We start from the raw sequence: 57671 nt of genomic DNA, 5'->3' as shown, positions 1-57671 counted from the left end.
CGGCGTTACGTGATGCCGCGCCTGCCGGAATTTATGGCGCGGCATCCGCATCTGGAACTGGAAATCAGCAGCACCGACCGCCGCGTCGATTTGCTCAGCGAAGGGTTTGATTGCGTGGTGCGCGTCGGCGCGCAGCCGGATCAGTCGGTGGTCGCGCGCCACGTGTGTGACTTTGACCTGTTCAACTGCGCCAGCCCGGCGTACCTGCAACGTTACGGCGTGCCGCAGAGTATTGAAGACCTGGCGCAGCATCGATTGGTGCATTACGTCGGGGCGTTGGGTTCGCGTTCGGAAGGTTTTTTGTACGAGGCGCAGGGCAAGGTCCATCGGGTGGCGATGGCCGGCAGCGTCACGGTGAACAGCACTGACGGCTATGAATCGGCGTGTCTGGGCGGGTTTGGTCTGATTCAGGCACCGCGCGTCGGCATGCAGCCTTTCATTCAAAGCGGCGAGCTGGTGGCGGTGTTGCCGCAATTCAAAGCGCCGTCGATGGAAGTTTCGCTGCTGTACGCGCGGCAACGGCATTTGCCCTTGCGCGTGCGGGTGTTCATGGATTGGCTGACGCAAGTGATCATTCAGCAAACCCACTGATTTGTGGGAGCAGGGCTTGCCGGCGATGGCGGTTTTGAAATTGGCATCGCGAGCAAGCTTTGCTCCTACACGGGCGCGGAGGGTAAGGGGTTAGAAGAGTTGGGTGAACAACCAATACAAACTGCCCGACAGCAGGATCGCCGCCGGCAAGGTCAGCACCCACGCCATCAGCAGATTGCGGATGGTCTTCATCTGCAAACCGCCGCCATTGGCGACCATGGTGCCGGCCACGCCCGAGGACAACACGTGCGTGGTCGACACCGGCAAACCAAACATATCCGCCGCGCCAATGGTCAACATCGCCACGGTTTCCGCCGAGGCGCCCTGGGCATAGGTCAGATGCGTCTTGCCGATTTTTTCGCCGACCGTCACCACGATGCGTTTCCAGCCGACCATGGTGCCGAGGCCCAGCGCGATGGCCACGGCGATCTTCACCCACAACGGAATAAACCGCGTCGAGTTGTCGATCTGTTGCTTGAACAACTGCAATTTGTCGCGAGTGTCAGCGTCGAAGTTGCCGACTTTGTTTTTGTCCATCAAGCGAATGGTTTCGCTGGTCAGGTACATGTCGTTGCGCACGTTGCCCACCGCTTGCGCCGGAACGTTCGACAGCGAACCGTAACCCTTGACCTCGGCGCCGATGCTGCCGGTCAGGGCGGCGAGGGCGGGGATCAGTTGCGGCGCCGCTTCTTTGCTGCGCACGTAATCGGAAAGAATCGCGCGCGGATCGGCCGGCGCCGGCAGCGGCGAATGCTTGACCAAGGCTTGCTGGGTCACTTCGGCGACTGCCGCAAACTGCAACGCCTGATCCGCCGGCATGGCGCGGTTCAGCGCGTAAGCCATCGGCAGCGTGCCGACCAGAATCAACATGATCAGGCCCATGCCTTTCTGGCCATCGTTGGAACCGTGGGCGAATGACACGCCAGTGCAGGTCAGGATCAGCAAACCGCGAATCCACCACGGTGGCGGCGCATCCCCTTCGGGCGCCTTGTACAACGCACGGTTCTTGACGAAGGCGCGCAACGCCAGCAGCAACAACGCCGCAAAACCGAAGCCGACCAGCGGCGACAGCAGCAGCGCATAACCGATTTTCGTGGCCTGCGCCCAATCGACGCCGCTGGTGCCGTCGCGCCCGTGCATCAGCGCATTGGCGACGCCGACACCGATGATCGAACCGATCAACGTGTGCGACGACGAGGCCGGCAAACCCAGCCACCAGGTGCCGAGGTTCCACAGGATCGCGGCGATCAGCAGGGCGAAGATCATCGCAAAACCGGCGGAGGAACCGACTTGCAGAATCAGCTCGACCGGCAGCAACGCGATGATGCCGAACGCCACCGCGCCGCTGGAAAGCAGCACGCCGAGAAAGTTGAAAAACCCCGACCACGCCACGGCGAAATTCGGCGGCAGCGAGTTGGTGTAAATCACCGTGGCGACGGCGTTGGCGGTGTCGTGGAAACCGTTGACGAACTCAAAACCCAGCGCAATCAGCAGCGCCACGCCGAGCAGCAGAAACGGGGTCCAGGTGGTCACCACGGTGCCGAGTTCGTGCATGTCGTGCATCAGGCTGTAAGCGGTAAACAGCAATCCGCTGGCCAGCACGCCGAAGAAAATCACCCAGGTCAAGAGACTGGGTTTTTTATCCAGTTGAGCTCTGGCAGGGCTGGCGGGGACTTTGCTGGCGGGCGCCGGTGCGGCGGTGAAGGAAGGAGTAGCCATCACGGACAATCCTGAGGAGGGAAGGATGTCGCCCATGATCGTTTCAAAATGTGACAGAGAGACTGCGGTGGGTCAGTGTTTGCGGTTTTAGCCCGTCCATTCATCACAACCCCACAAATCCCCTGCGCCCAGAAACCCTGTGGCGAGGGGGCTTGCCCCCGTTGGGTCGCGCAGCGGCCCCAGCATTTTTTCAGTCAAACTTCTCGCGCAGGTTTTGCGTCTGCTGCGCAGCCGAACGGGGGCGAGCCCCCTCGCCACAATGCCCGGCGTCGCTCACCACCAGGCCCAGAGTGGCTCAATAATCCTGGCGCTTGCGGAACGCCCAGCGTCCGGCCAGCACGGTGAAGGTGGCCACCAGCGCCACCAGTATCCAGAACCCATGCGCGTCGCCCGCCAACGGAATTCCGCCCACGTTCATCCCGAAAAACCCGGCAATGATGTTGATCGGCAGCGCCAGCACCGTGACCACGGTCAGCGTGAACAGCGTGCGGTTGCTCTGTTCGTTAAGGTTGGCGGCGATCTCTTCCTGCAACAACTTGATCCGCTCGCCCAGCGCCGTCAGGTCGTTGATGATCAGCGCAAACTCCTCGGTGGACTTGCGCAACTCCTTGACGTCCTCCTTCTGCAACCACTGCGGCGGGCGGTTGAGCAAACGCAGCAACGACCCCGGCTCGAGCGCCAGCAGCCGTTGCAGGCGCACCAGCACACGCCGATTGGCGCCAAGTTCAGCGCGGTTGGTCGAGAGCCGCGACGACAGCAATTGATCCTCGATCTGGTCGACACTCAGGCTGGTCCTGCGCACGATCTGCGTCAGCACTTCGCCCTGATCGCGCAGCAGATGCACGAGCAATTCCAGCGGTGAACGAAAGCGCTCGCCAGCCTTCACCGATGAACGCAACTTGTCCACCGAGTGCAGCGGTTGCAGGCGCGCGCTGATGATCAGCCGGCTGCGCGCGCACACCCACAGCGTCGAGACATCCGAGGAGACCATGCTGCTGAGGTTGAACACCACATCGTTGACCACCGCCAGCAGCGCCGAATCCACGTGCTCGATCCGCGTCGAGCGCGAACCTTCGTGCAGCGCCTCGAAAAACTCTTCAGGCAATGCCAGATGGCTTTTCATCCAGCGCTCGCACGCCGCGTGGGCCAGGTTCAGGTGCAACCAGAGAAACTCATCGGCATCCTCGGCGTGCTGCAAAAAACCCAGCGCCTGCGCCGAATCAATCTCGCGACCACGCTCGCCGGGACGAAACCGATAGCCGTAGAGCAAGCCAAACAAATCGGGGTCGCGATGGCTCTGGTCGATGCTGTGGTTCATGGCGGCTCACTGGCAGATAGCGGTCGAAGCGCACGTCGAGGCGGCTGGATGAACTGCATTTCGCGGGCTCACCTGAGCCGCATCATCGCAAGCGTTTCTGACCGTTGTGTGACAGTCGGATGGCGCCGCAAAACTGCCGCGGCCGATGGTCGGTAATTGTTAAAGAAGCGCTCTGGCCCGCCGATTACGCAGGTGTCAGATTGCGCGGCGGTGGCCAGCAATCCGCACGGTAGACACGGATGTCCGCACGTCTCTCACGCCGTACCCGGCGTGCCTCTTCCCTGTCATGAGTATCAGCCGATGCTGCAAAAATCCCTGAGAGCCCAAATCCTCGCGCTGTTGAGCGGCAGCCTGTTGGCGATATTGCTGATCGCCCTGGCCAGCTTTCATTTCCTCTCCGGCGGCGTGCAAAGTTACGCCAACCTGATCGACGGCCCGCTGCACACTTCGCAATTGATCGACGAGGCCAACCTGCAATTCAAGGTTCAGGTCCAGGAGTGGAAAAACGTTTTGCTGCGCGGCAAGCAACCGGCAGACAGGGACAAATACTGGAAACAGTTCGAAGATCGCCAGCGCGACGTGCAAGGCATTCTCGGTGAATTGGCCGGGCAAAAAGGCCTCGATGGCCAGCTCAAAACCCGCATCGAACGCCTGCGTGACGAACATCGGCAGTTGGGCAGCGCCTATCAAAAGGGCCGCGATGCCTACGTCGCTTCCGGTGGCGACCCGACGGCGGGCGACAACGCGGTCAAAGGGGTCGACCGCGCTACCAGTGAGCAGATGAGCGAACTGGTGACCGAACTGCGCAAACAGGGCAACGAGCAATCGGCGCTGATCAGCGCCAGCGCCGAGCGCACCGTGCTGCTGGGCACTATCGTGATGCTTGCGTCCGGTTTGCTGATTGGCCTGTTGAGCCTGTGGCTGATCAACCGCAATCTGGTCGCGCCGATCCGCAAACTGATCGATTACGTGGCGCAACTCAGCCAGGGGAAATTCGCCGAGCGGGTTGCGAGCAATCGTCAGGACGAGTTGGGCAATCTGGCGACGGCGGCGAATACTTTGCGCGATTTTCTCGCCGAAACCTTCAGCCGTTTGCAGCGCAGCGCCAAGGATCTGGACAGTGCCAGCGGTGAGTTGAATGCGATTGCCGGCCTGATGGCCAGCGGCACCAACGAGCAGTTCAACCGTACCGATCAGGTAGCTACGGCGATGAACGAAATGTCCGCTACCGCGCAAGAAGTTGCCCGGCATGCCGCCGATGCCGCACGCGCCGCCGACGATGCCGATCAGTCCGCGCAGCAGGGCGAAAAGGTCATGCAGGGGACCATTCACACGATCACCCAGATGCGCGGTGAAATTGCCAACACCGCTACCGTCATCCGGCGTCTGGAAACCGACAGTGGGCGCATCGGCAAAGTACTGGAAGTGATTCGCGGCATTGCCGAACAGACTAATTTGCTGGCGCTGAATGCCGCCATCGAAGCGGCGCGTGCCGGTGAGGCCGGGCGTGGTTTTGCCGTGGTGGCTGATGAAGTGCGCAGCCTGGCGCAACGCACGGCGGCGTCGATCATCGAGATCAACCAGATTATCCAGACCGTGCAAACCGGTGCGGTGGACGCGGCGCAGGCCATCGAAAGCGGCCAGTCGCGCAGCGAAGAAAGTGTCGCGCAAGTGACTCAGGCCGGCGCCATGCTGGAGCGCATCACCCATGCCGTCGAAGCCATTCGCGACATGAACCGCCAGATCGCCACGGCTGCCGAAGAGCAGACTTCCGTCGCCGAAGACATCTCGCGCAACCTCACCGAAATCACCTCGATCGCCAGTACCAACCTCGACAATGTGCAGCGCACTGAAGCGGCGAGTCACAACTTGCACGGCTTGTCCGGCCAGTTGAATGAGGTCACGGCGCGGCTGAGCGCGTAACAAAACGGCACTGTGTATCGGGTTGCTTGCCAAGCCGCTACACAGTCGCTCTCAAGTGTGACCAGAGGCAGCAAGTCGCGGACTGGTCAGCACCACCGCTTAAACGGTGGCTGGCAAACTGAACGTAAACTGCGTGCCGTCCTGCGCGGTGGAGTGCACCTGCAGTTGGCCGCCATGCGACTGGGCAATCTGGCTGGCGATGTAGAGGCCCAGCCCGAGGCCGGCGCGGGTGTTATCGCCGCTCGGTCGCGAGTACGGTTGAAACAATTGCGGCAGTTGTTCTTGAGGAATCTGCCCACGGTTTTTCACCGACAACTGCAACGTGCCGTGCTCAACCGCTGCGCTGACTTCCACGGCACCCTCGGGGTCGCCGTGGTCGATGGCGTTCGCCAGCAGGTTGGAAAGCAATTGCGCGACCCGGTTGCGATCACACTGCACGCCTTGCAAATCGCCGATCGAAGAATGAATGACGCGCTGCGGATGCACGCTTTGAATTTCGGAAATCACATGGCGCAAGGCATCGGCCAAATCCGCGCACGGCGCAATGCTGAGCGGAATGCCGTTGCCGAGCCGCCCGCGGGCAAAGTCCAGCACGTCATCGACCAATTGCGCGGCGCGGCCGGTGCTGGCGAGGATGTGCTGCACCAGTTTGTCACTGACCGGGTTGGGGCATTTGCGTCGAAGCATTTCTGCCGAGGCACTGATCGCGAACAGCGGGTTGCGCAGGTCATGGCCGAGCACGGCAATGAATTGTTCACGCAGTTCGGCGGTTTGCTGTTCTTGTTGCAGGGCGGCTTCGGTGATTTGCAGGTTTTCTTCGGCTTCGATTTGCAGCGCGAGCAACCGGGCGAACGATTCCATGGTGGTCTGGATCGCGCTGCTCTTGAGCGCGGCGGGGTTGGGGTCGAGGGCGCAAATGGTGCCGAAGAAGCGTCCGTCGGTGCGGAACACCGGAACCGAAATATAGCTTTCGAATTGATACAGGCGCGGCGTGTGGTGGTTGCAGTACTGCGGGTCTTCACTGGCCTTGTCGATGACCACCGTGTGGTGCGCCTGGCGGATTTCGTGGCACAGGGTGGTGGCCACGTCCAGTTCACCGCCGACGCCGAGGCCGAAATTCAGCTGATCGAGCACGGCGCAGGCGATCCACGATTCTTCGTTGACCCGCGCGACGGCGGCAAAACGCAGCCCGGTCATTTCGCGGATTACCTGAAGAATCGCCGGTACGGCACTGATCCGACCGATCGTGGCGATATCTGCTGCCGCTGTTTGCCTCATCTTTCTTCTGCTCTGCATGAACGCCGTTTGCGGAGTCTAACGGGCCTTGGGCGCGCAGGCATAAAAAAACGCACGATCTGATGATCGTGCGTTTTTTTGATGGGGCCGTTGAAGTTTCGCGGTTTTAGTCGTCTTGCTTGTTTTTCAGAACTTCGCCGGTGGCGGCGTTCAAGTCCACGTCCCATTCAACGCCTTTGGCATCTTTGAGTTCAACTTCGTACTCATAGCCGTTGAAGTGGTTGTCCAGGTCGGAGTCGGTAATCGTGGCACCTGGGTGCAACTTCATGATGACTTGGTTCAGTTCTTCCAGTGGTTTGATCTTGCCGTCCTTGACCAACTGAGGAATCTGGCTGAGTGGAACGTCATCAGCCTGAGCCAAGCCAGCAGTAAGGGTCAGAGCAGCAGCGGTAAACAGGGCAGTTAAAGTTTTCATCAGGTTCGTTCCTTGGGGTGATTTGTTTAAGTGAGTTCAGGTTAAACGGCGCAACTTAATTCATCCTTAATTACTGACGCTTGCTCAATAACCATTGTTTTGCAGCAACTGCGCAACCGTGCCCGCCGCTGGCCGTTTGTAGAACTTCAGCAGTTCGCTCGCGCGGTTAGTGAAGATCCCGTCGACGCCCGCATCCATCACTTTCTGATAATCCACCGCATCATCAATCGTATAAACGTGCACCAGCAAACCCTGATCGTGGGTGTACTGGTTCATCCACGGTTTGACCAAGTCGGAATAACTCTGATCACCACCCTTGGTCAACGCCGCCGAAGGCCCGGTGCCGATGGCGCCTTGAGCCTTGGCGTACTCGACCCATTGCTGGAATTCGGCTTTGGATTTCGGCTGTTGTTTGGCGTAATAAGTGGCTTTGTCCTTGTCGCCGGATTGCGCGAAAGGCACTTTCGATTTCGGCTCGATACTGCCTTCACCGACCCACAACAACAGGATCTTCGGCACGTTGGGCATTTCTGCCTGAAGCAGTTCGAGGCTGCTCTTCTCGAACGTTTGCAGTACCACTTTGCCTTTGCCCTGACCGACCGCCAGTGCGCTCTTCGCCAGTTTCGAACCCGCCGGGCTCAGCCAGCCGCGATCCTGGAGTTTCTCCTTGAGGTCGCGCTCGATGCCGGGGAATTGCTTCGGCTCTTTGGTTTCGATGTACAAACCGGGCTTGTGCAGCGGGTTGCCCTGAGCGATATCGATAATTTCGTCGAGGGTCAGAATCTTCAAACCGACATAGGCCGGGCGCGCACGGTCCGGGTAAGCGGCGTTGAACCAACTGCCGGCGTCGAGGGTTTTCAGTTCGGCGATGGTGAACTGGTTGGCCGGGGCGTCCTTGCGCTCGGGGAACTTGGTGGCGACGTCGGTGGTGCGTTGCAGGTTGTCGTCGTGCAGCGCAAACAGCACGCCGTCCTTGCTGCGCTGGACGTCCATTTCCAGGTAATCGGCGCCCAAGTCACGCGCCAGTTTATAAGCCGCGGCGGTCGATTCCGGCGCATCGAACGAGGCGCCACGGTGGGCGATCACGGCCGGGTGCGGAATGCCCAAAGTGCTCGCCAGCGCAGCGGGTTCAGGGTGGCTGGCGGCCTGTGCCTGGCCGAGGCCGAGCAACACGCTCAGCAGCAGGGCGCTCTTGTTGAAGGTAACAGGCATGTTCGAGGTCCTTTCGCAGAGGTTTTCAAAGACGTCCCTTTTAACAACTGAGCGCCGAGAGTGCTATCGCCAGACCGACATAAACGTATTTAAAGCCATTTTTATCAACGCTTTTGTGCGCGCCTTTGCAGTACGCTTGGCGCGGCAGTTTCCCCAGCAGAGGGAAACCCGTTCTCCAGCCCTTGCGTGTAAACCATCGATCACCGGTCCCTTTACGACCTTTTGTGAGGTTTATATGCGCATCACTTCCCAGCTCATTTGCCAAGCCGCCGATCAACTCAAGGGCTTCGTCGGCCTCAATCGCAAGACCGGCCAGTACATCGTGCGTTTCAGCGAAGACTCCTTCGGCATGGACGTGGCGGATGACGGCATCATTCCTGCCAGCGAATTCGTCTGGACGCCGGGGCCGGGCGAGGCCATGACGCTCAAGCGTGAATTGATTCAGTTGTTGCTGGATCAGAACATTGATGACCGGATCAACGTGACCGAGCCGTTGCGGGTGTACATGAGTCGGCGGGAAGTGCCGGAGATTTCGGCGGTGCGCAGTTTGGTTGGCGGTTGATGGGTTTGTGCTGACTGGCAGGGCTTCTTCGCGGGCAAGCCTCGCTCCTACAGAGATCGCATTCCCCCCTGTAGGAGCGAGGCTTGCCCGCGAAGGCGGCCTCAGATTCCGCACCTGTTTACTGTTTCAACGCATACCCCCGCCCGAAGACATCGCTGCGCTGAGCTGCTGATGAGCCTGAGGGATCAGGTCTTCGGCGAATCCTTGCGCACAAAGTGCTGATGCATCTCCGAGGTCAGGGTTTCGATGCGTTCGGTGAGGCTTTTGGTCATCTCGGTCAGGCGGGTGTTTTGTTCGAGCAATTCCAGCAACTGCGCGGTGTTTTGCGCGGCTTGCGCCTGACGCTCACTGTTGGCCACGGCCAGCGCTTCGCGGTGTTGCGCGTCGGCATCCGACTGGGCTTTGTCGCGTGCGGCCTGACGCGTCTGCGCCAGCAGAATCAGCGGCGCGGCGTATGCCGATTGCAGACTGAATGCCAGGTTGAGCAGGATGAACGGGTACAGATCGAAGGTCGCGACGCCGAACAGGTTCAGGCACACCCACAACACCACGATCAGGGTTTGCGCGCCGAGAAACATTGGCGTGCCGAAAAACCGCGCAAACGCTTCGGCGCGCAGGGCAAATTTATCGTTACCAAAGGTTGGCGCAAGGTGCGCGTGCGGGCGGTGGAAACGCAGATGATCGACGGGTGCGGCGGTATGTTTAGCGTCGGACTTGGTGGAATTCATGGTGCGCTCGGCAGGATTCGGGACGTGGGTCACTATAGTCCTGCACGGCATAGTCCTGCTCGGCGGCGGCTTAGCTGAATTGATGTTGAATGAAAGTCAGCCTTCGCGGGCAAGCCTCGCTCCTACAGAGGAGTGCGATCCCCGTAGGAGCGAGGCTTGCCCGCGAACCAGACAACTCGATCTCAAACCCTGCAAACCACAGCTATCCGCCAACCCGCTCATTCGCAAACATGCTCACCGCCTGCACCGCATGGCTCGCACCGTCACGAATCTGCAAAATCACCGTCCCCGCCTCATTCGCCAATTCAACCCCTTGCGCCGCCCGATCACGGGTGCCGTCCATGCTTTTGATCGCTTGCCGGGTCTCGTTCAGGATCAAGCCGATCATGCTCGAAATCTCCGCCGTCGAACCGCTGGTCCGCGCCGCCAGCAGCCGCACCTCGTCCGCCACCACCGCAAAGCCGCGACCTTGCTCGCCGGCCCGCGCCGCTTCGATCGCGGCGTTGAGCGCGAGCAAATTGGTCTGATCGGCAATCGCGCGGATGGTATTGACGATGGTGGTGATCTGCTCGGAACGCTCGCCGAGTTGCGCAATAAGGGTTGAGGATTCCTCGATGTTCGCAGCGATTTCACGCATCTCGCTGGCCGCTTGTTGAATCACTTGCGTGCCTTGCTCGGCGACTTTACGCGTCTCTACCGAGATGTGATAAGCCTCGGTCGCACTGCGCGCATCTTCGGCATGTTGCTCGACTCGCGCGGTTACGTCCGAGGCGAATTTGACCACTTTGCACAAGCGGCCGCTGGCGTCGTACACCGGGTTGTAGTTGGCTTCGAGCCACACCGTTTGCCCGCGTTTATCGACGCGCTCGAATTGCCCATGGAACAATTCGCCCTGATTCAGCCGGCGCCAGAAGTCCTGATACGCACCACTGTTGACCAGCGCCGCGGTGCAGAAAATTCGATGATGTTTGCCCTTGAGCTCGGCGAGGCTGTAACCCATGCGCGTCAGAAAATTCTGGTTGGCGGTGATGACGTTACCGCTGAGGTCGAACTCGATCACCGCCATCGCGCGGTCAATCGCCTGCAACTTGGCGGCGGATTCGCTTTCCTGCTGCACTTTGGCCGTGACATCCAGCGCGTACTTCACCACTTTCACCACGCGCCCAGAAGCATCCTTGATCGGGTTGTAACTCGCCTCCAGCCAGATCGGCTGGCCCTTGCTGTTGACCCGCTCGAAAGTCCCCGACTCGAACTGACCGTTGTTCAATCGCGACCACAACTCGCTGTACTGGCTGCTGCGGGCGAACTCCGGCGGACAGAATTTGCGGTGCTGCTGACCAATCACCTGCTCGCGTTGATAACCCACGGTCATCAGGAAATTGTCGTTGGCGCGCAGGACGACGCCGTTCAGGTCGAATTCGATCACCGCCATCGAGCGATCAATCGCTTCCAGGAGGCCGGTTTGGTTGGCGACAGTGTGCTGGAGTGTTTCGAGTTCAGCTTTATGGCGATTGAAGAACATGGGCAGTGCTCGAGAAGGTTGGGAACAACGAAGAGTCAGTCCCTATTCCGGCGCCTGCAGGCCGAAAATCCTGGAGATTTTCGGCGATGTCTGCTCAATGTCAGCGGGTCCGTGGCTGACAGAGCAATACTTATACAAAACTTCGTAAACTTGTACAAGAAAGCGATTTATTAATATTCTTGTATAAGTTTTTCAGGCGGAGATTCGCGTGGTCGTGGCATCAGTCGCAAGGTTGTCGGCGATGCTGATTTTGTTGCGCCCGGTGTTTTTCGCGGTGTACAGGGCTTTGTCGGCAGCGTTCAGCCATGCCGTCGCGTCGCTGAACGTGGGTTGGTAGGCGGCGAGGCCGATGCTAAGTTTTATCTGCAATTGCGGTACGTGCGGGTGGCGGTAATTGTTCAGCACTTCGCGCAAGCGCTCCATGATTTCCCCGGCCTGCTGCAGCGACATGTTCGGCAGGATCACGCAGAACTCGTCACCGCCATATCGCCCCGCCAGGTCGATGTCGCGCAGACTGCGCCGCAACTCGAAGCTCATTTGGCGCAGCACCGAATCGCCGATGATGTGGCCGTAGCTGTCGTTGATCGTCTTGAAATGGTCGATGTCGATCAGCGCAATCACCGAGGCAATCCGATTGTGTCGGCTCTGCTGAAACTTGACGTGCAGCAGGTCTTTCCACGAGCCGTGATTGAGTAATCCGGTGAGGCTGTCGGTACGGCTGAGGGCGCTTAATGCGCGTTTGTGTTCGGCGAGTTTGAACGCCAACCGATAACAGACCATTCCGACCGCCAACGGGTAAATCACCAAGGACGGCAGGCAAGCCCAGACCTGGAGCGGTGTCGCCGTCGAGGTAAACGCGATGCCGAACACCGACCAGGCAATCAACGCGCCGACGATTTGCGCCAGCGCACCGTGGAGAAATAATCTCGGGCCACCAGCGGCGACGTTGTTCATGGTCATCATCGACAGAATGGTCACGGTGACGATCGGATTGAATTGCACGGCCGCCGCCCAGAAACCGCCGCACAGCGAATCGCCGATGATGTTGCGGCGCTCAGCGCGATAGGGGTAGGGCGAGCGTTTGGCTATCTGGTAGGCGACATGTGGCCAGACGAAGCCGTTGACCAACATCAGCATCCACACCCAGCCGGGCATATTCAGCGGATACAGCGCAGCGGTCACACAAATGCAGCCGATACCCAGGCCGACGGTTCTGGGCATGTAGATGCGTCGGGCAAATGACAAACCCTTGCCGCGTTGATTTTCCATAATTCCCTGCGCCAGATTCATTCTGAAACACATTGCGGTGTTTTATTCAGACTTACCGTTCATCGGTTAAGCGGCGGACATTGTCATTTATTCCAACGGGAATAATCAGTGTCCTTGGAAGCCATTTAACCAAAGCGCAGCGGCGGCAGGGCGTTGATCTAGAGCTGATAGCAGGCGAGAAACATGTCCATCGCCGACTCGACGACGGTGCTTTGCACTTCTGGCGACAGGCCATTCTGGCCCATCGATACCTGCGGCCAGAACGCGAAGGATTTGAGCAAACCTTGCACCTGCTGGGCGGCGAACTCCGGCGCCACCGCTTTCAAGCGGCCATCGGCCTGGGCGGCACGAATCCACAAGGTCAGGCCTTCTTCGCGTTCGCCCATGCGCGTGATCATGTTCTGCGCGCGTTCGGGGGAATGGATGGTCGCGGCTATTGCCACGCGCGCCAGATCGAGGAAGTTGTCGTCGCCCATCATCTGCACTTTCGCCATCAGGATCTGGCGCAATTGATCGCGCAGCGGCTGATCCGGGCTGTAGGGCGTTTCCTGTTCGGCTGTCACCCGCGCCCACAACTGATTGAGGATTTCGGCGAACAATTCTTCCTTGCTGGGGAAGTGGTTGTACACCGTGCGCTTCGACACGTCGGCGGTGGCGGCGATCTTGTCCATGCTGGTGATGTCGAAACCGTTGGCACGGAATTCGGCAATCGCCGCCTGGATTATCGCTTCGCGTTTACGGTCGGTGAGGCGCTGTGGAGCTGTCATAAATTGGCTTCGGCAGAAGGAAGGAGAGAATTACACTCGGCAGTTTACTTGTGCGCGGCTTTGATGCAACCTTGAAACTACACTGTGCAGTGTAATGTTTCCTTAATCCTGCACCGTGACAAATAGCGTCTTCGGCTGATGCGTGCGTGCCTTGGCCATTTTATTGCCACAAAGCGAAACCGTCCTTCAAGCGGTTCTCTGGAGTCATTCAGCCATGGTCACTTCAACTTCCTCTGCGGACAAAGCGCCTACGCCTGAAGCGTCCCGTCAGGTCGAAGGACATTTCCGCAACCACGCGCCGGTGCAGCGCGAAGGCTTGCGCAAAATGCTGCGGATCATGTGGAACATGATCTTCCACAAACCGCGCAACACCCGACCGAGCGCAGCCGTCCCGGTGCAAACACTGACCCGCGCCGCGTTGCTCGCGGCGCCCAATCACAGCGTCTACCGCCTCGGCCACTCGACCGTGTTACTGAAATTGCGCGACAAGTTCTGGATCACCGACCCGGTGTTCGCCGAGCGCGCCTCGCCAGTGCAATGGGCCGGCCCCAAGCGTTTTCACCAACCGCCAATCAGCCTGGAAGAATTGCCGCCGATCGAAGCGGTGATCCTCTCCCACGATCACTACGACCATCTCGACCACCACGCGGTGCTCAAACTGGCGGACAAAACCAACTACTTCCTGACCCCGCTGGGCGTGGGCGACACCCTGATCAAATGGGGCATCGATGCCGCCAAAGTGCGCCAACTCGACTGGTGGCAGGGCACGGAAGTCGATGGCATCGAATTTATCGCCACGCCGTCGCAGCACTTTTCCGGGCGCGGCTTGTTCGATGGCAACAGCACGCTGTGGGCGTCGTGGGTGATGATCGACGCCGAGACACGAATCTTCTTCAGCGGCGATACCGGCTACTTCGACGGCTTCAAACGCATCGGCGAACAGTACGGCCCGTTCGACCTGACGCTGATGGAAACCGGCGCCTACAACGTCGAATGGCCACACGTGCACATGCAACCCGAACAAACCCTGCAAGCACACATCGATCTGAAAGGCCGCTGGTTGCTGCCGATTCACAACGGCACCTTCGACCTGTCGATGCACGCCTGGTACGAACCGTTCGACCGCATCCTGGCGCTGGCCTGGGAGCGCAGTGTGTCGATTACCACGCCGCAGATGGGCGAAGCGTTCAACGTCAAATATCCGCAGCGTAGCAACCAGTGGTGGTTGGATCTGGAAAGCGCTGAAGATCAGGTGACCGCCTGAAAGTCCTGGGTGTCAGCCGCCGGGCCGCTGTACAGAGCAGCGGCCCCATTCGGATGACTACTCAACCATCGCATAATCGGCGCGCGCCATCGGGTCTGGCGTCGAGCCTCTGACGTTCATCCCCCGCCCCGGAGCAAACCCCGGGAAAAACACCAGGCCTTCCGATTCAAACCGATACGCGAGCGCCAGCCGTGTGACATCCAACACATCGCGGTTGGCCTCGAAACGCTCGATGGCCTGCACCGAAACCCCGGATTCGCGGGACAGCTCGTCAACGCTCCAACCCAGCATTGCTCGGGCTTGAGCGCTGTGGGCCGGGGTGAATTGAAAAAGGGCGATACGTTCCAAAGTGATTTTCATCGCAGAAGAGGCCATGGTGTTCTCCGGGCTCGAGAGTGCTGAGTCAAAATGTACTGTGTTTTTGTACAGTTGTTTTGATCCCGGATCAAATGCATTTTTTGATTTGTGCTATTTCGCCGCATCCATCCAGACGGACGGTGCCTGCCCCAGTACTCGGCGAAACATCGTCGAGAACGCCGCCGGGCTGTCGTAGCCGAAGTCCACGGCGATCCGCGTCACCGGCGTCCCCTCCGCCAGCCGCGCCAGGGCCAGCACCACACAGGCTTGCTGGAGCCATTGGCTAAAACTCAAGCCGGTCTGTTGGCGGAACAGGCGATTAAAGGTGCGCAGGCTGATGTGCAACTGATCGGCCCAGTGCTGCGGCGCTTGATGGATATTGGGCTGCTGGAGAAACGTCTGACACAACCCGAGCAATCGCCCTTCAACAGGTAGCGGAATGTGCAACGGCAAATGCGCGCTACGAGCCAGCTCATGCAGCAACAATTCCATCAGCACACCGTCGCGGCCGGCCTCATCGTAGGCCAGCGGAACCTCCGCCGCCGCCATCAACAAATGCCGCATCAGCGGCGACACACTGATGACCTGGCAGCGACTGCCCAAATCAACCGCCGTCGGCTCAATGTACAAACTCCGTGTACTCACCCCAAGCATCACCACCTCATGAGCTACCCCGGCCGGAATCCACACTGCCCGTTGCGGCGGCACCACCCAATTGCCGTCGTGGGTGCTGACCTGCATCACCCCGGTGGCGCCATACAGGAGTTGCGCCCTTCGGTGTGTATGAAGGGGCAACACATGTCCGTGGGAATAATCCGTACCGATCGCCACCACCGGCCGCGGCGTGTCGTCCAGCAGATTGATCGAAACATTGCGCATCAGGCGATATCCAGCAGTTGGCGTAAACGCGAACATTATTGGCTGACTTGCTGAAGCAGGCCAAGCGGCACCACTTTATCGTCGACCGCTTCCCACCATTGGACGCTGCGCGATGTTCTACCTTCTACTGACACTTTTCGGCTGCATGACCGGCATCACCGCCGTGCTGTTCGGCTTCGGCGGCGGCTTCGTCGTAGTGCCATTGCTGTATCGGATGCTTATAGCCAGTCACGGCGCCGATGACCCCATCGGTCAATCGGCAATGCACATCGCCGTGGCGACTTCGACCTGCGTGATGATCGTAAACGCACTGCTCGCCACCGGAAAACACCACCGCGCCGGTAGTCTGATTCGCCATTACCTGTGGCCGCTGGGTGGGTACATCGGGTTGGGCGCGATTGTCGGCGCCGTCGCGGCGATGTGGGCCAATGGTGAGGTGATTCGCTATGCCTTCATCGTCTATCTGGGCATTACGATTCTGGACTGCCTGTTCCGGCGCGGTTTTCTCACACACTCGGGTAACGAAGTCCCACGCCGATTGGGGAAAGTGGCGGTGTCTGGTGTAGGAATCGGCGCCATCGCAACCTTTCTCGGCGTGGGCGGCAGTGTCATGACCGTGCCATTGTTGCGGCGATCCGGTCTGAGCATGTCGCAAGCCACGTCCATGGCCAACCCACTGAGTTTGCCCGTAGCCCTGGCCGGGACGCTGACTTACATGGCGATGGCCGGGTTTACCGAGTTTGATCTGGGGCCGTGGTTTGTGGGGTATGTGGATGTGTTGGCGTTTGCGATATTGGCGGCTGGATCGATCATCGGCATGAGGCTGGCTACGCCTTGGATCGGGCGGATACCGGATCGCGTGCATGCGTGGGTCTACATCGGGTTGCTGCTTTTAGTGATGCTGGGTATGTGGGTCAATTAAGTGCACCTGACACTTGAGGGCCATCGATGTTGATCTTTAGCTGGACCGAAGCGCTAGCCAGTTTTCCCCTCGATTCCTTCAACTAACCCCGCCATAATCCGCCGCGCTCAAAGAGCGCCGCCGATGCTTCGGCCGGTGTTGCTCCAACTCATATCAGGGATAGGTCGATGCTCAAGGGATTGTTGCGCGGGGCGCCAGTTGCCACGTCGTTAGTTATGTTGGCAGTCATGTTGTGCTCCAGCGCCCACGCTGGCGAAGGACGACGCATTTTTACCGGTACGCTGGGCAAGATGCCGATCGTCATGGAAGTGCAAACGGCCGCGCCAACCAACATCAGTGGCCGCTACTTCTATCAGAAGTACCGCAAAGACATCGCCCTGAGCGGTGTTATGCAGGGCGCGACGCTGGTGCTGAATGAAGGCGAACAACCTTACGGTGATGAAAAGCCGCTACCGCAAATTCATCTGAATATCGAATCTGGTAAAGCGTGGGGCGAGTGGAGTAACGACCAAGGTAAAACGCTGAAGATAGAACTGACGGAAGCTGAACTCCCAGTTCTATCGACAGGCACGCTGCCCTATCTCGCCAAACTCTACGACGCCGAGCCCTACGAGTACCTGCGTCTGCAGGGCATGAAGCTCAAACAGGGAAAGACCCAAACCTTCGAAGGTTATTCGCTGCAATGGTGGAGCGAGCCGCAAACTAAAACCGCTTTCTTCGAGATCGTTTCGGGCTACACCCCCGAAGTACGTGATCGCATCAACAAGTTGCTGTTGGGACGTTTGTGGGAAGAAGTCGTCGAGTATTACGGCTGCTTCTCGGCGGGTGGCGGAGCCTACTATGTGCAAACGGTCAAACCGCTGTTGATCACGCCCAAAGTCATCAGCGTCAGCGTGGGCACCGAGGCTTATTGCGGCGGCGCACACCCGGATTACAGCGACGCCTACATCAATATCGATGCGCAAAACGGCAAACCTGTAACGCTCGAAGATGTGCTGTGGGTGGGGCAGGGCAAGCCGCTGCATTACGAAGAGCGCAATAGCGAACAATCCGCCGAAATTTACGCCGCGTATTCGGAATACCGCAACAACGAATTCGCCCCTTGGCTGGTTGCGCAATTACGTCAGCTCTACCCCGAAGAGATGCAGCCAATCCCCGACGACAACTGCACTTACGGCGAGCAAGACCATTGGGATTACCCGACCTGGTACTTCGCTAAAAACGGCATCAAGTTCGGACCTTCTTTCTCCCACGCGGACGCGCCATGTGCGTTTGTCGACTGGAGCGTTTTGCCTTATGCGGTTATCAAGCAGAATCCTGGTGGCGTGGCGGTGCAGTTGCCCTGAGGCTGCTCACACCTGTTAAGGCAAGGATGGAATGATGTTCAAGGGATTGTGTCGTTTGACTGGTGTTGTCGCGCTGATTTGCTCAACGTTTTCGCACGTGCTCTGGGCCGACAGCGACACCCAGGTCTACACCGGAAACCTGGGCAAAATGCCGATTGTGCTGGAGGTGAATCTCAACTCTGGGGAGGGGCGCTACTTCTACCAAAAGTACCGGCAAGATCTGATTCTTAGTGGTACGAGGGAAGGTGAGTTGCTTGTAATGAGTGAGGGCGGGGATGAGGATGAGTATCGTCCCATCTTTCGCCTGCAACTAAAACCGCAAGGATGGTCGGGCGAGTGGACCAACGCCAAGGGCAAAGTTCTCAAAGTAGAACTGCAGCCAGCCAGACTAGCGCCATTAACCGGCGATACCTTGCCCTACCTGACTCAGCTTCATGAAAAATTCCCCTATGAGTTCCTGCGCCTGCAAGGCCTGAAACTCAGCAAGGGCCAGACCGAAAACTTTATGGGATATACGCTGCAATGGTGGAGTGAGCCGTTGTCGGGCGTTCAACTGTTTGAAGTGGTTTCGGGCTATTCCGTGCAAGTACGTCAACGCATTAATCAGCGCTTGATGGCGCGGTTGTGGCAAGGCGTCGGCGATACGTTGGGTTGCACGGTCGATGGCCGTCCGGGCTCCTACTCCCAAACGAGTCAACCTGTGTTTATGTCACAGTCAGTCATGAGTGCTTTCACCTCTACCGACTTCTACTGCGGCGGCCTTCATCCCAATCAAGACAATGAAACGCTCAACTTCGATGCCAAGACAGGCAGAGTCCTGACGCTTGATGATGTGCTGTGGGTGGGCCAAGGCAAACCGGCGCATTTCGAAGAAGGCACGGATGAATATTCATCCCAGCCATATCCAACCTATTCCGAATACCGCACTCAAGAGCTGGCCCCGTGGCTGGTGGCGCAACTGCTCAAGCGTTATCCCAAAGAAATGACGATCAAGCCTGCTATGGAAGAGGGCGATTGCATCTATAACGATGATCAGCCCTGGGGTTACCCACTTTGGCACTTCACCGAAAACGGTCTGAAGTTGGAACCGTCTTTCATCCATGCGGCTGCGGTGTGCCGAGATACTGCCTGGAGTGTCTTGCCGTACAGCCTCGTCAAACAACACCCCGGTGGTGTGGCGCTGCAATTGCCTTGAGACTCTTTACTCCCATTTACCCAAGGAATGATTTGATGTGCCAAGGAAAGCGTCGCTTAACCGGCGTCGTCATGTTTATGTGCGCCGCGTTTTCAACTCCGCTGTGGGCCGAAAGTGGCAAACACGTGTACATCGGCACCCTCGGAAAAACGCCGATCGTGCTGGAAGTAAACACTGATAGCGAAGACGTGGGCGGCCGTTACTTTTATCAAAAGTACCGCAAGGATTTGATGCTCATTGGCAAAAAGGAAGGAGAGACACTGGTGCTTGATGAGTCAGCGCCGCGGGATCCTCAGGACGCGCTCCGTCCAACTATTCGTCTTCAGCCCAAAGCGGATGGTTGGTACGGCGAGTGGCGCAGCCCTGAAGGCAAGGTCCTGAAAGTTGACTTGCAGCAAGCCCGGATCGCCCCTGCGCCTGCCGACACCGTGCCTTTCCTCGTCACCCTGCGCGACCAGTCGCCCTACGAATACCTGCGCCTGCAAGGCCTGAAACTCAGGAAGGGTAAGACCGAAAACTTCATGGGCCACGCGTTGCAATGGTGGATCGAGCCTGGATCCGAGACGACCTTGTTTGAAGTGGTGTCGGGTTACACCGCCGCACAGCGTCAGCGCATCAATCAACAGCTAATGGGGCGGCTGTGGCAGGAAGTGGCAGGCAAGTTCGATTGTGTGGCCAGTGGCGGCGAGACGTTCTACGCGCAGACGGTGGAACCGCTGTGGATAGGACCGTCGACCCTCAGCGTGAGCATTGCCACCGAGTACAGTTGCGGCGGCGCCTACACCGATGAAAACGATATGCCACTCAATCTCGATGCTAGTAACGGCAATACTCTGACCCTTGAAGACGTGTTGTGGCTGGGGCAGGGCAGACCCCTGCACTATGAACGTCAGTACAACGACGTCATGCCATCTTCCGAGTCGTACGAAACCTACTCCAAATACCGCACCGAAACCTTGGCTCCGTGGTTGTTGCAGCAACTCAGCGCGCTCTATCCCGACCAGATGAAAACCACCACTGAACGCGAAGACGGCTGCATCTACGGCGACGAACAACCTTGGAAATTCCCATCCTGGTACTTCACCGAAAGTGGCATCAAGTTAGTGCCGTCCTTCCCGCATATTTCCTCGATGTGCCGCTACACGGAGTTCAGCGTGCTGCCTTACGAACTCATCCGACAACACCCCGGCAGTGCCGCGCTGCAGTTGCCTTGAGGCAAACGCTACTTATCCGCCAACCCCGGCGCTTCCCGCACGATAAAGTGATCAAGGTTCTCAATATTCGCACTGAACACCCCGAACGTCTGTTCGGGGTTTTTCTTGCTCGGGACTTGCTTCAACTCCGGCGTGACGCCATAGAAGAAACAGAACAACTCCTTTCCGCTGTCGATAGCGTGCTTGATCTCTTCGAGGAACGCCTTGCGCTTGCGGTAGTTGTCGACCAGCTTCTTGCTCAAGTAAACATTCACTGAGTAAGGCTTCTTCTTCGCCTCGTCCGTTTGCTTGAACCACACTTTCTGTTCGAAATCGATGCGGAAGCTCTGGGTGTAATCCTTGATCTCCTTGATCTTGCCCCAGTAAATCAGCCCCTTGTTGTCGGTCAGGTATTCAATCTTCTTGAAGAAAGAACCATAAGGCGCCGTGTGCTCGCCAATCTTCAGCGGCATGCGCTTGAGCAACTCCTTGTCCTCGAAGTTCGACACGAAGCACTCCACCGGATGGGCGAAGATACTGGTCTTGTCCGGCGCAGTCTCCCGGCTCGGATGCTCGACGCTAGTGTTCGCGAGCGATGGTTTAGGATCATCGCGCACCACATCCGCCGCCACTGCCGGGCTCGACGGCTTGCGCACGTATTCGCGCCGAGTCAGTAACAATTCCGAGGGGAAATGCTCCTCGCGGCTGTCATCCGTTTCCGCGCCTTCGGCCTCAACGCCCGACGCCGGCGTTTTCAGACTCACATAAGGACAATCCGCGACATGCCGCGTGCTCGGCGTGTTCTTGAAGTGCGGGGTGCGAACGTAATTCACGTTTTTGGCGTTAAACGTGGTCAGCACATTCGCCGCATCAAACGCCGCCCGGCAGGCGTCATTGGGACATTGGAAGTGTTCCTTGGCGGAATCGAACTCCATGGTCTCGTCGAAATTGAGATCGCGCACGTCATAGATCGACAGCTTGTCGTCGAGACTGAGGCAGTAGGCGAGATCGAATTTCATGGCGGGCTCGGGTCCTTGAGTGGGGGAGGGTATTAATAGCGGGAGGCGCGACGGGTTGCACTGACTGTTTTCAAAACAATGCAAAACCTGCGGCAACACACCAAACCTGTGGGAGCGAGCTTGCTCGCGACTGCCTGCATCAACGCATCGGCTAAGCCAGGCACAAACCTGTGGCGGGGTGGTTTACCCCCGTTGGGCTGCGCAGCAGCCCCAAACCTAGCAAACGCGGTGAATCAGACAAACCTAGTTGTGAGGATTAACGACTGCTTCGCAGCCGAACGGGGGTAAACCCCCTCGCCACGAATCCCATTCACCTCGATTACTCACGTCTCAGCCGGGCAATGTTGTCATAAAGCCACGCGGTAAATTCATCCCTATCGCTTGAGTAGTGGCAACGTCGATGACAATTAGGACATAACGCCACGGCGTTCTTCGGACGATCCGAGCCGTGCTTGGCCAAATGTTTAACATGATGGACTTCGAGGTAAGGCAATCCGTCAGAGCGTAGAAAAGGAGCGTTTTGCTTGCATCCTTCGCAGCGACCTTCGGATTGTTTCAATATCCAATCGGAAATCTTCTTCGCGCGCGCATACCTAATCGTTGCGGTGCTGGTCTGTGTGGGATTCAGAATTCCTTCCGGCACGTCGTCAGCATTAAGTGGGGCAGCCTCGAATAGCCGATAAGTAACTTGCTGGTTCGCTGGCTCGGCTGTAACACGGAAGCGGTCGATATTCTTCTCAGCGAGTATTTTTCGGACCCGGTTGCTGATTCCGGTGCCGACGTTCTTTGCAGGTACATAACCAACAATATGCTTCAGCCCCATTTGCGCCATTACGGCGGAAATGTTCTGCATTCGGTACTCAACTGAGGAAGCGCTGCGCTTGCTCAAAGCTCCTTCACGCAAAAGACGATTCTCGTCGGCCTTTTTTATCGGTTGATTGGCCAATTCGAGAGTCAGCATCTTTAGGTAGGCATCAACCGAAGCTTCTAGCTCAAGGTCATCCCAGCCGGTTCTTTCTTTTGGAGTGTCCATACAATCGCCGAGGGTTGAAAACCCTCGGACGATACTGAGTGGCCATTACGACGTCTACGAAAATTCCTACAAACAATACCGACGAATCCCGCGACTGGTCCTACACACGCGTCACCCTATCCAACCGACTGTTTCGAAGATTGAAACACCTCCGTAACTTTGCGCCACCAAGGCTTAGCCACCGTTACCCGCCGCCGCGTGCGGTTAAGCAATAGATAAGGCATGTCCCGAAGTCGAATCCAACCTTCATCCTGCCAATGCAACAGACTCAACGACATCTCCGGCCAATCCAGCAAACTCAACATGGGTTGATCGGAATTCTTTGATTGCCCGGCATCACGCAAGGCTGGCACCACTTGATGGGTTAGCCACTCCCGCAACAGCCGATTTCCCGGAACGTAGTGATAGACGAGCAGCGCGTACACGCCGGACTCGCTAAGCATCAATCGCTTTTCAGGTTGGCCGTGATACTCAATCAACAGCGTGTGCCGCTGATCTTCGTCCAATTTGCTGACCATCCGATCATTCAAATGGAAACCCATTAAACGACCTAGATCGCGGGCACAAAACCACGGTTGGTTTTCCAGGAGGAGGGCGTTGAGGTGGAGGTTATGACGGTTGAACACCGTGGGAATGTACGGATCAAGCATGATCGCACTCCGCAGATAGGGAGGATCTGAGCGATTTTTGTGTGCGCATATTGATTACCTCTACGAATAAATGGGAATGCCATAACCCGACGTAGAGGATATAAGAAATCCCAACGAGCAGTGTCTTTGCACAGGGCCACGGATTTGTCTTAACGACATCCCGAAGATCTGTGCGAACAATTCTGCTTCTACGTTGGGCGTTTCTTAGGCACCTGCATTGAGCTTAGAGGTGCATGGACCGGGCATCAATCAGGAAAGGGGCATGGGTGCTGTAGGAGTTTTAACAAAGTGACGTAGGGGCGGCTAAGGTTTATTCCAGGCAATAAAAAGCCCCGATAACATCGGGGCTTTCAGGTTTTCGACTTGTCGATTTACAACTCTAAATCGTTAAATCGCGGCTAGCTCCAGGAATCAATCCCAGCTCAAAGCCCCACCAGTCTGATACTCAATAACCCGAGTCTCAAAGAAGTTCTTCTCTTTCTTCAAGTCCATAATCTCGCTCATCCAAGGGAACGGGTTAGTCGTTCCTGGATACTCTTCCTTCAAGCCAATCTGCGACAGGCGACGGTTAGCGATGAACTTGAGGTAGTCCTCCATCATCGCCGCGTTCATCCCCAATACCCCGCGAGGCATGGTGTCGCGCGCGTATTCGATCTCGAGCTGAGTGCCTTGCAGAATCATCTGCGAAGCTTCTTCCTTCATTTCGGCATCCCACAAGTGCGGGTTTTCGATTTTGATCTGGTTGATCACGTCGATGCCGAAGTTCAGGTGCATGGATTCGTCGCGCAGGATGTATTGGAACTGCTCGGCGACGCCGGTCATTTTGTTGCGACGGCCCATGGAGAGGATTTGGGTGAAGCCGCAGTAGAAGAAGATGCCTTCCAGAACGCAGTAGTAGGCGATCAGGTTGCGCAGCAGTTCTTTGTCGGTTTCGACGGTGCCGGTTTCGAACTTCGGATCGGAGATCGAGCGGGTGTACTTGAGGCCCCAAGTGGCTTTTTTCGCGACCGATGGGATCTCGTGGTACATGTTGAAGATCTCGCCTTCATCCATGGCCAACGATTCGATGCAGTATTGGTAGGCGTGGGTGTGGATCGCCTCTTCGAAGGCCTGGCGCAGGATGTACTGGCGGCATTCCGGGTTGGTGATCAGGCGGTACACGGCCAGGACCAGGTTGTTGGCAACCAGCGAGTCGGCGGTGGAGAAGAAGCCCAGGTTGCGCATGACGATGCGGCGCTCGTCGTCGGTCAGGCCTTCCGGGTCTTTCCAGAGGGCGATGTCGGCGGTCATGTTGACTTCTTGCGGCATCCAGTGGTTTGCGCAACCGTCCAGATATTTCTGCCAGGCCCAGTCGTACTTGAATGGCACGAGTTGGTTGAGGTCGGCGCGGCAGTTGATCATGCGCTTTTCGTCGACAGCGACACGGGCGGAAGCGCCTTCGAGTTCAGCCAGACCTTCAGCGACGTCGAGGTTGTCCAAGGCAGCCTTGGCACGCGCGATCGCGGCGGAGTCGGACGCGGTCACGGCACGCGCTTCTTGGGCGGCGACGCCACCGGCGGTGTCGAGGCGGTCCATGTTGGCTTCAGTCGCGTGGCCGGCGTTTGCGCCTTTTACCGCTACTTCGCCCGTGTCTTCTTTGTCGAATTCGTCCCAGCTCAGCATGACGTGTCGTCTCCTGCGTGAGGGCCAGTTGCCCGTGTGATGGTTTTTCACACGGTCGTACTGACCGCGTTGGATCTTAAGGAATCGTTTTTTGCAGCAGCTATACGCAGGCATCAAACAGAATTTTGTACGGAAAACCCGAAGCCGCCTCGGTGCGCAGAAACGTGAAAAGCGTCTGCCTGGGCTTCGGATGCCCGCCTGTCCCTGTAAGGGAATATTGCAGGCCCGTTTGAGGCCGCATTATAGGGAAAAAATCCGGCGTGTGGTGCGACGAATCGGCGCTGAGAACGGTAGGCGAGGGCGGGTATTTGCGTCGGAGCGAGGGTTTACAGGGCTTTGACTGGGGATCGACTGCGAAGATTTTTTTTTGCTAATTTTTGGCGAGGCGTATTTTTGGTCAAAAAACAGCCAGAAAAGCGCTTTTTCACTATATGTTGTGTTTTGCGAGGCTTTTCGATGCCCTCAGACACAACTGAGCCCGACCGAAGTCGGGCGAAGGCTAATCAGCCAAATGTCAGCTGAAAGTGGCCGAGTTGGTGCGTTCGAAACCATCAGCCGCGAAGGTCGCCGAACCGGTTTTGTCGTAGCCATCTTCAGCGACGGTAGCCGAGCCGGTGCGATCGTAGCCATCTTCAGCAACTGTGGCGGAACCGGTGCGATCGTAACCATCTGCAGCGACTGCCGAGCCGGTGCGGTCAAAACCATCAGCGGCGAAAGCGCTGCCGGCCAGTACGGAAAGGGTCAGGGCGAGGATCAGTTTGGTTTTCATGGTGGTAGCTCCAGGTTCGTTGGCGTTTTGTGCCTTGGGTGTGGAAGTGATACTACGCCAATGAATTTGATTAAAAAGCGCAAATAATCGCACTAAACAATCGTATTATTCGATCTATACGGTTCGGCGCTTCAGCTACCCAATAGAGCGGGCAGTTGGGTCGAACCGTTTAGAGGGGAAGTGCGGGAGATCAGCCGTTAGAGCAGCCGTTGCCCATAACGCTGTAACGCAGGATGTGGCGCTGACCTTTGGAATCGTCGTATTCCATTTTCATCGGGACAACTTCACAGACGTTCGGGATTTCGCTCATGGACACAACGTTGGCGATGTCCAGATGGGTGGAGTAAGTGTATTGCTCTTCCACCGGTTGTTGCTGCGCGACATCAGTCGGGGCCTCGTCTGCCATGGCGGTTAAGCACATGCTGCTGAGGGCCAGAACTAATAAAGCTTTCATTTCAAATTTACCTTTCTGAGGTCGAGTGGGGTCACGCAATCTTTTTGGGATTGCGTGTGGAACTTCAGTACTTGGTTTTTTGATTAACTGCCTTCGTGGGGGCTGCAACTTGGTTAATCAGGTTTGCCTTGTTGGCGAGGCTGATTTTAGGCGTGAGGGTCGGATTCATATACCCGTGCTTTTGATAAACACCTTTCGCAATTCCCGTAACAATCAGTAATAAGTCAGAAAGTCGCAGGTCCCGGCGCGGGGTTTCGCGCCAGTGAATGCAGGGGTTTTGCGGATTTCGCGAGGTATTCACCACGGTTTGCAGGGGCTTGTTACTACCATCGTCGAATGGTTCTATAGGCCCGGCCCGGCTACAACAGGGTCATACAAAAACAACTATTCCACCGAGGTAAGAAAGATGAGTGCGGCTTCTTTGTATCCCGTTCGTCCCGAGGTAGCAGCCAATACGCTGACTGACGAGGCCACCTATAAGGCCATGTACCAGCAGTCGGTCGTCAACCCGGACGGCTTCTGGCGCGAACAAGCTCAGCGTCTCGACTGGATCAAGCCTTTCACCACGGTGAAACAGACTTCCTTCGACGATCACCACGTCGACATCAAATGGTTTGCCGACGGCACACTGAACGTTTCCTACAACTGCCTCGACCGCCATCTGGAAGAGCGCGGCGATCAAATCGCGATTATCTGGGAAGGGGATGACCCGTCCGAGAGCCGCAACATCACCTACCGCGAACTGCACGAGCAAGTCTGCAAGTTCGCCAACGCCTTGCGCGGCCAGGATGTGCATCGCGGCGACGTGGTGACTATCTATATGCCGATGATTCCCGAAGCCGTGGTCGCCATGCTGGCCTGTACCCGGATCGGCGCGATTCACTCGGTGGTGTTCGGTGGTTTCTCGCCGGAAGCGCTGGCGGGGCGGATTATTGATTGCCGGTCCAAAGTAGTGATTACGGCCGATGAAGGCGTTCGTGCCGGCAAGAAGATACCGCTGAAGACCAATGTCGACGACGCGCTGACCAACCCGGAAACCAGCAGCATTCAGAAAGTCATCGTCTGCAAGCGCACCGGTGGCGACATCAAGTGGAACCAGCATCGCGACATCTGGTACGAAGACCTGATGAAAGTGGCGGGCAGCGTTTGCGCGCCGAAAGAGATGGGCGCCGAAGAAGCGCTGTTCATCCTTTACACCTCCGGTTCTACCGGCAAACCGAAAGGCGTGCAACACACCACTGGCGGTTACCTGCTGTATGCGGCCATGACCCACGAGCGCGTGTTCGACTACCGCCCGGGTGAAATCTACTGGTGCACCGCCGACGTCGGCTGGGTCACCGGCCACACCTATATCGTCTATGGCCCGCTGGCCAATGGCGCGACTACCGTGCTGTTCGAAGGTGTGCCGAACTATCCGGACATCACCCGGGTGGCGAAGATCGTCGACAAGCACAAGGTCAACATCCTCTACACCGCACCTACGGCGATCCGCGCGATGATGGCGGCGGGTAACGCTGCAGTCGAAGGCGCTGACGGCAGCAGCCTGCGCCTGCTGGGTTCAGTGGGTGAGCCAATCAACCCGGAAGCCTGGGATTGGTACTACAAGAAGGTCGGCCAGTCGCGCTGCCCGATCGTCGACACCTGGTGGCAGACCGAAACCGGCGGCAACATGATGAGCCCGCTGCCGGGTGCCCATGGCTTGAAACCTGGTTCGGCTGCTCGTCCGTTCTTCGGCGTGGTGCCGGCACTGGTGGACAACCTGGGTAATATTCTGGAAGGCGCCGTTGAGGGCAACCTGGTGATTCTGGATTCGTGGCCGGGCCAGGCGCGCACGCTGTATGGCGACCATGACCGTTTTGTCGACACTTACTTCAAGACCTTCCGTGGCATGTATTTCACCGGTGACGGTGCGCGCCGTGACGAGGATGGTTATTACTGGATCACCGGTCGCGTGGATGACGTGCTGAACGTTTCCGGGCACCGCATGGGCACGGCCGAAATCGAAAGCGCGATGGTTGCGCACCCGAAAGTCGCCGAGGCGGCGGTGGTCGGCGTGCCGCACGACATCAAGGGGCAGGGCATTTATGTCTACGTCACGTTGATCGGCGGCGAAGAGCCGAGCGAGCAACTGCGTCTGGAACTGAAAAACTGGGTGCGCAAAGAGATTGGCCCGATTGCTTCGCCGGACGTGATCCAGTGGGCGCCGGGGCTGCCGAAAACCCGTTCCGGCAAGATCATGCGGCGGATTCTGCGCAAGATCGCGACTGCCGAATATGACGGCTTGGGCGATATTTCGACGCTGGCGGATCCGGGCGTGGTGCAGCATTTGATTGATACGCATAAAACGATGAACGTCGCGTAAGCAGCTGTTTTGATGTGTTGAAGCCCTGCCAGGTGTTATCTGGCGGGGCTTTTTATTGGCTGGGGTTCTTGGGGAGGTTGTGCGGGCCTCATTGCGAGCAAGCTCGCTCCCACAGCTGATCCTCAGCGAACATAAAATCCGTGCCGGGCGCAGATCCCTTGTGGGAGCGAGCTTGCTCGCGATAGCGACCTGTCAGGCACCACATCAACAACGTCCAATAATTATCGGCTTCACTCGTAGGCCTTTTCCTACTGTTACCGCCACCGATGAATGTGTCTGAATGTGTAACCGCCCGCACGAATCCGGGGCATTGGGAAACGCGCAGCCCTGTTTCAGAGCGTCTAAACCGCGGGTGAAAAATAAGACACCACGCTGTACTTGCCGGATTAGAAGGGTTTGCCAATAATAGGCCCGCAATTTGCAGCATAGATCGGTTTACAATCTTTTGCTCCTGCATGAATTTGCAGGGCTGTCAACGTGTCCAAGTGGCTTTCTCGGTGCATCTGTAATTAGTTGTCGCATTGAAGAAATATCGACTTCGGACCTGTCGTTAGAATGCCGATCACTCGCTCGTCGTTGCTCGCGCTGAATCAGCGTGGGTTTTGCATGACGCAGCAGCGCTTTTCGATTTCACCCATTCGCATATTGGGCTGTTGCTCACTCTGCCGTTTTTGCCCTTTACCGATGGAGTCCCGAGATGAAGAAACTTGTGCTGCTTGGCGCCTTGGCACTGTCCGTGCTGTCCCTGCCAACCTTCGCCGATGAAAAACCCCTGAAGATCGGTATCGAAGCGGCTTACCCTCCGTTTGCCTCCAAGGCACCGGACGGCAGCATCGTTGGTTTCGACTACGACATCGGCAACGCTCTGTGCGAGCAGATGCAGGTCAAGTGTGTGTGGGTCGAGCAAGAGTTCGACGGTCTGATCCCGGCACTCAAAGTGCGCAAGATCGACGCGATTCTGTCGTCCATGTCGATCACTGAAGATCGCAAGAAGTCTGTCGACTTCACCAACAAGTACTACAACACCCCGGCCCGTCTGGTGATGAAGGCTGGTACTCAAGTCAGCGAAGGCCTGGCTGAGCTGAAAGGCAAAAACATCGGCGTGCAACGTGGTTCGATCCACGAGCGTTTTGCCCGTGAAGTGCTGGCGCCCCTGGGTGCTGAAATCAAGCCTTACGGTTCGCAGAACGAAATCTACCTCGACGTCGCTGCCGGTCGCCTCGATGGCACCGTGGCCGACGCCACGCTGCTGGATGACGGCTTCCTGAAAACCGACGCTGGCAAAGGTTTCGCGTTTGTTGGCCCGGCCTTCACCGACGTCAAATACTTCGGCGACGGCGTAGGTATCGCAGTCCGCAAGAACGACGCGCTGAAAGACAAGATCAACACCGCGATCACGGCCATTCGCGAGAACGGCAAGTACAAGCAAATCCAGGACAAATACTTCGCCTTCGATATCTACGGCAAGTAACACGTCCCGGCGACAAGTCCGAAATGGCGCAAGCAACAGGATCTCTGCGGTTTGCGCCATTTTTTCATCCCAACTTTCGAGGACCTGAATCATGTTGAAAGGCTACGGGGCTGTCATCCTCGATGGCGCATGGCTGACGCTTCAGCTCGCCTTGTCGTCCATGGTCCTGGCCATTGTTCTGGGCCTGATCGGCGTTTCGCTGCGTCTGTCCCCGATCCGCTGGCTGGCGTGGCTGGGCGACCTGTATTCCACGGTGATTCGCGGGATTCCCGACCTGGTGCTGATCCTGCTGATTTTCTACGGTGGTCAGGACCTGCTCAACCGCGTCGCGCCGATGCTCGGTTTTGATGACTACATCGACCTGAACCCGTTGGCCGCCGGTATCGGCACCCTCGGTTTCATCTTCGGTGCGTACCTGTCGGAAACCTTCCGTGGCGCGTTCATGGCGATCCCCAAGGGCCAGGCCGAAGCCGGCATGGCGTACGGCATGAGCAGTTTTCAGGTGTTTTTCCGGGTGTTGGTGCCGCAGATGATTCGCCTGGCGATACCGGGTTTTACCAACAACTGGCTGGTCTTGACCAAGGCGACCGCGCTGATTTCGGTGGTCGGGCTGCAAGACATGATGTTCAAGGCAAAGCAGGCGGCCGATGCCACCCGCGAACCTTTCACCTTCTTCCTCGCAGTGGCGGCGATGTACCTGGTCATCACCAGTGTTTCGTTGCTGATATTGCGTCAACTTGAGAAGCGCTACTCGGTAGGCGTAAGGGCGGCTGATCTATGATCTTCGACTACAACGTCATTTATGAGGCCTTGCCGCTGTACTTCGGTGGCTTGCTGACGACGCTCAAACTGCTGGCGATTTCGCTGTTCTTCGGGCTGCTGTGCGCATTGCCGCTGGGCTTGATGCGCGTCTCGAAAAACGCCGCCGTCAACATGACCGCCTGGCTGTACACCTACGTGATTCGCGGCACGCCGATGCTGGTGCAGCTGTTTTTGATCTACTACGGTCTGGCGCAGTTCGAAGCCGTGCGCGAAAGCGTGTTGTGGCCGTGGCTGTCCAGCGCCACGTTCTGTGCGTGCCTGGCGTTCGCGATCAACACCAGCGCCTACACCGCCGAAATCATTGCCGGCAGCTTGCGCGCAACGCCTAACGGCGAGATCGAAGCGGCGCGGGCGATGGGCATGTCGCGCTACAAAATGTACAAGCGCATTCTGCTGCCGTCGGCCCTGCGCCGGGCGTTGCCGCAGTACAGCAACGAAGTGATCATGATGTTGCAGACCACCAGTCTGGCGTCGATCGTGACCTTGATCGACATCACCGGTGCCGCGCGCACGGTCAACGCCCAGTATTACTTGCCGTTCGAGGCGTACATCACCGCCGGCGTGTTCTACCTGTGCCTGACGTTCATTCTGGTCAAGCTGTTCAAACTGGCCGAGCGCCGCTGGCTGGGCTATCTGGCCCCGCGGAAGCACTGATATGGAACGTATCGATCACTCATTGCCGTGGAGCCACTTGGGCAGCGAGCGCCATATTTCGGTATTTCGCTTCGGCAAAGGCGAGCGCAAGGCCTACATTCAGGCCAGCCTGCACGCCGATGAATTGCCGGGCATGCGCACCGCGTGGGAGCTGAAAAAGCGCCTCACCGAACTCGAAGCGCAAGGCTTGCTCAACGGTGTGATCGAACTGGTGCCGGTGGCCAATCCGCTGGGCCTCGGTCAATTGCTCCAAGGTAATCACCAGGGGCGTTTCGAGGCCGGCAGCGGCAAGAATTTCAACCGTGATTTCGTCGAACTCAGCGCGCCGGTGGCCGCTGCGGTGGACGGGCGTCTGGGCGATGATCCGCACGCCAATATCCGTTTGATCCGCCAAGCCATGAGCGATGCGCTCGCCGCATTGCCGCCGGCAGCGAGTCAGTTGCAAGGCATGCAGCGCGTGTTGCTCAGCCACGCCTGCAGCGCTGACGTGGTGCTGGATTTGCACTGCGACGCCGAAGCCGCGCTGCACATGTACGCCTTGCCGCAGCATTGGCCGCAATGGCGTTCGCTGGCCGCACACCTGGACATCAAGGTCGGTTTGCTGGCCGAAGATTCCGGCGGCAGTTCGTTTGACGAAGCCTGCTCGCTGCCGTGGCTGCGTTTGTCGCGGCTGTTCCCGGACGCGCAGATTCCGCTGGCGTGTCTGGCGACGACGATTGAATTGGGGGGGCAGGCTGACACCGGTCGCGCCGAGGCTGAGGCTTACGCCGAAGGCATTCTGGCGTTCCTCGCCGAGCAAGGCCTGATCAGCGGCGAATGGCCGAAACCGGCGCACGACGCCTGTGAAGGCATGCCGTTCGAAGGCACGGAATTGCTCTTCGCGCCGCACCCTGGCGTGGTGAGTTTCTTGCGCAAGCCGGGTGAGTGGGTCGAGGCCGGCGACGAGATTTTTGAAGTAATCGATCCTTTATCCGATCGCGTCAGCACGATCTGTGCTGGTACGTCCGGGGTGCTGTTTGCCGTTGAACGGCTACGTTATGCCCAACCCGGTTTCTGGCTGGCCAAGGTGGCGGGGCGCGAAGCGCTGCGTCACGGGCGCTTGCTCAACGACTGACTGACTGTTTTTGTGAGAACCGACCGCATGTACAAACTTGAAGTCCAAGACCTGCATAAACGCTATGGCAGTCACGAAGTGCTCAAGGGTGTGTCCCTGAAAGCGGCGGCTGGCGATGTGATCAGCATCATCGGCTCCAGTGGCTCCGGCAAAAGTACTTTCCTGCGTTGCATCAACCTGCTCGAGCAGCCGCACGCGGGCAAGATTCTGCTTAACAACGAAGAGCTGAAACTGGTGGCCAACAAGGACGGCGCGCTGAAAGCCGCCGACCCGAAGCAGCTGCAACGCATGCGTTCGCGCCTGTCGATGGTGTTCCAGCATTTCAACTTGTGGTCGCACATGACCGCGCTGGAAAACATCATGGAAGCGCCGGTCCACGTGCTCGGCATGTCCAAGGCTGAAGCGCGCGAGAAGGCCGAGCACTACCTGAACAAGGTCGGTGTGGCGCATCGCAAGGACGCTTACCCTGGCCATATGTCCGGCGGCGAGCAGCAGCGCGTGGCGATCGCCCGTGCGTTGGCGATGGAACCTGAGGTGATGCTGTTCGACGAACCGACCTCGGCGCTCGACCCGGAACTGGTTGGCGACGTGCTGAAAGTCATGCAGGCACTGGCGCAGGAAGGCCGGACCATGGTTGTGGTCACGCACGAAATGGGCTTCGCCCGTGAAGTGTCGAACCAGTTGGTGTTCCTGCACAAAGGCGTCGTCGAAGAAAGCGGCAACCCGCGTGAAGTGCTGGTCAATCCACAGTCCGAACGCTTGCAGCAATTTCTTTCCGGCAGCCTGAAATAATCAAGAGTGCCGTTGCGCACCGGGATAGTGCATGCTTCGCCATTTGGCGGCGGTCCACAATCCCTGTAGGAGCGAGGCTTGCCCGCGAAGAGGCCGTGTCAGTCGACATCATTTGGAATGACACACCGCCTTCGCGGGCAAGCCTCGCTCCTACGGGGGATCGCTGCCAGTTTCGAGATTTGCGTTCATTTACGGGCTAGCATTGGCCCATGCCTCATCACTGTTTTAGTTTCGGATTGCCCGCCATGACTGCCCATCGAATTGGTTTCCTGATTTGGCCCAGCACTAAAGCTCTGACGCTTGCGCTGGCTGAGGAGGCCTTGCGTGTTGCTCAGCGTGTGCATCCAGACGTTGTCTACGAACTGTCGTTTTTACAGGCCGAACCGCCGACCGAAGGCGCCTGGCAATTGCCTGGTGAGCCATGGGCCGGCAAGCTCGAAAACTTCCAGAAACTGTTTTTGCTCGCCGATGAACCGCCGACCGCATTGGCCCCGGCGCTCAGCAGTTCGCTCAAACAACTGGTGCGCGCCGGTTGCGTGATTGGCGGGTTGTCCGCCGGTGTTTACCCGTTGGCGCAACTCGGTTTGCTCGACGGTTACCGCGCTGCCGTGCACTGGCGCTGGCAGGACGATTTCGCCGAGCGCTTCCCCAAAGTCATCGCCACCAGCCACTTGTTCGACTGGGATCGTGATCGCCTGACCGCGTGCGGCGGCATGTCGGTACTCGACCTGCTGCTGGCCGTATTGGCCCGCGACCACGGCGCCGAACTGGCCGGTGCCGTGTCCGAAGAACTGGTGGTCGAGCGCATCCGCGAGGGCGGCGAACGCCAACGCATTCCGCTGCAAAACCGCCTCGGTTCCAGCCATCCGAAGCTCACCCAAGCGGTGCTGCTGATGGAAGCGAACATCGAAGAACCGCTGACCACCGACGAAATCGCCCAACACGTGTGCGTGTCGCGCCGGCAGTTGGAGCGCATCTTCAAGCAATACCTCAACCGCGTGCCGAGCCAGTACTACCTGGAACTGCGCCTGAACAAGGCCCGGCAAATGTTGATGCAAACCAGCAAGTCGATCATCCAGATCGGCCTGTCGTGTGGCTTCTCTTCGGGGCCGCATTTCTCCAGCGCCTACCGCAACTTCTTCGGCGCCACGCCGCGGGAAGATCGCAACCAGCGGCGCAGCAGCAGCCCGTTCGAGTTGTCTTCAGTACCTTCAGAGCGCGGCTGAAGACTGGTTTGGCGCAGGCGCGAAATCAGTCTTCCATGGTTGAATCCTCTGAGTCGGACACCTCCATTTCCGCGCTGTCGATGATCGCTTCCACGCCAAAATCAATTCTGGTTTTCTTGAAGTAGGCGTGCAGGAGTTGCAGGCTTTCTTCGGAAAACGGGTTGTCGCGCAGGTTGATCGCCGTTCCCGCGTCCCGGGGCAATTCCAGCAGGTCGCTGGGCAAGTCGCGGATTTCGTTGTTGCTCAAGTTCGCTTCGTCGAGCGCTTGTAACTGCAACAAGCCATGCGGCAGCTCGGTGATCAGCGTGTCGTTGAGAATCAGCATCGACAGGTTGGGCATCTGACTGACATCGGGCGCCAGCGTCAGCGGATTGCCGCTAAGGTCGAGGATGTCCATATTTTCCATGCCGGCCAGTTCCGCCACGGTGTTTGGCGTAAGGGTGATATGGCAATCGCTGAGCTCCAGCGTTTGCAAGCGGCCCATGGTGAATACGCTGTCCGGGATCGTGGCGATTCGATAGTCGCGGATGGTCAGCGTTTTGAGTTTGGGGAAACAGCGCAGGAATCCGTCACCCACGGTCGTAAGTCCTTCCTCGCTGCCCAGATACAGATGCGATACATGGCTGAAGTCGGCGGTCAGCGTCGGCAGGTCACCGATGATGATCATCTCGATATCCAGCTCGTATGAAGGCTCGCTCGGGTCCAAAGGGTTATTGAACTGGTCCAGTTCCAGGTCTTTGCGCCAGGCTTTTTCGATCTCCCGTTTGAAGTTGTCGCGGGTGCTGTGCTCCAGCAGCAATTGCAGCGGCGTGAAGGGCTGCTGGGTCACTGGATGCAGTGCCGGCACATCGGCGGTCCACGCCGCCAGCGCATTAACCATCGTGCTGTATTCGGTTTCGAGCCGCGTGAGTTCGATGCGACCGGTTTCCAGCGTGCCGGGCAATCGGTACACAAAATCACTCGCCTCTTCGCGGCCCTGCAGCGGATAAAGATCCACCGCCCGTTCCAGATCGGCTTGCGGGGCAACCACACCAAAGTCCTGACGGATGCGCTGGAAGTTGGCCTTGATGCGATTGCGGGTCGCATCGGAGAAAGGGTTGTCACCGAAATCGAAACGATTGACCCGTTCCGGCGGCAGATCGAACAGTTCGACAGGCAGTTCACTGATTGCGTTGTCCGAGAGAATGGCTCCACGCAGGACGGTGCGCGTGGCCAGTCCGGCGGGTACGCTGGTCAGTTGGCAGTCATTCAGGTCGAGGTATTCGAGCGCTGGCATGCCTTCCACGCTGAAGCTTAGTCCCAGGGGATTGCGATAGAGATCCAGCGTGCGCATCTTGCTCAGCGCAGCGATGACTGCCTGCGTCTCAGCGCTCAGGCGCAGGCGACAGTTGCTGATGATCAGTTGGGTCATGTCGGGTCGGGTGGCGATCACCTCTGGCAGGTTTGGCAGAGCAATGTCGCGCACTGCCAAGCGGCGCATGCCGGTGAAATGATTCAAGAACGCTTCGCCGCCCAGTGTCATCTCATTGCCTTCCAGAACGACATGGGTGATATGGCTGAAATCGGCCTCGAACGCGGGCAACTCGCCAATGATCGGGTGAATGAAAGAGAACAGATAGTCCGGATCGGGCGCTTGCGCAGTCGCCTCGTCGAGCGCGGTTTGCCGACGCCAGCAGCGTTGCAACTCACTATTGAGCAACTGCCGGTTGTTCCTGTTTGCAGCTATCTGTGCCGGGCTCAAATCGGCGCCGGTCAAGGGGTGCACGTTTACCTCGGCGTTGGCCCAGATGTCGAGGTCGCTACTGAGCCGGATAAATTCCGCGTGCAGGCGCGATAGCTCGACGCGCGCGCCCGAGGGATGTTGTTGCAACCTGTGTGTGAATACCGCGAGTTCTTCTTCAGTGAAGGAGGGGTACAACACTTGAATCCGCTCCTGCAGCGACGGTGCGCCGGGATGCGCGAGTCGGTAGCCATCTGAGCCGCCCGGCAGGCGCATGACATTCGGGTTGTAGGACGGTTTACGTACGGGCGTGGAGGACAGCAGCGCCTGCAATTCTTCATGGGCGAGCGCGTGCTCCCGGATGCTTTGTTTGAGCAGCGGACCCTGGCCGATGTGCAGGTTGAGATTTTCGCGCTCACTGTCCGGCAATGCACTTAACAGGCTGCTGTAAAAATCGTCGCTGCTCGCCAGTTGTGCACCGGCGTTGTCGTAAGGCTGGTAGCGCCCATCTTCGAGCTGCACCAGCACTTTGCGCGGCGAGGTCAGCGGCCCGGTGCTGTCGATGGTTTCGCCATCGAACGAATAGCGTTTGATCTCGATGCGCACATTGCCCGACCAGCCCGGCAGGCGCGATAACGAATGCACCGCCAAACGCTCGGCATCCGGATTGTCCACCGAATCCAACTCCAGACCTTCGCGGGCGCGCACCGCTCGCACCTGTTGCTGCGTCCAGCGCGCCAACTCCTTGAGGCGCGGGGCGACGACGCCTTGTTCCAGTTGCTGCAACTCGCGTGCGCTTGCGCTCAGCAACAGTTCTTGCGCCGAGCCGGCGGGCAATCCGGGAACTGCGTCGATGAGGTGCTGGGCCAACGGGTCTGCGCTGATTTGCTGAGCCCGGTAACGCGCCTCGAACAGCGTGTTGCGTCGCGACTGCGCAATCTGCGTCAGCCGAGCGCGAAGTTGCCCGGTGCGAACCTCCAGTGCTAACTGCGGATCGCCAAAAGGTTCGTCGAACAAGGCCTTTATTTCCGCCTCGTTCAAGCAGCCGAGCGAAGCCTTGAGGACGTCGCCATTCGGCTCGGCGACGTCATACACGCGTGCGCCGTGATGGCCGCTCAGGTCGCTTTGCCAAGACACTTGGCCATTGCTGTCGAGCAGGCGCAGCGCTTTATGGCTGGGCCATGGCATGTCCTCGGTTAACAGCTGCAATTGCGTCGGCGCGTCGGCGCTGAGATAGAGGTCGGCATGCTCGCTGCCGAGGCGTTCTATAAAAGTGCGCAGATCCTTGTCGATCTTGAAACGCTTGAGCGTATCGGCGAGCAAGGCGGGCAGGGGTTCATGGTCGACGTGGATTCGGCGCAGGGTATTTTCGTGATATCCGCTGATGCTCAGGGCTTGTTCACGCTCGGCGAGGGACAAGCTGTCGGCGAGATGGCCGAGGCGCATCAAGAGTTTTTCGCGAGTCCAGCTCAGCGGTTGCTCGTGCTCGATCTGCCAGGCGCCATTGCCGTTGTGTTTGAGCCGGGGTTTGTAGGCCTCGGGCCGGGTAGGGTGCTCGATCTCGAACGGTCCTCGGCCATTGGTTTTTGTCACGGAATAGGTGTTGTCCTCGAGTATCAGCAGGTTTTTTTCGTTGTGCTCGCGCAGGCCCAAATCGCTCGGTGACAGCTGCGTCGCTGTCTCTGATCGTTGGTAAGGCTTCATGTTGCCATCCCAATAACGGGTCTGGCCGCCAGCGGATTTGACTGGCGTGAAGCGATCAATGAAGTCGATCCAGGTATGCGGCAGTACCTGGCGAAATTCGCCAACAGCGATGCTGCCACCGGCGGCGAACGTGCCAAGTTGCACCAGTGTTTCCACCACCCCCATGGTGTGCGCGAAGGCTTGCTGCGTCAGGCCTTCGGCCCAGTCGATGACGCCTTCAAAGGTTTCATCGAGCACCTGATACGCCGTGTAGGCCAGCATCAGTTCGCCGAGAAACGGCACGAACGGCAGCGCGACGAACGCAGCGATTTGCAACACCGCCGAGGCAATTCCAGTGAACGAATCCCAACGTTCCCAGCGCGCCTGTCGATCGGCATTGGCGGTGGACACTGCGAGCGTTCGCGCGTCGTTGAGAATCTTGTCGAGCTTGCGTTGCTGCAGATGATTCCACAGGTTGCCGCGAATGGGCGTTGCGGCAAATTGCAGATTGGTGTGCGCGGCCGGTATCTCGCGCCAGCTCGGCAGCGGATCCCCTCGCTCGCGTTGATGCCAGGTGGTTTGGGTCAGGCGATTATTCAAATCCGCGAAGAAATAGCCGCGATCCGCATGCGCGACGAAGCGGCTGAAGAACGCCTGGTAATTTTTTGAGCGCAGGCGCTTGCTCAGGTCGGCCATGAACTCGGCGCTGGACGGGTATTCCTTCAGCGGCTGCTCGGGATCGTCGGGAATGTAGGCGATCACCGAGACAGCGTTGCGGTGGCGCTCCAGGTCCGGCGCGAACAGCAGAATGCCGGTGAGGCGGGCGTTCATCATGGTCAGGTCGTGGCACAGCAGCGGTTGGCCATTGAGCACCGGGTTTTGGCCGCCCTCTATCAGCCCGAGCAGCGAGCGGTAGGTCGCCTTGTTCATCGGCTCTTGCGCAATCAGCGCCAGTTCGAGGGCCAGGCGCAACGCAGACTTGTGGCTGTCGCTGATCTGCGGTTGCAACACCGCGCGCACCAGGCCGTTGCTGATGCCGAGATTGTCTTCCAGCCAGGCCTGATATTGCTTGCCCAAATCCAGCTCGCGACACAGCCGCGCGAAGTCGCCGATGCCGAGACGATGCTTGATGTGTCGGAGCACTTCGAACTGGCCAGTCGCCGAAGGCTCGGTGGTGTAGGCCGATTCCGCGGCATAAGCGTCGTCCTTCGCTTCGTCGGGTTCAAAGTTGTGCAACGCCGCGTCCAGCAATGAAACGGTCCAGGTGCGCGCGCCTCCTGACTTGATCGGGAACCACGGCGTGGTGGTCGGGATATACAGGCGCAACCATGTTGTGTTGACGTCCAGGTCCAGGCCGAATTGCTGTTTCAGCGCGGCCCGCAGCAGTGGCGCGCCAAATTCGCGGGCGTTCTGCAGTCGTTGCAAGCGTTGGTCGATGGCGTTCTGGGCGTGCCAGTAAGCGCTGTTCAACTGCTTGAGCGTGCGGTGCTGGGCCGACGTGACATGGCCGAATTGGCTGATCGCGCTGGGTTGCATGTCGGCGAGGGTGGCACGGCGAGCGGCGCTGGCCTTGAGCAACCATGCCGGCAATGTCGCGGCCAGATGTCCGTAATGCTCATCCGGATGTTGCGGCCAGAGTGGCGCGGGGGGGATGAGTCGAAAGTCCTTTGAAAAATTCACGGTGCTGTCCTTGAGCGTGTCGAGCTCGCTATCAGACCCGCCAATCATTTTTCATGTGCGGTACATATTTACCGCACATCAAACAAAGTCCTCGATTCAAATACACGCGGGTGCCGCTGGTCCGCCGCATCGGTTTAAACTGCGCCATTGCGACGGTATATGTCGCATTGCCGTAAACCCGGCTAAAACCGGGGTTGGCGCTATAAGAAGTTGTCGCTTGGCGGCAAGGCCGGGCTGAAAACTGTCCTTACAATCCCCTCATCGCTCGCCAGTTTCAGGCGGGTGTTCCTCTTCAGGAGACTCCGATGTCCGTTGAGCACGCTGCGGTACAACGCGCCGATTTCGACCAGGTAATGGTTCCAAACTACGCGCCTGCCGCATTCATCCCTGTGCGTGGTGCCGGTTCCCGCGTTTGGGACCAGTCTGGCCGCGAGCTGATCGACTTCGCCGGCGGGATTGCCGTCAACGTATTGGGCCATGCGCACCCGGCGCTGGTCGGTGCCTTGACCGAACAAGCGAACAAGCTGTGGCACGTGTCCAACGTGTTCACCAATGAGCCGGCCTTGCGCCTGGCGCACAAGCTGATCGACGCCACGTTTGCCGAGCGCGTGTTCTTCTGCAATTCCGGCGCTGAAGCCAACGAGGCCGCTTTCAAGCTGGCCCGTCGCGTCGCGTTCGACCGTTTCGGCAGCGAGAAGTACGAAATCATCGCCGCGCTGAACAGCTTCCACGGTCGCACTCTGTTCACCGTCAACGTCGGTGGCCAGTCGAAATACTCCGACGGTTTCGGTCCGAAAATCACCGGTATCACCCACGTTCCTTACAACGACCTGGCTGCGCTGAAAGCTGCGGTTTCGGACAAGACTTGCGCCGTGGTGCTGGAACCGATTCAGGGCGAGGGCGGTGTATTGCCGGCCGAGCTGGCTTACTTGCAAGGCGCCCGCGAACTGTGCGACGCGAACAATGCGTTGCTGGTGTTCGATGAAGTGCAGACCGGCATGGGCCGCAGCGGCAAGTTGTTCGCCTACCAGCATTACGGCGTAACGCCGGACATCCTCACCAGCGCGAAAAGCCTGGGCGGCGGTTTCCCGATCGCGGCCATGCTGACCACTGAAGAGTTGGCCAAGCATTTGGTGGTCGGCACCCACGGCACCACTTACGGCGGCAACCCGCTGGCGTGCGCGGTCGCTGAAGCAGTGATCGACGTGATCAACACCCCTGAAGTGCTCAGCGGCGTCAACGCCAAGCACGACAAGTTCAAGGCTCGCCTGGAGCAGATCGGCGAGAAATACGGCCTGTTCACTCAGGTGCGTGGCTTGGGTCTGTTGATCGGTTGCGTACTGAACGATGCGTGGAAAGGCAAAGCCAAGGACATCTTCAACGCCGCCGAACGTGAAGGCCTGATGATCCTGCAAGCCGGCCCGGACGTGATTCGTTTTGCCCCGAGCCTGGTGGTGGAAGACGCCGACATCGACGCTGGCCTCGACCGTTTCGAACGCGCTGCGGCGAAACTGGCACAAGCCTGATAGACCTTTCGACGCCTGACGATTCAGGCGTCGATCAAAATTTTATGCCGGACCCGCTTTTCTGTAGGAGCGAAGCTTGCTCGCGAAGGTGTGTCAGTCGCTGTGATGTCGACTGACACACCTTCGCGAGCAAGCTTCGCTCCTACAAGGGGCCGGCTTATTTCCCCACAAGAGTTAGAGAAAGGAGTGACACCATGCTGGTGATGCGCCCCGCGCAAATGGCTGATCTGGGCGAGGTACAGCGTCTGGCTGCGGACAGCCCGATTGGTGTCACTTCCTTGCCGGATGACGTTGAACGCCTGAGCGACAAGATCGCCGCGAGCGAAGCGTCGTTTTCCGCTGAAGTCAGTTTCAACGGTGAAGAGAGCTATTTCTTCGTCCTCGAAGATTCCGTCACCGGCAAACTGGTCGGCTGCTCGGCCATCGTCGCCTCGGCCGGTTATTCCGAGCCGTTCTACAGCTTCCGCAACGAAACCTTCGTTCACGCCTCCCGCGAACTGAAGATCCACAACAAGATCCACGTGCTCTCGCAGTGCCACGACCTGACCGGCAACAGCTTGCTGACCAGCTTCTACGTGCTGCCGGAACTGGTGGGTTCGCCGTGGTCGGAACTCAACTCGCGTGGGCGCTTGCTGTTCGTCGCCAGCCACCCGGAGCGTTTTGCCGATTCGGTCGTTACCGAAATCGTTGGTTACAGCGATGAAAACGGCGACTCGCCGTTCTGGGACGCAATCGGGCGTAACTTCTTCGACCTCAACTATGCCGCCGCCGAGCGTTTGTGTGGCCTGAAAAGCCGCACGTTCCTCGCCGAACTGATGCCGCATTACCCGATCTACGTGCCGCTGCTGCCGGACACCGCGCAAGAAGCGATGGGCCAGGTGCACCCGCGCGCGCAGATCACGTTCGACATCCTGATGCGCGAAGGTTTTGAAACCGATCATTACATCGACATCTTCGACGGCGGCCCGACCTTGCACGCGCGCGTTTCGGGGATTCGTTCGATCGCCCAGAGCCGAGTGGTCCCGGTGAAAATCGGCGAGCCAGTCAAAGGTGCCGGTCGCCAATACCTGGTAGCCAACGCGCAGTTGCAGGATTACCGCGCGGTATTGCTCGAGCTCGATTACGCGCCCGGCAAACCGGTGACCCTGGACCTGGAAGCGGCCGAAGCGTTGGGCGTCGGTGAAGGCGCAAGCGTGCGCCTGGTAGCGGTTTGACCGCTGTTTTTTGCTCAACAGAATGCCTGAAAGCAGCGAGTTTCACGGGTGGCGCGAGCGGCCCGTTTGAGGAGATAGCATGATCGTTCGTCCCGTACGCAGCAGCGATTTACCCGCTCTGATCGACCTGGCCCGGAGCACCGGCACCGGCCTGACCACTTTGCCGGCCAACGAAGAACGTCTGGCCCATCGGGTCGGCTGGGCCGAAAAGACCTTCAGTGGCGAAGCCGGGCGCGGTGATGCGGATTACCTGTTCGTGCTCGAAGATGACGACGGCGTCGTGGTCGGCATTTCAGCTATCGCTGGCGCGGTCGGCATGCGTGAGCCTTGGTACAACTTTCGCGTCGGCCTGACGGTCAGCGCCTCGCAGGAATTGAACATCTATCGCGAGATTCCGACGCTGTTCCTCGCCAACGACCTGACCGGCAACTCGGAATTGTGCTCGCTGTTCCTCCACGCCGATCACCGCAATGGCTTCAACGGCCGTTTGCTGGCGAAGGCGCGGATGTTGTTCATCGCCGAATTCCCGCAGTTGTTCGGCAACAAGATCATCGCCGAAATGCGCGGCGTGTCGGATGACGCCGGGCGTTCGCCGTTCTGGGAAAGCCTGGGTCGGCACTTCTTCAAAATGGAATTCAGCCAGGCCGATTACCTGACCGGCGTCGGCAACAAGGCGTTCATCGCCGAACTGATGCCGAAGTTTCCGCTGTATACCTGCTTCCTTTCGCCGGACGCGCGCAACGTGATCGGCAAGGTGCACCCGGACACCGAGCCAGCGCTGTCGATGCTCAAAAGCGAAGGCTTCAGTTATCAGGGTTACGTCGACATTTTCGACGCCGGCCCGTCGGTGGAATGCGAAACCGGCAAGATCCGCGCGGTGCGTGACAGCCAGGCGCTGGTGCTGGCAATCGGCACGCCGGGCGATGACGCCACGCCATTCCTGATTCACAACCGCAAGCGCGAGGACTGCCGCATCACTGCTGCCTCGGCACGCTTCGCCGCCGGTACGTTGGTGGTCGATCCGCTGACCGCCAAACGTCTTCAACTCAACGCCGGCGATCAAGTGCGCGCCGTGCCGTTGTCCGCTGCTCGGGAGTCGAAATAATGAATTCGCTATACATCGCAGGTGAATGGCTGGCCGGCCAGGGTGAGGCGTTTCAATCGCTGAACCCGGTGACCCAGCAAGTGCTGTGGACCGGCGAAGGCGCCACCGCCGCTCAGGTTGAATCGGCCGTGCAAGCCGCGCGTCAGGCGTTTCCGGGCTGGGCTCGGCGCACGCTGGACGAGCGCATCACGGTGCTCGAAGCCTTTGCCGCCGCGCTGAAAAATCACGCTGACGAACTGGCGCGTTGCATCGGCGAAGAGACCGGCAAACCGCTGTGGGAATCGGCGACTGAAGTCACCAGCATGGTCAACAAGATTGCCATCTCGGTGCAGAGCTACCGTGAACGCACGGGCGAGAAGAGCGGCCCATTGGGCGACGCCACCGCCGTTTTGCGCCACAAGCCGCACGGCGTGGTTGCGGTGTTCGGCCCTTACAACTTCCCTGGCCACTTGCCGAACGGGCACATCGTGCCGGCGCTGCTGGCCGGTAACAGCGTGCTGTTCAAGCCGAGCGAGCTGACGCCGAAAGTCGCCGAGCTGACGGTTAAATGCTGGATTGAAGCCGGTCTGCCGGCCGGTGTGCTGAACCTGCTGCAGGGTGCTCGTGAAACCGGGATCGCGTTGGCGGCGAATCCGGGTATCGACGGTCTGTTCTTCACCGGTTCGAGCCGCACTGGCAATCACCTGCATCAACAATTTGCCGGTCGCCCGGACAAGATCCTCGCGCTGGAAATGGGCGGTAACAACCCATTGATCGTCGACGAAGTGGCAGATGTCGATGCCGCTGTTTACACGATTATTCAGTCGGCGTTTATTTCCGCCGGCCAGCGTTGCACCTGTGCGCGCCGCTTGCTGGTGCCGCAAGGCGCGTGGGGCGATGCGTTGCTGGCGCGATTGGTGGCGGTCAGCGCGACGATTGACGTTGGCGCGTTCGATCAGCAACCGGCACCGTTCATGGGTTCGGTGATTTCCCTCGGCGCGGCGAAAGCGTTGATGGATGCTCAGGAACATCTGTTGGCCAATGGCGCCGTGGCGCTGCTGGAAATGACCCAGCCACAGGCACAAGCCGCGTTGCTGACGCCGGGCATTCTCGATGTGTCGGCGGTCGCGGACCGTCCGGATGAAGAGCTGTTCGGCCCGTTGCTGCAAGTGATCCGCTACGCTGATTTCGAGGCGGCGATCACTGAGGCCAACGACACCGAGTACGGTTTGGCGGCAGGTTTGCTGTCGGATTCCGAAGCGCGTTACCAGCAGTTCTGGCTGCAAAGCCGCGCCGGTATCGTCAACTGGAACAAACAGCTGACCGGCGCCGCGAGCAGCGCGCCATTCGGCGGCGTCGGCGCCTCGGGCAACCACCGCGCCAGTGCGTATTACGCGGCGGATTATTGCGCGTACCCGGTCGCGTCGCTGGAAACCCCGAGCCTGGTGATGCCGGCGACACTGACGCCTGGCGTGAAGATGGCGTAGCGCCCATTCGCGGGCAAGCCTCGCTCCCACAGGTTTTGTGTCGTTCGCATGATTGGCGCACACCACAAATCCTGTAGGAGCAAGGCTTGCCCGCGATGGCCGCGCCTCGGTCTAAAAGAATGACTACCAGATGCCTACAACAACAGATTCTCGTGGAGCCTCGCTGATGAAATCCTATGAAGTCAATTTTGACGGTCTAGTGGGGCCGACCCATAACTACGGCGGGTTGTCCTACGGCAACGTCGCGTCCCAGAGCAACAGCCAGCAATCCTCGAACCCGAAGGAAGCTGCGCTGCAAGGCCTGGCGAAAATGAAAGCGCTGATGGAAATGGGCTTTCAACAAGGCGTATTGGCACCGCAAGAACGCCCTGACGTCGCCGCATTGCGCCGTTTGGGTTTCGGCGGCAGCGACGCCGAAGTAATCCAGCGCGCCGCCAAAGAAGCGATGCCGTTGCTGGTCGCCAGTTGCTCGGCCTCGAGCATGTGGGTGGCCAACGCCGCCACTGTCAGCCCAAGTGCCGACACCGCCGATGGCCGCGTGCACTTCACCGCGGCCAACCTCAATTGCAAATATCACCGCAGCATCGAGCATCCGACCACCAGCCGCGTGCTCGGCGCGATGTTCGCTGACCAGAAGCACTTCGCCCACCACGCCGCATTGCCGGCGGTGGCGCAGTTCGGCGACGAAGGCGCGGCCAACCACACGCGTTTCTGCCGTGAGTACGGCGAGGCGGGCGTGGAGTTTTTCGTCTTCGGGCGCAGCGCTTTCGACAACCGTTACCCGGCGCCGCAAAAATACCCGGCGCGCCAGACCCTCGAAGCCTCGCAAGCGGTTGCGCGTCTGCACGGTTTGAGCGATGACGGCGTGGTGTACGCGCAGCAGAATCCTTCGGTGATCGATCAGGGCGTGTTCCACAACGACGTGATTGCCGTGGGTAATGGCGAGGTTTTGTTCTATCACGAGGACGCGTTCCTCGACACCGAACAGATGCTCGCCGAACTTGCCGGAAAACTCGCCAGGATCGGTGGGAAATTTCAGTCTGTTTGCGTACCGCGTTCCGCAGTAACCGTGGAGGACGCGGTTCGGTCCTACCTGTTCAATAGCCAGTTGCTGTCGCGTCCTGACGGCTCGATGCTGTTGATTGTTCCGGAAGAATGCCGGGGCAACGAACGCGTCTGGCAATACCTGCAAGGTTTGACCAGCTCTGGCGGGGTCATCAGCGAAGTGAAGGTGTTTGACCTCAAGCAAAGCATGCAGAACGGCGGTGGCCCTGCTTGCCTGAGACTTCGCGTGGCACTCAATGAAACCGAGCTGGCGGCGGTCAATCAGGGCGTTATCATGACGGCACCGTTGTACGGCTCGCTGACCGCATGGGTCGACAAGCACTACCGCGACCGCATGACCGAAAACGATCTGGCGGACCCGCAATTGTTGCTTGAATGCCGGACGGCACTGGATGAATTGACGCAAATCCTTAAACTGGGCGCGGTTTATCCATTCCAGATCAATTGATCAACGGCGCGTCGGCGGTCACGACGGCGCGCTGCTTCATCTCCAACGAGAGCGTAAACACCCATGAGCGATACCCTGCAGCTGATCCTTGAAGACACCGACGGCACGCAACTGGAAACCTCCTGCACCCGCGTCGCGGTCATGTGGCAAGGCAAAGAGCTGTGGATTCAGCAAGACGGCCGCGGTCAACTGCTGATCGGCGTTGACGTCGAAGAAGGCGATGCCGAATACGCCAACCTGCTGCTGCGCCCATTGGCGACTAATCTGGTAAGTCTGCAACTGGAAATGGAACCGGCTGAAGTCGGTGACGACGAAGACCACGTGCACGGCCCGGATTGCGCCCACGACCACTAAGGAATTCGCTCTATGCTCGCCCTCGGCAAACTGCTTGAACTGACCCTCGCCGGCCGCGAACCGGCGGAGAAGACTCAACTGACTGTCGAAGGCGTACGCATGCGCTGGTTGAGCGAAGGTGCGCTGGAAGTCCGGCCGCCTGAAGCGCGCGACAATGGCCTGGACCTGCTGCTATCGGCGGGGATCCACGGCAACGAAACAGCGCCGATCGAGTTGCTTGATCGTCTGTTGCACGACATCGCTCGCGGCGATCTGAAGCCGCGCGCACGTATTCTGTTTCTGTTCGGCAACCCCGAAGCGATCCGTCGCGGCGAGCGTTACATCGAGCAGGACGTCAATCGGCTGTTCAACGGCCGTCACGAACAAAGCAGCGGTTCCGAAGCCCTGCGCGCCTGTGAACTCGAGCGCCTCGCGGCGAGTTTCTTCAGCCTGCCGGACCGCGAGCGTTTGCACTACGACCTGCACACGGCGATTCGCGGCTCGAAGATCGAGCAATTTGCGTTGTATCCGTGGAAAGAAGGGCGCCAGCATTCACGCCTGCAACTGGCGCGTCTGCGCGCCGCCGGCATGGAAGCGGTGCTGCTGCAGAACAAGCCGTCAATCGTCTTCAGTTCGTACACTTACGACAAGCTCGGCGCCGAGGCCTTTACCCTGGAATTGGGCAAGGCGCGGCCGTTCGGGCAGAACGACGGGGTGAATGTCGATCTGCTGGAAACCCGCCTGAAGCAAATTATCGAAGGCACTGAGCCGCCTGCCACCGAAGCCTCACTCGACGGATTGCAGCTGTTCAGCGTGGCGCGGGAAATCATCAAGCACAGCGACAGCTTCCGCTTGAACCTGCCAGCGGATGTCGAGAACTTTTCGGAATTGGAAGTGGGTTACGTGCTGGCCGAAGACATCGCCCAGACCCGCTGGATCATCGAAGAGCAGGGTGCGCGGATTATCTTCCCCAACCCAAAAGTCAAAAACGGCCTGCGCGCCGGCATCCTGATCGTGCCGACCAGCGACGACAACCTCGCCTGATCCCGATTTCGAAACCGACGTAAAACCAATGTGGGAGCGAGCTTGCTCGCGATTACGGTGCATCAGTCAACATGACCATCGACTGACAATCCGCCATCGCGAGCAAGCTCGCTCCCACATTTTGATTTGGGTGAGGCAGAAGACCTCACCCAGCCCAGAGGTTTGTGCTTAAACCGCTACCGCGCGCGGCTCATTACGACGCAACGCACGCATCTTATGCAGCGTATCCGCGCAGGTCTTCGCCGCTTCCTGGCCCTTGTGCACGAAATGCTCGAAGAAGAACTTCTGATGTTCTTCGCCTGCATGGAAGTGATGCGGGGTCAAAACCACCGAGAACACTGGCACTTCGGTTTCCAGCTGAACCTGCATCAGGCCGCTGATCACCGATTGCGCGACGAACTCATGGCGGTAAATTCCGCCGTCGACCACCAGGCCTGCAGCGACGATGCCGGCGTAACGCCCGGACTTCGCCAGCAGCTTGGCGTGCAGTGGAATTTCAAAGGCACCGCCGACTTCGAAGAAATCGATGTCGGATTCCTGATAACCCTGGGCAAGCATTTCGGCGACGAAGCCATGACGGCTCTGATCGACGATTCCCTTGTGCCAGCAGGCCTGGATGAACGCGACGCGCTCGCCCTGATGGTTTTTGCTTTTGCTGTCGATTGCGGTGGGTTGCATGTTCTGGTTCCTGTTTGTGTGAAAAACAGGGCTTATGAATCGAATGGGATTTAAGGGTGCGCGCGCTCGCATAAAAAATGCTCGCGGTCGGCCCTTTGGCGCCAATCCCGTTCTCTCTTCATCCGGACTATGACCGTCGGCCCCGGGATCACACCGGGTCTGCTGACCTTGTCGCCAAACACCGCCGAAGCAGGTCTGGCACCAAGCGCTCGCGGGCTATGCGCATTGCGCGCAATTACCGCCGGTGGGGAGTTGCACCCCGCCCTGAGAACGTTTTGCCGCCCGATTGTCGGGCGGCGGAGCTTTTTTAACACATATTCCCGGGCTGCGCATTCCTGCTTTCTGATGATTGATATCGAGTTTTCCGAAGCTGCGAAGGCTCTTTTGCGCGACCAAGGGTTGATTAATCGTCGGCCTGCCCGCAGTAATTCAACCTGCAAAAGTAAATCTCCCCTACATACCGAGGCCGGATTCATGAGCGTTATCGATCTTCGCAGCGACACCGTCACCCAACCGTCCCAGGCAATGCTCGTGGCGATGGCCGCTGCGGATACTGGTGACGACGTGTATGGCGAAGATCCGACGGTCAATCGTCTGGAAACCGAACTGGCAAAACGGCTGGGTTTTGCCGCCGCGTTGTTCGTGCCGACGGGCACCATGAGTAATTTGCTCGGGTTGATGGCGCACTGCGAGCGCGGCGAGGAATACATCGTCGGTCAGCAGGCGCACACCTATAAGTACGAAGGTGGCGGGGCGGCGGTGCTCGGTTCGATCCAGCCGCAACCGCTGGAAGTCCAGGAAGACGGGTCGCTGGACCTGGCGCACGTCGCTGCCGCGATCAAACCGGATGACTTCCATTTCGCCCGCACCCGCTTGCTGGCGCTGGAAAACACCATGCAGGGCAAAGTCCTGCCGCTGGAATATCTGGCTCGGGCGCGCAGCTTCACCCGCGAACATGGCTTGGCGTTGCACCTGGACGGCGCGCGGCTGTACAACGCGGCGGTGAAGCTCAACGTTGATGCGCGGCAGATCACACAGCATTTCGATTCGGTCTCGGTGTGCCTGTCCAAAGGGCTTGGCGCGCCGATCGGTTCGGTGTTGTGCGGCTCGGTCGAGCTCATCGCCAAGGCGCGGCGCCTGCGCAAGATGGTCGGCGGCGGCATGCGTCAGGCCGGGATTCTGGCAGCAGCGGGGCTGTATGCGTTGGATCACAACGTCCAGCGCCTGGCCAACGATCACGCCAATGCGCAAGCGCTGGCCGATGGTTTACGCGAGGCCGGTTACGCCGTCGAGCCGGTACAGACCAACATGGTTTACGTGGCCATGGGCGAGCGCGCGGACGCGATCAAGGCCTTCGCCGCCGAGCGCGGGATCAAGCTCAGCGCCGCCGGGCGCCTGCGCATGGTCACGCACATGGACATCAGTCGCGTGCAAATCGAGCAAGTCATCGCGACATTCGTCGAGTTTTCGCGCAACTGACAGGGTTAGCCGTCCAATTGACCGTTTCTATCGTATAAACACGCTGTACCCCGCGCGCAGGGCCGATATAATGCGGCCCTTTGCCGTCGCTTCGTCTGTTGACGTTTTGCACAGGCCTTTGGCCGCAGCCTCCGTGGAAGAACCTAATGAAAAGCGCAGAAATCCGTGAAGCCTTCCTTCGCTTCTTCGAAGAGCAAGGCCACACCCGTGTAGCCTCCAGCTCTTTGATTCCGGGCAACGATCCAACCCTGCTGTTCACTAACGCGGGGATGAACCAGTTCAAGGACTGCTTCCTGGGCCAGGAAAAACGTGCGTACACCCGTGCGACCAGCAGCCAGAAATGCGTGCGCGCCGGTGGCAAGAACAGCGACCTGGAGAACGTCGGTTATACCGCTCGTCACCACACGTTCTTCGAAATGCTCGGTAACTTCAGCTTCGGTGATTATTTCAAGCATGACGCGATCACCTACGCCTGGACCTTCCTGACCGGCGTCCTGAAACTGCCGAAAGACAAACTCTGGGTAACGGTCTACGCCTCGGACGACGAGGCTTACGACATCTGGACCCAGCAGATCGGCGTACCGGTCGAGCGCATGATCCGCATCGGCGACAACAAAGGCGCCCCGTACGCCTCGGACAACTTCTGGACCATGGGCGATACCGGCCCGTGCGGCCCATGCACCGAGATTTTCTACGATCACGGCGAGCACATCTGGGGCGGCCCACCGGGTTCGCCGGAAGAAGATGGCGACCGTTACATCGAGATCTGGAACAACGTTTTCATGCAGTTCAACCGCACCGCCGACGGCGTGTTGCATCCGTTGCCAGCACCGTCGGTTGACACCGGCATGGGCCTGGAGCGGATCAGTGCGGTGATGCAGCACGTGCATTCCAACTATGAAATCGACCTGTTCAAGAACCTGCTGAGCGCTTCGGCCCAGGCGATTGGTTGCAGCAACGACGATCAGTCGTCGCTCAAAGTGGTTTCCGACCACATCCGTTCGTGCGGTTTCCTGATTGCCGATGGCGTGTTGCCGTCCAACGAAGGTCGCGGCTATGTGCTGCGCCGGATCATTCGTCGGGCCTGCCGTCACGGTAACAAGCTTGGCGCGACCGGCAGCTTCTTCTACAAGATCGTCGCGGCGCTGGTCGCCGAAATGGGCGATGCGTTCCCGGAGCTCAAGCAGCAACAGGCCAATATCGAGCGCGTGCTCAAGGCTGAAGAAGAGCAGTTCTCCAAGACGCTGGAGCACGGCTTGAAGATTCTCGAGCAGGATCTGCTGGAACTCAAAGGCACCGTGGTGCCGGGCGACGTGGTGTTCAAGCTGTATGACACTTACGGTTTCCCGATGGACCTGACCGCCGACATCGCTCGCGAGCGCAACTTGACGGTCGATGAAGTCGGATTCGAACGCGAGATGGAAGCCCAGCGTGTACGCGCGCGGTCGGCCAGTTCGTTCGGCCTCGACTACAACACCCTGGTCAAGGTTGACGTGGCGACCGAGTTCACCGGCTACAAGGCCACCAGCGGTTCGGCGAAGATTATTGCTATCTATAAAGAAGGGCGCTCGGTTGACGTCTTGAGTGAAGGTGAAGAAGGCGTGGTCGTACTCGACCAGACGCCGTTCTACGCTGAATCCGGCGGCCAGATTGGCGACTGCGGTTACCTGCAAGTCGGCAGCAGCCGCTTTGACGTGCGCGACACCACCAAGACTGGCGGCGCGTTCCTGCACCACGGCGTGCTGGCACTCGGCAGCCTGACGGTCGGCGCCCCGGTTGAAACCCATGTCGATGCCGAAGTGCGTCACGCCACGGCGTTGAACCACTCGGCGACGCACTTGCTGCACGCGGCATTGCGTCAGGTGTTGGGCGAGCACGTTCAGCAGAAAGGTTCGTTGGTCGACAGTCAGCGCCTGCGCTTTGACTTCAGCCACTTCGAAGCGATCAAGCCTGAGCAGTTGAAAGCCCTGGAAGACATCGTCAACGCCGAGATTCGCAAGAACTCCGCCGTTGAAACCGAAGAAACCGACATCGAGTCCGCCAAGCAAAAAGGCGCTATGGCGCTGTTTGGCGAGAAGTACGGCGACAACGTGCGCGTGCTGAGCATGGGTGGCGCGTTCTCCGTCGAATTGTGTGGCGGCATTCACGCCAGCCGTACCGGCGACATCGGCCTGCTGAAGATTGTCAGCGAAGGTGGTGTGGCTTCCGGCGTGCGTCGTATCGAGGCGATCACCGGCGCTGCGGCGCTGGCGTACCTGAACGCTGCCGAAGAGCAACTCAAGGAAGCGGCCAACCTGGTCAAGGGTAGCCGCGACAACCTGATCGACAAGCTGTCGGCTGTGCTTGAGCGCAACCGTCTGCTGGAGAAGCAACTCGAGCAGTTGCAAGCCAAGGCTGCCAGCGCGGCGGGCGACGATCTGTCGGCCTCGGCGCTGGATGTCAAAGGCGTGAAAGTGTTGGCCGTGCGTCTGGACGGTCAGGACGGCAAGGCGCTGCTGGCGCTGGTCGATCAATTGAAAAACAAACTCGGCCGCGCAGTGATCCTGCTCGGCAGTGTCCATGAGGAAAAGGTCGTTCTGGTTGCAGGCGTAACCAAAGACCTGACTGGCCAACTCAAAGCCGGTGATTTGATGAAGCAAGCCGCTGCGGCAGTGGGCGGGAAGGGCGGTGGTCGTCCGGATATGGCGCAGGGCGGTGGTGTAGACGCCGGCGCACTGGACGCGGCACTGGCCCTGACCGTTCCATTTGTAGAGCAGGGTTTATAAGGCGGTTTGCCGGGCGCGCGGTCTAGTAGCGCACCCGGCAACTGTTTGAGTGATTATTGGGCGCCCTTCATGGGCAGAGGCGGCTTTGAAATGGCTTTGATCGTACAGAAATTTGGAGGCACCTCGGTCGGCACTGTCGAGAGAATCGAGCAGGTCGCCGACAAGGTTAAGAAATTCCGCGATGCCGGCGATGACCTGGTGGTCGTGCTGTCTGCAATGAGCGGCGAGACCAACCGTCTGATCGATCTGGCCAAGCAAATCAGTGGCGACGGCCAACCGGTTCCGCGCGAACTGGACGTGATTGTTTCCACCGGTGAGCAGGTGACGATTGCCCTGTTGGCAATGGCGCTGATCAAGCGTGGCGTGCCAGCGGTGTCCTACACCGGTAACCAGGTCCGAATCCTGACAGACAGCGCGCACAATAAAGCGCGTATCTTGCAGATTGACGATCAGAAGATTCGCGGTGACTTGAAGGCGGGTCGCGTGGTGGTTGTCGCCGGTTTCCAGGGCGTCGACGAGCACGGCAACATCACCACCCTCGGGCGTGGCGGCTCCGACACTACCGGTGTGGCGCTGGCAGCAGCGTTGAAGGCTGACGAATGCCAGATCTACACCGATGTCGATGGCGTCTATACCACCGATCCGCGCGTTGTCTCCGTGGCCCAGCGCCTGGACAAGATCACCTTTGAAGAGATGCTGGAAATGGCCAGCCTCGGTTCCAAGGTGTTGCAGATACGCGCGGTGGAATTCGCCGGCAAGTACAACGTTCCGCTGCGCGTACTGCACAGCTTCAAGGAGGGTCCGGGCACCCTCATTACTATTGATGAAGAGGAAACCATGGAACAGCCGATCATTTCCGGCATCGCTTTCAACCGCGATGAAGCCAAGCTGACCATCCGTGGCGTGCCAGACACCCCGGGCGTCGCGTTCAAGATCCTTGGGCCAATCAGCGGCGCGAACATTGAAGTCGATATGATCGTGCAGAACGTTGCGCACGATAACACCACCGACTTCACCTTCACTGTCCACCGTAACGACTTCCAGGCCGCGCAAACGGTACTGGAAAACACCGCTCGCGAGATCGGTGCCCGTGAAGTGGTCGGTGACATCAAGATCGCCAAGGTCTCGATCGTCGGCGTCGGCATGCGTTCTCACGCAGGCGTGGCGAGCCGCATGTTTGAATCGCTGGCCAAGGAAAGCATCAACATCCAGATGATCTCGACCTCGGAAATCAAGGTTTCGGTGGTGATCGAAGAGAAATACCTGGAACTGGCTGTGCGCGCTCTGCACACGGCTTTCGAACTGGACGCACCGGCCCGTCAAGGCGAGTGATGCGTTTGCCGAAGGGCGCGGTCTGACCGCGTCCTTCGTCTTTTTTGAATGGCGTGGGCCAGGACTCTGTTCTTTTGCTCGCGCTGGTCAATACTCAGGCATGCAGGGCTGCGACCGCTCCGGTTGTAGGTCGAGTGCCTTTTTTTTGCAGACTGTTGTCCCTGAAATGAAATGCGTGAGGAGAAAGGTATGCTGATTCTGACTCGTCGGTGCGCAGAAAGCCTGATTATTGGTGATGGCGAAATCACTGTGACCGTGCTCGGCGTCAAAGGAAATCAAGTGCGTATTGGCGTTAACGCGCCTAAAGAGGTTGCTGTTCACCGCGAGGAAATCTACTTGCGGATCAAGAAAGAGAAGGACGACGAACCAAGCCATTAATTTTTATCGTTTTTTATGTTTGCAAACGGGGAAAAGGTTGGTTAAGATACGCCCCGTGTTGCGGAGAGCTGGCCGAGTGGCCGAAGGCGCTCCCCTGCTAAGGGAGTACACCTCAAAAGGGTGTCGGGGGTTCGAATCCCCCGTTCTCCGCCATTATTTGCGTAGTACGTTGTAATCTAGCTTCTTCGGTAAGTTGTTGAAATTACTAGGAAAAAGCGGTTGACATAGAGATTAGACGGCCTATAATGCGCGGCAACAAATGCACTCGTAGCTCAGCTGGATAGAGTACTCGGCTACGAACCGAGCGGTCACAGGTTCGAATCCTGTCGAGTGCACCATTTAAGAGTTGTTTGCAGTAATGCAGGCAACTTTGCTTCAACCAGTTGTGGTCTGGTTTAAAAACACAAAATGCACTCGTAGCTCAGCTGGATAGAGTACTCGGCTACGAACCGAGCGGTCACAGGTTCGAATCCTGTCGAGTGCACCAAACACCAAAAAGCCTGCGTCTAACGCGGGCTTTTTGCCGTCTGGGATTTGGCTTTTCCTTTCACGCATCCTTTCTCATCAAACTCCACCTGGGCGGTGCGGCCTCGCTTGAGGTCATAGCTGTAGCGCGTGGATGAATTGCGAATATTGATCTTGTGCGGTTTACCGAGCGCGCTTTCGACATCCTGTTGGCTCATACCGGCAACGACGCGCTGATTGATGATCGCTTCACGCCTTTGCTTGGCGTTGATCAAGTTTCCACATTTATCCTCTGATCGGCCGACAATCGTTGGCTCCCTCCTTTTGGTATTGGATCTTTCCGGCATGATCGCGACGACCGTGCCAGGCATGAATGGGCTCACGGTCTGTACTGAAAGACTTTCCTCAGTCTTGCAGCTCATGGTGGTGAAGGTCAGTTGTCCATCGGCTGACTCGCAGCGGTGAATGGTTGCAGCATAAGCTTTGGGAAACAGGCAGAGCAGGGCGATCAACAGCAGAATCAGCGGCATTTCGACGTCCTCCATGACGTTGTGACTGAAGGGTAGACGCTCCTTTTTGAAGCGCCTGTGTGTTTTCTTTTCAGGATAAGTCGTCGCACCTGTATGGATAAGGACAGCGCTCAGGTTTGTCTTGCAAGCGCTTGTTTCAGCCATGATTTTTTAACGTCTTAAACCGTCAGGCGGTGTATCATTGCGCCCGTCAGCCCCGCCGGGGCTTATGGAATACCTCCATGGACTTACCCAGTAGTTGTTTAGTAACCCGTTTTTCCAATCATGAATTGACTGATTGATTCTTCCGGCGTGCCCCGCTGCTGGGAGTGGAGTTCGCCTATGTCCGAAGTTGAAGTAAAGAAAACGCAAGAAAGCCTGCAAGACCGCCTCGCTCAAGTTGTTGAGCTGTTGCAGCGTCAGCGGGTAGTCGAAGACCTGACTCATCGCCAGGAAGGTCCGCATCACGACCGGGTCGAGAACCTGGTTCACCGGCAGAACCTCGTCGAGCTGCAACGCAAACTCGACGACCTGCACTCCGCCGACGTCGCTTACATCCTTGAAGCCCTGCCGCTGGACGATCGTCTGACGCTTTGGCAGTTGGTCAAGGCTGATCGTGACGGCGACATTCTGCTCGAAGTATCCGATTCGGTGCGTGAAACGCTGATCGCCGACATGGACGATCACGAACTCCTGGCCGCCGCCAAGGACATGGATGCCGACGAACTCGCTGACCTGGCTTCCGAGCTGCCGCGCGACGTCGTCCATGAGCTGATGGAAACCCTTGATGGCCAGCAGCGTGAGCGCGTGCGCTCCGCGTTGTCCTATGACGAGGAGCAGGTCGGCGCACTGATGGACTTTGAGATGGTGACGATCCGCGAGGATGTCAGTCTCGAAGTGGTTCTGCGTTATCTGCGTCGCCTCAAGGAATTGCCGGGCCACACTGACAAATTGTTTGTCGTCGACTACGACGGCGTGCTCAAGGGCGTGTTGCCGATCAAGCGGTTGCTGGTCAACGATCCGGACAAGAAGGTGGCCGACGTCATGGCCAGCGATCCGGTGAGTTTTCACCCGGACGAGGACGCCTACGACGCTGCGCAGGCGTTTGAGCGTTATGACTTGATCTCCGCGCCGGTAGTCGACAAAAACGGCAAGCTGATCGGTCGTCTGACTATCGATGAGATGGTCGATCTGATCCGTGAAGAGAGCGAAAACGAAGTTCTCAACATGGCCGGTCTGCGCGAAGAAGAAGACATCTTCGCCTCCGTCTGGAAATCCCTGCGTAACCGCTGGTCCTGGCTGGCGGTGAACCTTGTGACAGCGTTTGTCGCGTCGCGGGTTATCGGCCTGTTCGAGGGCTCCATCGAGAAGCTGGTGGCACTTGCGGCACTGATGCCGATCGTTGCGGGCATCGGCGGCAACTCGGGTAACCAGACGATCACCATGATCGTTCGGGCCATGGCGCTGGACCAGGTCAGCACCGGCAACACCTCGCGGCTGATGCGCAAGGAACTGGCGGTCGGTTTGATCAATGGTGTGGTCTGGGGTGGGGTTATCGGGGTTGTCGCCTATCTGCTTTACGGCAGTTGGTCGCTGGGCGTGGTGATGACTGCGGCGATGACACTTAACTTGTTGCTGGCGGCATTGATGGGCGTGTTGATCCCTATGACGCTGGCCCGCTTGGGGCGCGACCCGGCAATGGGCGCCAGTGTGATGATCACGGCCATGACCGACAGCGGTGGGTTCTTCATCTTCCTTGGCTTGGCGACAATTTTCCTGCTCTGATCCGTTACTTCAAAGCCCGCCAGATTGGCGGGTTTTTTTTTGTGCCTCAAATTCAATGCAAAAAAAAGCCAGCAATCATGCTGGCTTGAATTTTTTGCTATGGATCAGGACGCGTCTGCGGCCATCTCAGCGTCGTGGGCGATCAGCGAAACCAATGCGTTCTGCTGACGGTGGGACAGTTGACGGAAACGTTGCAGCAATTCGCGTTCGTGCAGCGACAGCTCCGGGCTGTCCAGACGCATGCTCAATTCTTCGCCCAGTGCGCCTTCCTGAATAAGACTCTGCTCAAGGCGCGCAATGATTTCGGAGTTCATGCTGCGATGATGATTGCGAGCCACCTCGGCAATGCGTTCACGCATTCCGTCTGGCAGACGTACGACGAACTTGTCAGCCGTACGGCTGGAATAAATTGCCTGTTTCAATGGGCGCATATATTTAACCGGTTAGTTCAGGGGAGCGGTTCTCGGGATTGGCCGCAGGATGTCTGATA

General features: G+C 58.6%; 47 protein-coding genes, 3 tRNA genes, 2 pseudogenes and 1 riboswitch (1 of these 53 cut by a window edge). Of the genes and pseudogenes, 30 read left to right on the top strand and 22 right to left on the bottom strand.

Going from position 1 to position 57671, the window contains the following annotated elements:
* Positions 1-591, top strand: the 3' portion of a protein-coding gene (locus tag BI292_RS00810; RefSeq protein WP_101206589.1) for a LysR family transcriptional regulator. 309 nt of this gene lie to the left of the window's left edge; the window shows 591 of its 900 coding nt (coding positions 310-900); the start codon falls outside the window, past its left edge; its stop codon occupies positions 589-591.
* A 90-nt stretch (positions 592-681) separates the two neighbouring features.
* Here BI292_RS00810 and BI292_RS00805 read toward each other — a convergent pair whose 3' ends face one another.
* Positions 682-2310 (bottom strand): inorganic phosphate transporter, encoded by a 1629-nt coding sequence (locus BI292_RS00805; protein ID WP_101206588.1) that lies wholly within the window; start codon positions 2308-2310, stop codon positions 682-684.
* 295 nt (positions 2311-2605) lie between these two features.
* Positions 2606-3628 (bottom strand): transporter, encoded by a 1023-nt coding sequence (locus BI292_RS00800; protein ID WP_101206586.1) that lies wholly within the window; start codon positions 3626-3628, stop codon positions 2606-2608.
* A 300-nt stretch (positions 3629-3928) separates the two neighbouring features.
* On the opposite strand from BI292_RS00800, the gene BI292_RS00795 reads away from it, so the two are divergent.
* Positions 3929-5551, top strand: coding sequence for a methyl-accepting chemotaxis protein (locus BI292_RS00795; RefSeq protein ID WP_092278973.1), 1623 nt, complete (start codon positions 3929-3931; stop codon positions 5549-5551).
* A 99-nt stretch (positions 5552-5650) separates the two neighbouring features.
* Here BI292_RS00795 and BI292_RS00790 read toward each other — a convergent pair whose 3' ends face one another.
* From BI292_RS00790 to BI292_RS00780, 3 genes are all read right to left on the bottom strand, one after another.
* Positions 5651-6829, bottom strand: coding sequence for a GAF domain-containing sensor histidine kinase (locus tag BI292_RS00790; RefSeq protein ID WP_101206585.1), 1179 nt, complete (start codon positions 6827-6829; stop codon positions 5651-5653).
* 124 nt (positions 6830-6953) lie between these two features.
* Complete coding sequence (locus BI292_RS00785; protein ID WP_092278977.1) at positions 6954-7262, bottom strand: PepSY domain-containing protein; 309 nt, start codon at positions 7260-7262, stop codon at positions 6954-6956.
* Positions 7263-7346: 84 nt separating this feature from the next.
* Positions 7347-8474, bottom strand: coding sequence for a glycerophosphodiester phosphodiesterase (locus tag BI292_RS00780; RefSeq protein WP_101206583.1), 1128 nt, complete (start codon positions 8472-8474; stop codon positions 7347-7349).
* A 235-nt stretch (positions 8475-8709) separates the two neighbouring features.
* Between BI292_RS00780 and BI292_RS00775 the strand changes: the two genes are divergently transcribed.
* Positions 8710-9036, top strand: coding sequence for a DUF2025 family protein (locus BI292_RS00775; protein ID WP_101206581.1), 327 nt, complete (start codon positions 8710-8712; stop codon positions 9034-9036).
* A 185-nt stretch (positions 9037-9221) separates the two neighbouring features.
* On the opposite strand, the gene BI292_RS00770 is transcribed toward BI292_RS00775, so the two are convergent.
* From BI292_RS00770 to BI292_RS00755, 5 genes and pseudogenes are all read right to left on the bottom strand, one after another.
* A complete protein-coding gene (locus tag BI292_RS00770; protein ID WP_101206580.1) occupies positions 9222-9764 on the bottom strand; it encodes a DUF1003 domain-containing protein in 543 nt (180 codons plus the stop codon).
* 202 nt (positions 9765-9966) lie between these two features.
* Positions 9967-10404 (bottom strand): annotated as a pseudogene (locus tag BI292_RS29380) (methyl-accepting chemotaxis protein); the annotation flags it as partial.
* Positions 10405-10515: 111 nt separating this feature from the next.
* Positions 10516-11196 (bottom strand): annotated as a pseudogene (locus BI292_RS29375) (PAS domain-containing protein); the annotation flags it as partial.
* Between the two features lie 282 nt (positions 11197-11478).
* Positions 11479-12555, bottom strand: coding sequence for a diguanylate cyclase (locus tag BI292_RS00760; RefSeq protein ID WP_101206642.1), 1077 nt, complete (start codon positions 12553-12555; stop codon positions 11479-11481).
* Between the two features lie 158 nt (positions 12556-12713).
* A complete protein-coding gene (locus BI292_RS00755; protein ID WP_101206577.1) occupies positions 12714-13322 on the bottom strand; it encodes a TetR/AcrR family transcriptional regulator in 609 nt (202 codons plus the stop codon).
* A gap of 214 nt (positions 13323-13536) precedes the next feature.
* Here BI292_RS00755 and BI292_RS00750 point away from each other — a divergent pair, with 214 nt between their 5' ends.
* Positions 13537-14586 carry an MBL fold metallo-hydrolase gene (locus tag BI292_RS00750; RefSeq protein WP_101206576.1) on the top strand — a complete coding sequence of 350 codons (1050 nt, stop codon included), beginning with the start codon at positions 13537-13539 and terminating at the stop codon, positions 14584-14586.
* A gap of 57 nt (positions 14587-14643) precedes the next feature.
* Here BI292_RS00750 and BI292_RS00745 read toward each other — a convergent pair whose 3' ends face one another.
* Positions 14644-14961, bottom strand: coding sequence for a helix-turn-helix transcriptional regulator (locus BI292_RS00745; protein WP_101206575.1), 318 nt, complete (start codon positions 14959-14961; stop codon positions 14644-14646).
* A gap of 93 nt (positions 14962-15054) precedes the next feature.
* The gene (locus BI292_RS00740) at positions 15055-15822 is read right to left on the bottom strand and encodes a helix-turn-helix transcriptional regulator (RefSeq protein WP_101206573.1); all 768 of its coding nucleotides are present in this window, start codon (positions 15820-15822) and stop codon (positions 15055-15057) included.
* 112 nt (positions 15823-15934) lie between these two features.
* Between BI292_RS00740 and BI292_RS00735 the strand changes: the two genes are divergently transcribed.
* From BI292_RS00735 to BI292_RS00720, 4 genes are all read left to right on the top strand, one after another.
* Positions 15935-16744 (top strand): sulfite exporter TauE/SafE family protein, encoded by an 810-nt coding sequence (locus BI292_RS00735; protein WP_101206572.1) that lies wholly within the window; start codon positions 15935-15937, stop codon positions 16742-16744.
* A gap of 167 nt (positions 16745-16911) precedes the next feature.
* Entirely contained in the window at positions 16912-18090 is a 1179-nt protein-coding gene (locus BI292_RS00730) for a hypothetical protein (RefSeq protein ID WP_101206571.1), read from the top strand.
* Between the two features lie 34 nt (positions 18091-18124).
* Entirely contained in the window at positions 18125-19285 is a 1161-nt protein-coding gene (locus BI292_RS00725; RefSeq protein ID WP_101206570.1) for a hypothetical protein, read from the top strand.
* 35 nt (positions 19286-19320) lie between these two features.
* The gene (locus BI292_RS00720) at positions 19321-20499 is read left to right on the top strand and encodes a hypothetical protein (protein WP_101206569.1); all 1179 of its coding nucleotides are present in this window, start codon (positions 19321-19323) and stop codon (positions 20497-20499) included.
* Positions 20500-20507: 8 nt separating this feature from the next.
* On the opposite strand, the gene BI292_RS00715 is transcribed toward BI292_RS00720, so the two are convergent.
* From BI292_RS00715 to BI292_RS00685, 6 genes are all read right to left on the bottom strand, one after another.
* Positions 20508-21497 carry a hypothetical protein gene (locus BI292_RS00715; RefSeq protein ID WP_101206567.1) on the bottom strand — a complete coding sequence of 330 codons (990 nt, stop codon included), beginning with the start codon at positions 21495-21497 and terminating at the stop codon, positions 20508-20510.
* A gap of 319 nt (positions 21498-21816) precedes the next feature.
* A complete protein-coding gene (locus tag BI292_RS00705) occupies positions 21817-22530 on the bottom strand; it encodes an HNH endonuclease signature motif containing protein (RefSeq protein ID WP_101206565.1) in 714 nt (237 codons plus the stop codon).
* Between the two features lie 116 nt (positions 22531-22646).
* Complete coding sequence (locus tag BI292_RS00700) at positions 22647-23180, bottom strand: Bro-N domain-containing protein (protein WP_101206563.1); 534 nt, start codon at positions 23178-23180, stop codon at positions 22647-22649.
* Between the two features lie 411 nt (positions 23181-23591).
* Entirely contained in the window at positions 23592-24842 is a 1251-nt protein-coding gene (locus BI292_RS00695) for a ribonucleotide-diphosphate reductase subunit beta (protein ID WP_092279009.1), read from the bottom strand.
* Positions 24843-25356: 514 nt separating this feature from the next.
* Positions 25357-25611, bottom strand: a complete 255-nt coding sequence (locus tag BI292_RS00690) for a hypothetical protein (protein WP_101206561.1) — start codon at positions 25609-25611, stop codon at positions 25357-25359.
* A gap of 190 nt (positions 25612-25801) precedes the next feature.
* Positions 25802-26065: a DUF2790 domain-containing protein gene (locus BI292_RS00685; protein WP_101206559.1), complete on the bottom strand. Its 264-nt coding sequence runs from the start codon at positions 26063-26065 to the stop codon at positions 25802-25804.
* Positions 26066-26471: 406 nt separating this feature from the next.
* Here BI292_RS00685 and acs point away from each other — a divergent pair, with 406 nt between their 5' ends.
* The 7 genes from acs to argR all read left to right on the top strand — a co-directional run bounded on the left by acs (position 26472) and on the right by argR (position 34506).
* Entirely contained in the window at positions 26472-28427 is a 1956-nt protein-coding gene (gene acs / locus BI292_RS00680; protein ID WP_092279015.1) for an acetate--CoA ligase, read from the top strand.
* A 697-nt stretch (positions 28428-29124) separates the two neighbouring features.
* Entirely contained in the window at positions 29125-29898 is a 774-nt protein-coding gene (locus BI292_RS00670) for an ABC transporter substrate-binding protein (RefSeq protein WP_092279017.1), read from the top strand.
* 91 nt (positions 29899-29989) lie between these two features.
* Complete coding sequence (locus tag BI292_RS00665; protein ID WP_092279019.1) at positions 29990-30679, top strand: ABC transporter permease; 690 nt, start codon at positions 29990-29992, stop codon at positions 30677-30679.
* Positions 30676-31374, top strand: a complete 699-nt coding sequence (locus BI292_RS00660) for an ABC transporter permease (RefSeq protein ID WP_092279021.1) — start codon at positions 30676-30678, stop codon at positions 31372-31374. Before BI292_RS00665 ends, BI292_RS00660 begins: the two co-directional genes overlap by 4 nt.
* A 1-nt stretch (position 31375) precedes the next feature.
* A complete protein-coding gene (locus BI292_RS00655) occupies positions 31376-32488 on the top strand; it encodes a M14 family metallopeptidase (RefSeq protein ID WP_101206556.1) in 1113 nt (370 codons plus the stop codon).
* A gap of 27 nt (positions 32489-32515) precedes the next feature.
* On the top strand, positions 32516-33280 hold the full coding sequence (locus BI292_RS00650; RefSeq protein ID WP_046042317.1) for an ABC transporter ATP-binding protein: 765 nt from the start codon (positions 32516-32518) through the stop codon (positions 33278-33280).
* A 245-nt stretch (positions 33281-33525) separates the two neighbouring features.
* On the top strand, positions 33526-34506 hold the full coding sequence (gene argR, locus BI292_RS00645) for a transcriptional regulator ArgR (RefSeq protein ID WP_092279026.1): 981 nt from the start codon (positions 33526-33528) through the stop codon (positions 34504-34506).
* A 25-nt stretch (positions 34507-34531) separates the two neighbouring features.
* Here argR and BI292_RS00640 read toward each other — a convergent pair whose 3' ends face one another.
* A complete protein-coding gene (locus BI292_RS00640; RefSeq protein ID WP_256592593.1) occupies positions 34532-39589 on the bottom strand; it encodes a dermonecrotic toxin domain-containing protein in 5058 nt (1685 codons plus the stop codon).
* 305 nt (positions 39590-39894) lie between these two features.
* Here BI292_RS00640 and BI292_RS00635 point away from each other — a divergent pair, with 305 nt between their 5' ends.
* The 7 genes from BI292_RS00635 (at position 39895) to astE (ending at position 47790) form a co-directional block, all read left to right on the top strand.
* Entirely contained in the window at positions 39895-41115 is a 1221-nt protein-coding gene (locus tag BI292_RS00635) for an aspartate aminotransferase family protein (protein WP_101206555.1), read from the top strand.
* Positions 41116-41309: 194 nt separating this feature from the next.
* Positions 41310-42329, top strand: coding sequence for an arginine/ornithine succinyltransferase subunit alpha (gene aruF / locus BI292_RS00630; RefSeq protein ID WP_101206554.1), 1020 nt, complete (start codon positions 41310-41312; stop codon positions 42327-42329).
* A 79-nt stretch (positions 42330-42408) separates the two neighbouring features.
* A complete protein-coding gene (gene astA / locus BI292_RS00625; RefSeq protein WP_092279033.1) occupies positions 42409-43434 on the top strand; it encodes an arginine N-succinyltransferase in 1026 nt (341 codons plus the stop codon).
* Positions 43431-44900: a succinylglutamate-semialdehyde dehydrogenase gene (astD, locus tag BI292_RS00620; RefSeq protein WP_178076508.1), complete on the top strand. Its 1470-nt coding sequence runs from the start codon at positions 43431-43433 to the stop codon at positions 44898-44900. Before astA ends, astD begins: the two co-directional genes overlap by 4 nt.
* A 166-nt stretch (positions 44901-45066) precedes the next feature.
* The gene (gene astB, locus BI292_RS00615; RefSeq protein ID WP_101206550.1) at positions 45067-46413 is read left to right on the top strand and encodes an N-succinylarginine dihydrolase; all 1347 of its coding nucleotides are present in this window, start codon (positions 45067-45069) and stop codon (positions 46411-46413) included.
* A 63-nt stretch (positions 46414-46476) separates the two neighbouring features.
* Positions 46477-46767, top strand: a complete 291-nt coding sequence (locus tag BI292_RS00610; protein WP_092279039.1) for a topoisomerase II — start codon at positions 46477-46479, stop codon at positions 46765-46767.
* Positions 46768-46779: 12 nt separating this feature from the next.
* On the top strand, positions 46780-47790 hold the full coding sequence (gene astE, locus BI292_RS00605; RefSeq protein WP_101206549.1) for a succinylglutamate desuccinylase: 1011 nt from the start codon (positions 46780-46782) through the stop codon (positions 47788-47790).
* Between the two features lie 168 nt (positions 47791-47958).
* Here the strand turns inward: astE and BI292_RS00600 are convergent, their stop codons facing one another.
* On the bottom strand, positions 47959-48468 hold the full coding sequence (locus BI292_RS00600; protein ID WP_101206547.1) for a 6,7-dimethyl-8-ribityllumazine synthase: 510 nt from the start codon (positions 48466-48468) through the stop codon (positions 47959-47961).
* 105 nt (positions 48469-48573) lie between these two features.
* Positions 48574-48744, bottom strand: a riboswitch (FMN riboswitch).
* Between the two features lie 198 nt (positions 48745-48942).
* Between BI292_RS00600 and ltaE the strand changes: the two genes are divergently transcribed.
* The 7 genes from ltaE to BI292_RS00565 all read left to right on the top strand — a co-directional run bounded on the left by ltaE (position 48943) and on the right by BI292_RS00565 (position 54909).
* The gene (gene ltaE, locus BI292_RS00595) at positions 48943-49947 is read left to right on the top strand and encodes a low-specificity L-threonine aldolase (protein WP_101206546.1); all 1005 of its coding nucleotides are present in this window, start codon (positions 48943-48945) and stop codon (positions 49945-49947) included.
* Between the two features lie 146 nt (positions 49948-50093).
* The gene (alaS, locus tag BI292_RS00590; RefSeq protein WP_101206544.1) at positions 50094-52712 is read left to right on the top strand and encodes an alanine--tRNA ligase; all 2619 of its coding nucleotides are present in this window, start codon (positions 50094-50096) and stop codon (positions 52710-52712) included.
* Between the two features lie 90 nt (positions 52713-52802).
* Complete coding sequence (locus BI292_RS00585; protein ID WP_054044740.1) at positions 52803-54044, top strand: aspartate kinase; 1242 nt, start codon at positions 52803-52805, stop codon at positions 54042-54044.
* A gap of 189 nt (positions 54045-54233) precedes the next feature.
* Positions 54234-54422 carry a carbon storage regulator CsrA gene (gene csrA, locus BI292_RS00580; protein ID WP_003178872.1) on the top strand — a complete coding sequence of 63 codons (189 nt, stop codon included), beginning with the start codon at positions 54234-54236 and terminating at the stop codon, positions 54420-54422.
* 62 nt (positions 54423-54484) lie between these two features.
* Positions 54485-54575: transfer RNA gene (locus tag BI292_RS00575), tRNA-Ser, on the top strand.
* 108 nt (positions 54576-54683) lie between these two features.
* Positions 54684-54760: transfer RNA gene (locus BI292_RS00570), tRNA-Arg, on the top strand.
* A gap of 72 nt (positions 54761-54832) precedes the next feature.
* A tRNA-Arg gene (locus BI292_RS00565) sits at positions 54833-54909 on the top strand.
* Positions 54910-54928: 19 nt separating this feature from the next.
* On the opposite strand, the gene BI292_RS00560 is transcribed toward BI292_RS00565, so the two are convergent.
* Positions 54929-55417 carry a cell envelope protein SmpA gene (locus tag BI292_RS00560; protein ID WP_101206638.1) on the bottom strand — a complete coding sequence of 163 codons (489 nt, stop codon included), beginning with the start codon at positions 55415-55417 and terminating at the stop codon, positions 54929-54931.
* A gap of 321 nt (positions 55418-55738) precedes the next feature.
* Between BI292_RS00560 and mgtE the strand changes: the two genes are divergently transcribed.
* On the top strand, positions 55739-57181 hold the full coding sequence (gene mgtE / locus BI292_RS00555; RefSeq protein ID WP_092279049.1) for a magnesium transporter: 1443 nt from the start codon (positions 55739-55741) through the stop codon (positions 57179-57181).
* A gap of 104 nt (positions 57182-57285) precedes the next feature.
* Here mgtE and BI292_RS00550 read toward each other — a convergent pair whose 3' ends face one another.
* Entirely contained in the window at positions 57286-57612 is a 327-nt protein-coding gene (locus tag BI292_RS00550) for an Arc family DNA-binding protein (protein WP_003178899.1), read from the bottom strand.
* Between the last annotated feature and the right edge of the window lie 59 nt (positions 57613-57671).

Origin of the sequence: Pseudomonas sp. 43NM1 (genome assembly GCF_002836905.1) — a bacterium.
In the GTDB taxonomy this organism is placed as follows: Bacteria; Pseudomonadota; Gammaproteobacteria; order Pseudomonadales; family Pseudomonadaceae; genus Aquipseudomonas; species Aquipseudomonas prosekii.
This window is presented reverse-complemented; position numbering and strand designations above follow the sequence as displayed.

What these genes read in the sequence shown, in the direction of transcription:
- BI292_RS00805 (WP_101206588.1), bottom strand. Translation starts at nt 2,310, where the DNA reads ATGGCTACTCCTTCCTTCACCGCCGCACCGGCGCCCGCCAGCAAAGTC.
- BI292_RS00800 (WP_101206586.1), bottom strand. Translation starts at nt 3,628, where the DNA reads ATGAACCACAGCATCGACCAGAGCCATCGCGACCCCGATTTGTTTGGC.
- BI292_RS00795 (WP_092278973.1), top strand. Translation starts at nt 3,929, where the DNA reads ATGCTGCAAAAATCCCTGAGAGCCCAAATCCTCGCGCTGTTGAGCGGC.
- BI292_RS00790 (WP_101206585.1), bottom strand. Translation starts at nt 6,829, where the DNA reads ATGAGGCAAACAGCGGCAGCAGATATCGCCACGATCGGTCGGATCAGT.
- BI292_RS00785 (WP_092278977.1), bottom strand. Translation starts at nt 7,262, where the DNA reads ATGAAAACTTTAACTGCCCTGTTTACCGCTGCTGCTCTGACCCTTACT.
- BI292_RS00780 (WP_101206583.1), bottom strand. Translation starts at nt 8,474, where the DNA reads ATGCCTGTTACCTTCAACAAGAGCGCCCTGCTGCTGAGCGTGTTGCTC.
- BI292_RS00775 (WP_101206581.1), top strand. Translation starts at nt 8,710, where the DNA reads ATGCGCATCACTTCCCAGCTCATTTGCCAAGCCGCCGATCAACTCAAG.
- BI292_RS00770 (WP_101206580.1), bottom strand. Translation starts at nt 9,764, where the DNA reads ATGAATTCCACCAAGTCCGACGCTAAACATACCGCCGCACCCGTCGAT.
- BI292_RS00760 (WP_101206642.1), bottom strand. Translation starts at nt 12,555, where the DNA reads ATGGAAAATCAACGCGGCAAGGGTTTGTCATTTGCCCGACGCATCTAC.
- BI292_RS00755 (WP_101206577.1), bottom strand. Translation starts at nt 13,322, where the DNA reads ATGACAGCTCCACAGCGCCTCACCGACCGTAAACGCGAAGCGATAATC.
- BI292_RS00750 (WP_101206576.1), top strand. Translation starts at nt 13,537, where the DNA reads ATGGTCACTTCAACTTCCTCTGCGGACAAAGCGCCTACGCCTGAAGCG.
- BI292_RS00745 (WP_101206575.1), bottom strand. Translation starts at nt 14,961, where the DNA reads ATGGCCTCTTCTGCGATGAAAATCACTTTGGAACGTATCGCCCTTTTT.
- BI292_RS00740 (WP_101206573.1), bottom strand. Translation starts at nt 15,822, where the DNA reads ATGCGCAATGTTTCGATCAATCTGCTGGACGACACGCCGCGGCCGGTG.
- BI292_RS00735 (WP_101206572.1), top strand. Translation starts at nt 15,935, where the DNA reads ATGTTCTACCTTCTACTGACACTTTTCGGCTGCATGACCGGCATCACC.
- BI292_RS00730 (WP_101206571.1), top strand. Translation starts at nt 16,912, where the DNA reads ATGCTCAAGGGATTGTTGCGCGGGGCGCCAGTTGCCACGTCGTTAGTT.
- BI292_RS00725 (WP_101206570.1), top strand. Translation starts at nt 18,125, where the DNA reads ATGTTCAAGGGATTGTGTCGTTTGACTGGTGTTGTCGCGCTGATTTGC.
- BI292_RS00720 (WP_101206569.1), top strand. Translation starts at nt 19,321, where the DNA reads ATGTGCCAAGGAAAGCGTCGCTTAACCGGCGTCGTCATGTTTATGTGC.
- BI292_RS00715 (WP_101206567.1), bottom strand. Translation starts at nt 21,497, where the DNA reads ATGAAATTCGATCTCGCCTACTGCCTCAGTCTCGACGACAAGCTGTCG.
- BI292_RS00705 (WP_101206565.1), bottom strand. Translation starts at nt 22,530, where the DNA reads ATGGACACTCCAAAAGAAAGAACCGGCTGGGATGACCTTGAGCTAGAA.
- BI292_RS00700 (WP_101206563.1), bottom strand. Translation starts at nt 23,180, where the DNA reads ATGCTTGATCCGTACATTCCCACGGTGTTCAACCGTCATAACCTCCAC.
- BI292_RS00695 (WP_092279009.1), bottom strand. Translation starts at nt 24,842, where the DNA reads ATGCTGAGCTGGGACGAATTCGACAAAGAAGACACGGGCGAAGTAGCG.
- BI292_RS00690 (WP_101206561.1), bottom strand. Translation starts at nt 25,611, where the DNA reads ATGAAAACCAAACTGATCCTCGCCCTGACCCTTTCCGTACTGGCCGGC.
- BI292_RS00685 (WP_101206559.1), bottom strand. Translation starts at nt 26,065, where the DNA reads ATGAAAGCTTTATTAGTTCTGGCCCTCAGCAGCATGTGCTTAACCGCC.
- acs (WP_092279015.1), top strand. Translation starts at nt 26,472, where the DNA reads ATGAGTGCGGCTTCTTTGTATCCCGTTCGTCCCGAGGTAGCAGCCAAT.
- BI292_RS00670 (WP_092279017.1), top strand. Translation starts at nt 29,125, where the DNA reads ATGAAGAAACTTGTGCTGCTTGGCGCCTTGGCACTGTCCGTGCTGTCC.
- BI292_RS00665 (WP_092279019.1), top strand. Translation starts at nt 29,990, where the DNA reads ATGTTGAAAGGCTACGGGGCTGTCATCCTCGATGGCGCATGGCTGACG.
- BI292_RS00660 (WP_092279021.1), top strand. Translation starts at nt 30,676, where the DNA reads ATGATCTTCGACTACAACGTCATTTATGAGGCCTTGCCGCTGTACTTC.
- BI292_RS00655 (WP_101206556.1), top strand. Translation starts at nt 31,376, where the DNA reads ATGGAACGTATCGATCACTCATTGCCGTGGAGCCACTTGGGCAGCGAG.
- BI292_RS00650 (WP_046042317.1), top strand. Translation starts at nt 32,516, where the DNA reads ATGTACAAACTTGAAGTCCAAGACCTGCATAAACGCTATGGCAGTCAC.
- argR (WP_092279026.1), top strand. Translation starts at nt 33,526, where the DNA reads ATGACTGCCCATCGAATTGGTTTCCTGATTTGGCCCAGCACTAAAGCT.
- BI292_RS00635 (WP_101206555.1), top strand. Translation starts at nt 39,895, where the DNA reads ATGTCCGTTGAGCACGCTGCGGTACAACGCGCCGATTTCGACCAGGTA.
- aruF (WP_101206554.1), top strand. Translation starts at nt 41,310, where the DNA reads ATGCTGGTGATGCGCCCCGCGCAAATGGCTGATCTGGGCGAGGTACAG.
- astA (WP_092279033.1), top strand. Translation starts at nt 42,409, where the DNA reads ATGATCGTTCGTCCCGTACGCAGCAGCGATTTACCCGCTCTGATCGAC.
- astB (WP_101206550.1), top strand. Translation starts at nt 45,067, where the DNA reads ATGAAATCCTATGAAGTCAATTTTGACGGTCTAGTGGGGCCGACCCAT.
- BI292_RS00610 (WP_092279039.1), top strand. Translation starts at nt 46,477, where the DNA reads ATGAGCGATACCCTGCAGCTGATCCTTGAAGACACCGACGGCACGCAA.
- astE (WP_101206549.1), top strand. Translation starts at nt 46,780, where the DNA reads ATGCTCGCCCTCGGCAAACTGCTTGAACTGACCCTCGCCGGCCGCGAA.
- BI292_RS00600 (WP_101206547.1), bottom strand. Translation starts at nt 48,468, where the DNA reads ATGCAACCCACCGCAATCGACAGCAAAAGCAAAAACCATCAGGGCGAG.
- ltaE (WP_101206546.1), top strand. Translation starts at nt 48,943, where the DNA reads ATGAGCGTTATCGATCTTCGCAGCGACACCGTCACCCAACCGTCCCAG.
- alaS (WP_101206544.1), top strand. Translation starts at nt 50,094, where the DNA reads ATGAAAAGCGCAGAAATCCGTGAAGCCTTCCTTCGCTTCTTCGAAGAG.
- BI292_RS00585 (WP_054044740.1), top strand. Translation starts at nt 52,803, where the DNA reads ATGGCTTTGATCGTACAGAAATTTGGAGGCACCTCGGTCGGCACTGTC.
- csrA (WP_003178872.1), top strand. Translation starts at nt 54,234, where the DNA reads ATGCTGATTCTGACTCGTCGGTGCGCAGAAAGCCTGATTATTGGTGAT.
- BI292_RS00560 (WP_101206638.1), bottom strand. Translation starts at nt 55,417, where the DNA reads ATGCCGCTGATTCTGCTGTTGATCGCCCTGCTCTGCCTGTTTCCCAAA.
- mgtE (WP_092279049.1), top strand. Translation starts at nt 55,739, where the DNA reads ATGTCCGAAGTTGAAGTAAAGAAAACGCAAGAAAGCCTGCAAGACCGC.
- BI292_RS00550 (WP_003178899.1), bottom strand. Translation starts at nt 57,612, where the DNA reads ATGCGCCCATTGAAACAGGCAATTTATTCCAGCCGTACGGCTGACAAG.